Source organism: Salinivibrio sp. IB282, assembly GCF_001995685.1.
Lineage (GTDB): Bacteria > Pseudomonadota > Gammaproteobacteria > Enterobacterales > Vibrionaceae > Salinivibrio > Salinivibrio kushneri.
Window position 1 is genome coordinate 1 of sequence record NZ_MUET01000022.1, and the last position, 41,277, is coordinate 41,277.

The 41,277-nt window shown below is 50.6% G+C and carries 37 protein-coding genes and 2 pseudogenes; 22 read left to right on the plus strand and 17 right to left on the minus strand.

What is annotated here, in order from left to right; genetic code table 11:
* The first annotated feature begins 135 nt into the window (after positions 1–135).
* Together BZG14_RS06750 and BZG14_RS06755 are read left to right on the plus strand one after the other, a co-directional pair.
* Positions 136–561, plus strand: a complete 426-nt coding sequence (locus BZG14_RS06750; RefSeq protein ID WP_077608311.1) for a YeeE/YedE family protein — start codon at positions 136–138, stop codon at positions 559–561.
* A gap of 15 nt (positions 562–576) precedes the next feature.
* Positions 577–1,014 carry a YeeE/YedE family protein gene (locus BZG14_RS06755; protein ID WP_077608312.1) on the plus strand — a complete coding sequence of 146 codons (438 nt, stop codon included), beginning with the start codon at positions 577–579 and terminating at the stop codon, positions 1,012–1,014.
* Positions 1,015–1,076: 62 nt separating this feature from the next.
* Here BZG14_RS06755 and BZG14_RS16070 read toward each other — a convergent pair whose 3' ends face one another.
* The 3 genes and pseudogenes from BZG14_RS16070 to cysM all read right to left on the minus strand — a co-directional run bounded on the left by BZG14_RS16070 (position 1,077) and on the right by cysM (position 3,632).
* Positions 1,077–1,475 carry a methyl-accepting chemotaxis protein gene (locus tag BZG14_RS16070; protein ID WP_408642360.1) on the minus strand — a complete coding sequence of 133 codons (399 nt, stop codon included), beginning with the start codon at positions 1,473–1,475 and terminating at the stop codon, positions 1,077–1,079.
* 138 nt (positions 1,476–1,613) lie between these two features.
* Positions 1,614–2,375, minus strand: a pseudogene (locus BZG14_RS16075) (PAS domain-containing protein); the annotation flags it as partial.
* 366 nt (positions 2,376–2,741) lie between these two features.
* Positions 2,742–3,632: a cysteine synthase CysM gene (gene cysM / locus BZG14_RS06765; RefSeq protein WP_077608313.1), complete on the minus strand. Its 891-nt coding sequence runs from the start codon at positions 3,630–3,632 to the stop codon at positions 2,742–2,744.
* A gap of 226 nt (positions 3,633–3,858) precedes the next feature.
* Between cysM and cysP the strand changes: the two genes are divergently transcribed.
* Genes cysP through BZG14_RS06785 form a run of 4 tightly spaced genes read left to right on the plus strand, consistent with a single transcriptional unit; the run spans position 3,859 to position 7,809 of the window.
* Positions 3,859–4,863: a thiosulfate ABC transporter substrate-binding protein CysP gene (gene cysP / locus BZG14_RS06770; RefSeq protein ID WP_077608314.1), complete on the plus strand. Its 1,005-nt coding sequence runs from the start codon at positions 3,859–3,861 to the stop codon at positions 4,861–4,863.
* A gap of 58 nt (positions 4,864–4,921) precedes the next feature.
* Positions 4,922–5,758, plus strand: coding sequence for a sulfate ABC transporter permease subunit CysT (gene cysT, locus BZG14_RS06775; RefSeq protein ID WP_108743531.1), 837 nt, complete (start codon positions 4,922–4,924; stop codon positions 5,756–5,758).
* Between the two features lie 10 nt (positions 5,759–5,768).
* Positions 5,769–6,677 carry a sulfate ABC transporter permease subunit CysW gene (cysW, locus tag BZG14_RS06780; protein WP_021023591.1) on the plus strand — a complete coding sequence of 303 codons (909 nt, stop codon included), beginning with the start codon at positions 5,769–5,771 and terminating at the stop codon, positions 6,675–6,677.
* A 4-nt stretch (positions 6,678–6,681) separates the two neighbouring features.
* Positions 6,682–7,809 (plus strand): sulfate/molybdate ABC transporter ATP-binding protein, encoded by a 1,128-nt coding sequence (locus BZG14_RS06785; RefSeq protein ID WP_077608316.1) that lies wholly within the window; start codon positions 6,682–6,684, stop codon positions 7,807–7,809.
* A gap of 30 nt (positions 7,810–7,839) precedes the next feature.
* Here the strand turns inward: BZG14_RS06785 and BZG14_RS06790 are convergent, their stop codons facing one another.
* Positions 7,840–9,351 carry a putative bifunctional diguanylate cyclase/phosphodiesterase gene (locus tag BZG14_RS06790; RefSeq protein WP_077608317.1) on the minus strand — a complete coding sequence of 504 codons (1,512 nt, stop codon included), beginning with the start codon at positions 9,349–9,351 and terminating at the stop codon, positions 7,840–7,842.
* 304 nt (positions 9,352–9,655) lie between these two features.
* Positions 9,656–10,843 carry an NnrS family protein gene (locus BZG14_RS06795; protein WP_077608318.1) on the minus strand — a complete coding sequence of 396 codons (1,188 nt, stop codon included), beginning with the start codon at positions 10,841–10,843 and terminating at the stop codon, positions 9,656–9,658.
* A gap of 245 nt (positions 10,844–11,088) precedes the next feature.
* On the opposite strand from BZG14_RS06795, the gene BZG14_RS06800 reads away from it, so the two are divergent.
* Together BZG14_RS06800 and BZG14_RS06805 are read left to right on the plus strand one after the other, a co-directional pair.
* Positions 11,089–12,390 carry an MFS transporter gene (locus tag BZG14_RS06800; RefSeq protein ID WP_077608319.1) on the plus strand — a complete coding sequence of 434 codons (1,302 nt, stop codon included), beginning with the start codon at positions 11,089–11,091 and terminating at the stop codon, positions 12,388–12,390.
* Between the two features lie 113 nt (positions 12,391–12,503).
* Positions 12,504–12,704 carry a hypothetical protein gene (locus tag BZG14_RS06805; RefSeq protein WP_069363105.1) on the plus strand — a complete coding sequence of 67 codons (201 nt, stop codon included), beginning with the start codon at positions 12,504–12,506 and terminating at the stop codon, positions 12,702–12,704.
* A gap of 43 nt (positions 12,705–12,747) precedes the next feature.
* Here BZG14_RS06805 and BZG14_RS06810 read toward each other — a convergent pair whose 3' ends face one another.
* Complete coding sequence (locus BZG14_RS06810; RefSeq protein WP_077608320.1) at positions 12,748–13,416, minus strand: Qnr family pentapeptide repeat protein; 669 nt, start codon at positions 13,414–13,416, stop codon at positions 12,748–12,750.
* Between the two features lie 185 nt (positions 13,417–13,601).
* Positions 13,602–14,084 (minus strand): GrpB family protein, encoded by a 483-nt coding sequence (locus BZG14_RS06815; RefSeq protein ID WP_077522725.1) that lies wholly within the window; start codon positions 14,082–14,084, stop codon positions 13,602–13,604.
* A gap of 263 nt (positions 14,085–14,347) precedes the next feature.
* Between BZG14_RS06815 and BZG14_RS06820 the strand changes: the two genes are divergently transcribed.
* The gene (locus tag BZG14_RS06820) at positions 14,348–15,511 is read left to right on the plus strand and encodes a DEAD/DEAH box helicase (protein ID WP_077608339.1); all 1,164 of its coding nucleotides are present in this window, start codon (positions 14,348–14,350) and stop codon (positions 15,509–15,511) included.
* A 67-nt stretch (positions 15,512–15,578) separates the two neighbouring features.
* Here BZG14_RS06820 and BZG14_RS06825 read toward each other — a convergent pair whose 3' ends face one another.
* Both BZG14_RS06825 and BZG14_RS06830 read right to left on the minus strand, forming a co-directional pair.
* On the minus strand, positions 15,579–16,205 hold the full coding sequence (locus BZG14_RS06825; protein ID WP_077608321.1) for a DsbA family protein: 627 nt from the start codon (positions 16,203–16,205) through the stop codon (positions 15,579–15,581).
* Complete coding sequence (locus tag BZG14_RS06830; RefSeq protein WP_077608322.1) at positions 16,199–17,068, minus strand: MBL fold metallo-hydrolase; 870 nt, start codon at positions 17,066–17,068, stop codon at positions 16,199–16,201. Before BZG14_RS06830 ends, BZG14_RS06825 begins: the two co-directional genes overlap by 7 nt.
* A 167-nt stretch (positions 17,069–17,235) precedes the next feature.
* On the opposite strand from BZG14_RS06830, the gene BZG14_RS06835 reads away from it, so the two are divergent.
* Positions 17,236–18,138 (plus strand): LysR family transcriptional regulator, encoded by a 903-nt coding sequence (locus BZG14_RS06835; RefSeq protein ID WP_077608323.1) that lies wholly within the window; start codon positions 17,236–17,238, stop codon positions 18,136–18,138.
* A 55-nt stretch (positions 18,139–18,193) separates the two neighbouring features.
* Here the strand turns inward: BZG14_RS06835 and BZG14_RS06840 are convergent, their stop codons facing one another.
* The gene (locus BZG14_RS06840; RefSeq protein ID WP_077486732.1) at positions 18,194–18,673 is read right to left on the minus strand and encodes a YaiI/YqxD family protein; all 480 of its coding nucleotides are present in this window, start codon (positions 18,671–18,673) and stop codon (positions 18,194–18,196) included.
* Positions 18,674–18,785: 112 nt separating this feature from the next.
* Positions 18,786–19,472 (minus strand): type 1 glutamine amidotransferase domain-containing protein, encoded by a 687-nt coding sequence (locus BZG14_RS06845; RefSeq protein ID WP_077608324.1) that lies wholly within the window; start codon positions 19,470–19,472, stop codon positions 18,786–18,788.
* Between the two features lie 258 nt (positions 19,473–19,730).
* On the opposite strand from BZG14_RS06845, the gene BZG14_RS06850 reads away from it, so the two are divergent.
* From BZG14_RS06850 to BZG14_RS06875, 6 genes are all read left to right on the plus strand, one after another.
* Entirely contained in the window at positions 19,731–20,273 is a 543-nt protein-coding gene (locus BZG14_RS06850) for a copper resistance protein NlpE (RefSeq protein WP_077486734.1), read from the plus strand.
* Positions 20,274–20,720: 447 nt separating this feature from the next.
* Entirely contained in the window at positions 20,721–21,908 is a 1,188-nt protein-coding gene (locus BZG14_RS06855; protein WP_077608325.1) for a M24 family metallopeptidase, read from the plus strand.
* A 156-nt stretch (positions 21,909–22,064) separates the two neighbouring features.
* Positions 22,065–23,060: a N(2)-acetyl-L-2,4-diaminobutanoate deacetylase DoeB gene (doeB, locus tag BZG14_RS06860; protein WP_077608326.1), complete on the plus strand. Its 996-nt coding sequence runs from the start codon at positions 22,065–22,067 to the stop codon at positions 23,058–23,060.
* Between the two features lie 10 nt (positions 23,061–23,070).
* Complete coding sequence (locus BZG14_RS06865) at positions 23,071–23,559, plus strand: Lrp/AsnC family transcriptional regulator (RefSeq protein WP_069363120.1); 489 nt, start codon at positions 23,071–23,073, stop codon at positions 23,557–23,559.
* 257 nt (positions 23,560–23,816) lie between these two features.
* Complete coding sequence (locus BZG14_RS06870; protein ID WP_077608327.1) at positions 23,817–25,376, plus strand: NAD-dependent succinate-semialdehyde dehydrogenase; 1,560 nt, start codon at positions 23,817–23,819, stop codon at positions 25,374–25,376.
* 32 nt (positions 25,377–25,408) lie between these two features.
* Entirely contained in the window at positions 25,409–26,812 is a 1,404-nt protein-coding gene (locus BZG14_RS06875) for an aspartate aminotransferase family protein (RefSeq protein WP_077486738.1), read from the plus strand.
* 77 nt (positions 26,813–26,889) lie between these two features.
* Here the strand turns inward: BZG14_RS06875 and BZG14_RS06880 are convergent, their stop codons facing one another.
* The 3 genes from BZG14_RS06880 to BZG14_RS06890 all read right to left on the minus strand — a co-directional run bounded on the left by BZG14_RS06880 (position 26,890) and on the right by BZG14_RS06890 (position 29,510).
* On the minus strand, positions 26,890–28,434 hold the full coding sequence (locus BZG14_RS06880) for a BCCT family transporter (RefSeq protein ID WP_077486739.1): 1,545 nt from the start codon (positions 28,432–28,434) through the stop codon (positions 26,890–26,892).
* Positions 28,435–28,618: 184 nt separating this feature from the next.
* The gene (locus BZG14_RS06885; protein WP_077486740.1) at positions 28,619–29,050 is read right to left on the minus strand and encodes a hypothetical protein; all 432 of its coding nucleotides are present in this window, start codon (positions 29,048–29,050) and stop codon (positions 28,619–28,621) included.
* A 160-nt stretch (positions 29,051–29,210) separates the two neighbouring features.
* Entirely contained in the window at positions 29,211–29,510 is a 300-nt protein-coding gene (locus tag BZG14_RS06890; RefSeq protein WP_077608328.1) for a DUF6916 family protein, read from the minus strand.
* Between the two features lie 945 nt (positions 29,511–30,455).
* Here BZG14_RS06890 and BZG14_RS06900 point away from each other — a divergent pair.
* The 3 genes from BZG14_RS06900 to BZG14_RS06910 all read left to right on the plus strand — a co-directional run bounded on the left by BZG14_RS06900 (position 30,456) and on the right by BZG14_RS06910 (position 33,515).
* The gene (locus BZG14_RS06900; RefSeq protein WP_108743530.1) at positions 30,456–31,061 is read left to right on the plus strand and encodes a TetR/AcrR family transcriptional regulator; all 606 of its coding nucleotides are present in this window, start codon (positions 30,456–30,458) and stop codon (positions 31,059–31,061) included.
* A 203-nt stretch (positions 31,062–31,264) separates the two neighbouring features.
* Positions 31,265–32,422: an iron-containing alcohol dehydrogenase gene (locus BZG14_RS06905; protein ID WP_077608331.1), complete on the plus strand. Its 1,158-nt coding sequence runs from the start codon at positions 31,265–31,267 to the stop codon at positions 32,420–32,422.
* A 70-nt stretch (positions 32,423–32,492) separates the two neighbouring features.
* Complete coding sequence (locus tag BZG14_RS06910) at positions 32,493–33,515, plus strand: NADP-dependent oxidoreductase (RefSeq protein WP_077608332.1); 1,023 nt, start codon at positions 32,493–32,495, stop codon at positions 33,513–33,515.
* Between the two features lie 88 nt (positions 33,516–33,603).
* On the opposite strand, the gene BZG14_RS06915 is transcribed toward BZG14_RS06910, so the two are convergent.
* Positions 33,604–34,539: an aminoimidazole riboside kinase gene (locus tag BZG14_RS06915; RefSeq protein ID WP_077608333.1), complete on the minus strand. Its 936-nt coding sequence runs from the start codon at positions 34,537–34,539 to the stop codon at positions 33,604–33,606.
* Positions 34,540–34,566: 27 nt separating this feature from the next.
* A complete protein-coding gene (locus BZG14_RS06920) occupies positions 34,567–36,000 on the minus strand; it encodes a sucrose-specific PTS transporter subunit IIBC (protein ID WP_077608334.1) in 1,434 nt (477 codons plus the stop codon).
* Between the two features lie 282 nt (positions 36,001–36,282).
* Here BZG14_RS06920 and BZG14_RS06925 point away from each other — a divergent pair, with 282 nt between their 5' ends.
* The 3 genes from BZG14_RS06925 to BZG14_RS06935 all read left to right on the plus strand — a co-directional run bounded on the left by BZG14_RS06925 (position 36,283) and on the right by BZG14_RS06935 (position 39,993).
* On the plus strand, positions 36,283–37,275 hold the full coding sequence (locus BZG14_RS06925) for a LacI family DNA-binding transcriptional regulator (RefSeq protein WP_077608335.1): 993 nt from the start codon (positions 36,283–36,285) through the stop codon (positions 37,273–37,275).
* A gap of 101 nt (positions 37,276–37,376) precedes the next feature.
* Complete coding sequence (locus tag BZG14_RS06930; RefSeq protein WP_077608336.1) at positions 37,377–39,074, plus strand: glycoside hydrolase family 32 protein; 1,698 nt, start codon at positions 37,377–37,379, stop codon at positions 39,072–39,074.
* 223 nt (positions 39,075–39,297) lie between these two features.
* The gene (locus BZG14_RS06935) at positions 39,298–39,993 is read left to right on the plus strand and encodes a VC0807 family protein (RefSeq protein ID WP_077608337.1); all 696 of its coding nucleotides are present in this window, start codon (positions 39,298–39,300) and stop codon (positions 39,991–39,993) included.
* Positions 39,994–40,008: 15 nt separating this feature from the next.
* Here BZG14_RS06935 and BZG14_RS06940 read toward each other — a convergent pair.
* Positions 40,009–41,163, minus strand: a pseudogene (locus BZG14_RS06940) (DEAD/DEAH box helicase); the annotation flags it as partial.
* Between the last annotated feature and the right edge of the window lie 114 nt (positions 41,164–41,277).

A 41,277-nucleotide genomic window follows, 5' to 3' on the forward strand; every position in this document is an offset into this window, starting at 1 on the left:
CAGTATGCTACCTGTATTATTTAATTGTAACCTGTTTTGAGTCATTGAGAGGAAATCATGACGTTCCCTATCCCATGGCAGTATGCTACCTGTATTATTTAATTGTAACCTGTTTTGAGTCATTGAGAGGAAATCATGACGTTCCCTATCCCATGGGATGCCTTGTTTGGTGGCATGCTGGTTGGCACTGCCTGTCTCGCACTTTTAGCACTCAATGGCCGTATTGCCGGGATCAGCGGTATTGTGTCAGGCGCGTTATCATCACACGGCCGTGAAGCTCAATGGCGAGGTCTGTTTTTGCTGGGTATGGTCAGTGCGGGGGTCTTCATGCCATTTATCGGTTTTGAACTACCCAACTACACAAGCCTTGCGCCTGCACTCACACCTATGGTTGCCGTACTCGCGGGGTTGCTGGTCGGGATAGGCACTAAATTAGGTAACGGCTGTACCAGTGGTCATGGCATTTGTGGCATGGGTCGCTTATCGAAACGGTCAATCGTGGCAACGCTCACTTTTATGGGTGCTGCCTTTGTCACTGTTTTTGTTCGTTTACACTTTTAAGGACGTTTATCGCTTATGTTTCGCCTTGTTGCTCTACTCTCAGGCTTTATCTTCGGTGTGGGTATGATGGTGTCAGGCATGGTCAATCCCGCGAAGGTGATTGGCTTTCTGGATGTATTCGGCCAGTGGGATCCCAGCCTTGCATTTGTGATGGGCGGTGCGCTGTTGGTCTTTGTTCCCGGCTACTTTTTGGCCGTACGTCGGCAGAAAAACCCCGTACTGGCCGATCAATTTTGTCTACCCAAGACGCAAACGCTTGATAAAAAACTCATCGGCGGCGCATTACTCTTTGGCACCGGCTGGGGACTCGCCGGACTTTGCCCAGGACCGGCGATCACGGCTATTGGCTCCGGCGCACTACCGATCGGTCTATTTGTGATTAGCATGCTAGTCGGGATGCGCGTCATAACCTATCTTAAGCAAACACGAATACCGTCACCAGTAAAAACTTAAATAGACTCATACGAGATGATGCGCCCTGATATCCGCTTTAGACAGGGCGCAAGAGTTTAGCGCTAAGTAGCGAGACGTTGAACTGTATCAGAGACCTCTTCAGCTCCGGCATAAATATCACGCATGACAGTTTCCGCTGAGGCAATTTTTTCTCGGCTCTGCTCCGATTCTACTGCCACTTCTTCCATCGACTCACTCACACCATGGGTCAATTTTCTATTTTCATCGACAACATTGGCGATTTGTGTTGTCGATTCACTGGTGCGTTTGGCTAAACTTCTCACTTCATCAGCTACCACAGCAAATCCTCTGCCCATCTCGCCGGCACGAGCTGCTTCAATAGCAGCATTTAAAGCAAGTAAATTGGTTTGTTCAGCGATTTGATTAATCGTGGTCACAATCTCTTCAATGCTCTGTGCGTGCTCAGTCAGTTGGTGGAGTTGCTCAGCCGTTGATTGCATTTTCTCAGTGACATGGCTAGTGATATCGACCGCTTCTTTGAGCAAAGCACTACCATCCTCAACATGTTGAAGTGTCGCGGCTGACGAATGGTGGGCGAGTTCAGCGGCTTGAGAGACTGCATGGCTTTTCTGCACACGTGCAGTGATGTTGGAAGCAAATTTCACGATCTTTTCAACACGCCCACTATCACCGAATATGGGGTTATAAGTGGCTTCTAACCAGATTTCATTGCCCAATTTGTCTCGCCGTTGATATTGTCCACCCTTAAATTGTCCATCTTCCAGTTCTGCCCAAAAGTTCGGATTTTGCTCATAAAAGTCAGCGTCGCAGAATATACGATGATGCTGCCCTACAATGTCATCTAACTCATATCCCACTGTGGCTAAAAAATTGTCGTTAGCATGGATAATGTTGCCTTGGGGGGTAAAAATGATGGCCGCCATGGAACGGTCGAGCGCCATAAACAACGCCTCTTTTTTGGCTTTTTCTTGGTGGACTCGCGTCACATCGGACGCGATTTTGCGAACTTTAACCACTCGTCCGGTTTTATCTTTAACTGGAAAATAAGACGCATCCATCCAAATTTCGTTACCATTTTTGTGCCGGCGTCGAAAAACGCCCTTCTGTCTTTCGCCCTGACCGAGACGCATCCAAAAATCGCGGTATTCTTGGGACTCTGTCGTTTCAGGAAAACATACTGCCGAGTGGTGCTGTCCAACCACTTCATTACTCTCGTAACCAATAATATCAAGTAATAGTTGATTGCAACTGAGCACAATTCCATCAGGAGAGAAGGTGATGGTGGCAACACCTTCTATGATGGCATCAAGCTCGATTTCTAGTTGTTCTCTGTTTGTCTCGCTTTCGGTAAGTAGGCGTCTAGTTTTATTAAACATCATGGTGGCTCCCCCGTTAACTCTAGGACCATATCGTTACTTTTCATGCTTCTTTACTTCAGTGGCTAGCCAATCCACAAGAACATTTTAAAGTATGTGAACTACGTTATTAGTCGCGTAATATCAGTAAAGCGTAGAGCATCTTTATTTATCCGATAATTAGGCGTATTAACTAATAAGCATTAGAAGAATGAAAAATGTAACAAAAAACATATTACCATTGATAACAAAGAGTTAATTACCATCTAGCTTGTATTAAAAGATTCCATAATCGCCTAGAAAACCATCTACTTTTCCGTTTATTGCATTGTCCCTCATACTAAGTAATTTTTTCTCATCATTACGACCTAGATCTTTTAGCTAGAACGGTTAAGAAAACAACCCAGACGATAAATAGCGATCGCCGCGATCGCAAATAATGGCCACCACCACAGAGCCGGGTTCAGCTTTGGCAACTTGCAGTGCCGCATATACGGCCCCGCCAGAGCTCACACCCGCACATATACCCTCTTCTCTGGCGAGGGCGCGCGCAGTCTCTTTCGCATCTTGCTCAGAAATGTCCATCACCTCGTCGATATGCTCGTCGGTGTAAATACCCGGTAAATACTCAGCCGGCCAGCGCCGGATCCCAGGGATGGCACTGCCCTCTGTCGGCTGTAAGCCAATGGTTTTAATCGCGGGGTTTTGCGTTTTTAGGTACTTTGAGGTTCCCACAATGGTGCCTGTGGTGCCCATGCTGGCGATAAAGTGGGTGATTTTTTGTTGGCTTTGCTGCCAAATTTCAGGCCCTGTACCAGTCACATGAGCCTGAAAATTATCCGGATTATTGAACTGATCCAACACTTTGCCCTTGCCCTGTGATTGCATGGATAACGCCAAATCACGCGCACCTTCCATTCCCGACGCTTGAGAGACGAGAATCAACTCACTGCCATAGGCACGCATCGCATCTTTGCGCTCCTGGGTAGCATTTTCAGGCATGATTAAAATCAGACGATAGCCTTTAATCGCCGCCGCCATTGCTAGCGCTATCCCGGTGTTGCCACTGGTCGCCTCAATCAAGGTATCGCCCGGTTGGATATCTCCCCGCGCTTCGGCCTGCACAATCATGTTCAGCGCGGGCCTATCTTTGACTGAACCGGCCGGGTTATTGCCTTCAAGTTTAACCAAAACAGTACTCCCCGTATCAGCGCCTAGACGCTGCAAGCGTACCAAGGGTGTTTGTCCTACGTAGTCTTCAAGCGTTGGGAAATCAGTCACGTCTCTTACCTCTGCCTATTTTTTTCACTGGCGTCATGCCATGGGGCACTGTCTATAAACGCCATGTTACAAGGGTTTATCACTGGCACGCAGATAAATTGTCACTAACATATACAAAATGGTTATAGTAAAACTGTTTTTTATTCCTAATGATTGCTTTTATTCTGTGACTTATAGCTACTTCTTTTGTTGAACAAGCATCAACCGGTCATTAAGGAACATTACAATGAAGGTATTCAAAACGCTGGCTCTGTCGGCCCTACTTGCCACCAGCAGCGCACAGGTATTCGCCGCTGAACAAACACTGTTGAACTCTTCTTATGATATCGCAAGGGAGCTTTTTGCCGACTACAACCCACTATTCGCAGAGCACTGGCAAGAAAAAACCGGCGACTCCGTAACGATTAAGCAATCCCATGGCGGTTCATCGGCGCAAGCGCGCGCCATCATGCAAGGGCTGCAAGCGGATGTCGTCACCTTTAACCAAGTCACTGATGTGCAGGTACTGCACGATCGCGGCAAGTTGATCGACAAAAACTGGAAAGAGAATTTCCCCAACAGTAGCTCGCCGTACTACTCCACCACCGCGTTTTTGGTGCGCAAGGGCAACCCAAAGAATATTGAAAATTGGGATGATTTGGCCAAGGACGACGTCGCTTCTGTTTTCCCGAATCCAAAAACCTCCGGTAATGCACGTTATACCTATCTTGCCGCACTCGGTTATGCGCAAAAGGCGTTCGGAAAAGACAACACCGAGCAACAAGACCAATTTTTGAAACAGCTTCTCGCCAATGTGGCGGTGTTTGATACCGGTGGCCGCGGCGCAACCACCTCATTTGTTGAACGCGGTATTGGTGATGTCTTAGTCACCTTCGAATCAGAGGTGAATAACATCCGCCAACAATATGGCAGTGATGATTACGATATCGTGGTGCCTAAAACCTCGATCCTGGCTGAATTCCCCGTTGCCGTGGTAAAGCGAAATGCTAAACGCAATGGCACCACTGAACTGGCGACAGAGTATTTGTCTTATCTTTACAGTGAAAAAGCGCAGCGCTTACTGGCTAACTTTAATTACCGCGTTCATCACCAAGCCGTCGCAGACGAGTATGCCGATCGCTTCCCTCAGGTTGAATTGCTGACGGTAGAAGAGATCGCGGGTGGCTGGGACAAGGCGATGAAAACCCACTTTGCTAGTGGCGGAAAGCTAGACCAGCTCCAGCGCCGTTAATTGCTATTACGACTTAAATCGAGACGTTATGCCATCGTTATCGCATCAACGCCAATCTATGCCACGGGGAGTGCGTCATCAGCGCGTACTCCCAGGGTTTGGTATCAGTCTGGGCGTATCGCTATTGTTTATCAGCCTGATTTTACTACTGCCAGCCAGTGGTTTAATCATGCAAACCAGTCAAATGACTTGGCAAGAATATTGGTTTGCCATCTCAGACCCACGTATTGTCGCCAGTTATAAAGTCACGGCCGGCGCGGCGCTTATCGCTTCCTTATTTAATGGTGCGATTGGACTGCTCTTTGCGTGGGTGTTGGTGCGGTACGACTTCACGGGTAAACGCTTTATTGACGCGTTGGTGGATTTGCCTTTCGCACTGCCCACCGCGGTCGCCGGTGTCACCCTCGCTACCTTGTATGCCGATAATGGCTGGATAGGTAGCGTGCTCGCGAACTTCGGTATACAAGTGGCTTATACGCCGATAGGCATTATGATTGCGATGATGTTTACCAGCCTGCCGTTTGTCGTGCGCACCGTACAACCCGTACTGGAAGAAATTTCTCAAGAGGAAGAAGAAGCTGGCACCTTATTAGGCGCAAGCGATTTTGCCGTGTTTTGGCGCGTTATTCTGCCGACCATCAGACCCGCTTTATTAGTAGGTATCGCCTTATCTTTTACGCGCAGTCTTGGCGAATTTGGGGCCGTGATTTTTATTGCAGGCAATACGCCTTACGTCAGCGAGATCACCTCCTTGATGATTTTTGTCCGTTTGCAAGAGTTTAATTTCCCAGCGGCAAGTGCGATTGCCTCAGTGATTTTGATGGCATCATTGTCGTTACTGTTTGCGATCAACCTATGGCAAGGTCGCTACTTAAAACGCATTCACGGTCGCTAAGGATAGCTTTATGACTCCCCACACTGCCCGAATCGGTGATTCTGTTTGGATCAAACGTAGTTTGATTGGCTTAATGCTGATACTGGTTGCGCTCGTGTTGGTGCTTCCCTTATTGAGCATTTTTTCTATTGCATTTTCTGACGGTATTGGTACCTATTTTGAGCACCTTCTTGCCCCCGATACACGCCATGCGATTGGGTTAACGCTATTGGTTGCCGTTATCACGGTGCCGGTTAACTTAGTGTTTGGTGTCATGCTCGCATGGGCGGTAACTCGGTTTCAGTTCCCAGGCCGAAAACTGGTCACCACCTTGATTGATATTCCCTTCGCGGTATCACCTGTGGTCGCCGGTCTACTCTATTTGCTGCTGTACGGCAGTAACGGTTGGCTAGGCGCGTGGTTGTTTGAGCATGATTTACAAGTGATGTTTGCACTGCCTGGCATTGTATTAGTCACCATTTTTGTCACCTGCCCCTTTGTTGCTCGCGAGCTTATTCCGCTGATGCAACAGCAAGGGCACGCCGAAGAAGAAGCGGCGGTGATTTTAGGGGCGTCTTGGTGGCAACTGTTTCGACGCGTCACCTTACCGAACATCAAGTGGGCCCTGATATACGGGGTGATCTTGACCAATGCCCGGGCCATCGGTGAGTTTGGCGCGGTGGCAGTGGTGTCAGGTAGCATTCGTGGCCAAACCAATACTTTACCTTTGCAAGTGCAGCTTCTGTATGAAGACTATCAAACCCAAGCCGCGTTCGCTTGTGCCTCATTGCTTGCCTTTATGGCATTGGTAACGTTGGCGCTCAAAGCCTTAGTGGAGTGGCGTCAGCAACGCGCACAGACAAACGTAACGCCGCTTGATGAGCACAGCGCGTCAACGCCAGCCCAATTTATCCCACAAACGACCCAGAGTGAGCAGTAACATAATGCAAATTCAATTAGACAATATCACCAAACACTTTGGCCAGTTTCAGGCACTTTCGCCGCTATCTCTCACCATAGAAAAGGGTGAAATGATGGGGTTACTTGGACCATCAGGTTCGGGAAAAACCACGTTACTGCGGATTATTGCGGGGTTAGAAAACAGCAATAGTGGCCAAATCCATTTTGGCGAACGCGATGTCACCCAGGTGCATGTTCGCGATCGACGCGTTGGCTTTGTTTTTCAAAACTATGCCTTGTTCAAACATATGACGGTGGCAGAGAACGTCGCTTTTGGCTTGCAAGTGATGCCACGGCGCGAGCGCCCTTCACCGGCCACAATTACACAACGAGTAAATCAACTGCTCGAGGTCGTGCAGTTAGGTCATCTGGGCCAACGGTATCCCGAACAATTATCAGGCGGGCAAAAGCAACGTATCGCACTGGCGCGGGCGTTAGCGACACAGCCGGAAATCCTATTGCTTGATGAGCCATTTGGGGCATTAGATGCACAAGTGCGCAAAGAGTTACGCCAATGGTTACGCCGACTACACGATGAAATGGCTTTTACCAGTGTGTTTGTTACCCACGACCAAGACGAAGCACTGGAGCTATCGGATCGGGTGGTGGTGATGAGTAATGGGCAAATTGAGCAAGTCGATAGCCCAGTCGATCTGTATGCTGCGCCAAAAAGCCGCTTTGTGTTTGATTTTTTGGGGAACGTGAATGTCTTTTCCGGCCAATTTCAGCAAGGCACGTGGCAAAATGGCAATGCCTTTATTCAACCCACACTAAACACGCACACCCAACAGTCAGGCAGTTTGTATGTGCGCAGCCATGAGTTAACCCTGGCTGATAAACCCAATAGCCAACTCTCGCTGCCCATGCGTGTGGTCTCTATCAACCCGGTTGGTGCCGAGGTACGGGTATCACTCGCCCCACAAGGCTGGGAGAGTGAACAACTATGGGAGGCCACCCTGACCCATCATGCGTGGCAAGCCGCACCGTATCAAAAGGGCGATACCGTGTATGCAATGCCGCACCGTGGATACTTTTTCAACGGCACAGACACAGAGCCGCACCGCCTCAATTGGCCATTCTTAGCGGAAGATAGCTTGGTGTATGATATTTAGGTGATTTATCGAGTGGATGTTGGCGGTGCTTTATGAATTATCTATGTTAGCGTTTACCTTTCGGACAGGCATCGCCACTTTCAATTCGGATAGCGTAGAAGGATAACCCAAGTAATACCCTTGCACATATTCGCAACCAAAGCTTTTTAACAATGCTAGTTGCGTGGCCGTTTCCACACCTTCAGCGACCACGTTGATTTCTAGGCGTTTGGTAATATCGATAATGCCGGCCGTGATCGCTTTAGCACGGCTATCGGTTTCCATCGATTGGATGAAGCTGCGATCAATCTTGATTTCATCGACATTAATCCGATTAAACATTCCCAAAGAGGTATAACCCACACCAAAGTCATCAATGGAGAAGGCCACGCCATGGCGTTTGAGGATATCGACCACTCGCGCGCACTCGAGAATATCATCAAGTGCCGCGGTTTCGGTTATTTCTAGGCACAGGTAACGCGCGAATTCTGGGTTCAGTTTCAAGTAATCATCAATACGCCGGATCGCACTCTGGCTATTAAACTCAACCGCAGAAATATTGACCGACACACGCTGAATAACAGTTCCCAACAGGTCACTATCGCGTAGCTGATTGGCAGCTTTTTCGAGTACGAGCGCCGTTAGCTCCTCGCAAAAACCCTGTTCTTCGGCGAGCGTGATAAACGTACTCGGTGGCACCACACCATAGGTTTCATGGGTCCATCTCGCCAATACTTCCAAGCCGCTTAACTCGCCTGACGTCAGGCGATACTGCGGTTGAAAGACAACCTCAATCTCTTTGTTATTGATTGCAACTCTGAGTGCAGAAACGAGCTGCCTGCGCTTTTGGGCTTGCTCGGTTAAGTGAATATCATGATAGGTTACGGTGTTTTTGCGTTTTTTAGCCTCATTAAGCGCGCGCGTAGCTGCCGTCATCAAGGTGGCAGCATCGTCACCATCTGGTCCGAATAACGCCACCCCTATCGAACAGGTCGCCTGTTGCTCGTATCGTTGTAAATGTCGATGACATTCACGGTGTAGTCTATCAATATAGAGCGCCATATCGCTGGCACCGTCTAACGCAACAAGGCAGGCAAAGCGGTCTGCGTGGATGCGCGACGTAAGTTTATCGAATAGCGTTGATTCCTCAATGGCATGAGCCATGTCAGACAGCAGATGATTAGTACGTTCAAACCCAAGTTTATTGGTGAGTGATGTGAACCCATCAATGTCGATAATCACCAAAACATACGAGGTTTGTTGATCCCGTGGGGCAAGCAAAGTATCCACATGCCGCATAAAGACTGAAGGGCTGTGCAACCCTGTAACACTATCAATATCACTCGCTCGCTCTAACGCCAGGTTATTCTTTCTCGCCAGGCTCCAGAGCATCATCGACGTCACCACCACAAAGAAATGCCCTTTGAATGCTTGTCCTAATTCATGCATCTCTAGATTCGTTGCCAACGCAGTCACCACGCGATCGGAAAAAAGGATCCACAAAGTCGCAAAAAAGAAATAGGTAAACGCCAACTTCAATGCATAGTAGTTCGTTTTCTTCATTATGGTTCCCGTGCGATGACGTCCATTCGACCTGCTTGCGACACCCTATCTCACGCCCTCCGTGACGCAAAGTGAAGGAGGCGGCAATAAAACCGACCTCTTTCAATCCATTATTAAAAATGAGACAGCGCTTTTAAAGTGTGTAACTGCATATTAGGTCTAATGTTAGTTGTTCGCCAGAAAAAACGACAATAAACAACCTACTAATTGACAAACGCCTTCCATCTATATTAGCCATCTCATCAATGATTAGGCGTTAGACTACCTAGCATCAATCCAACACAGTCCGGTAAAGCGTCATACATTACCCCGCCGCGCCATCTGCGCGTGCTTGGCTCAGCATGGGGCCAAATCGCACCGCAAACCAGCCATAGCTAATCGTCCACAGCAGTGCTGATGCAGCAACCAGCTCTAGGGTATACACCGGCCAAAACCAGATGCCAAATACTCGGACGAGTGCAGAAATAAGTAAGGCATAGAACAGCCACGAAACAGCGGGGCCCTGATAAACATTGCGCCCAGTATGGCCAAGCGTGACTCGCGCAATCATGGCCAGGACAACGCCCCCGAGTGCACCTATCGCGAATAAGTGCCAGATAAGGTTTGATGCCCAGGGGTTAATCACCACCGCTTTTAATATCAGGCCAAATGGTAGGAAGAGATAGAATAGGTGCAGCGAGAACAGCATTGGTACCTGGTACGCTTTCCAACCTTTCCAGCGGTAGAGCCGAACACATTGCGCAATACCCGCTGTGAGCAGCAACCCACGCGCGACCATGTTATCAGTGCCGGACACCAAAGTGACGCCAATCAATAGCACAAACAGAGCGATAATCGCTCGCTCTAGCCACACAGGTGTGCTGGACACCTGTATACCCAACTTTTTCTCCGTGAAAAACGGGATCACACGGCCACCCATTACGCTAATAAGCAGCATGAACCAAAGCAAGGTACTGTGCCAAACTTGGTTTATAGGCAGGGCAACCTCTCCTAACAACGCACCATAAGACAAAGCGTTCAGTAAAGCCGCGATGGCCAAAACGGGGATAAAAATATAATTACGTTGACGCTTAGTCACTACCACGCGATAACCCAAGGACCATGCCACACAGGCCATAAATAGGGTATCAAGTACAAGGCTCGCCCAAATCGGGACATCCACCCAGAAGCTCAATCGCGCCAACAGCCATAATGAAAAAATGGCGAAAAGCTTCGATCCCCGGGTACCTGGCACACCCGTCCAGTTTTGCACCGCCGTCATTAAAAAACCACCGACAATGGCCATTGAAAAGCCAAACAGCATCTCGTGGGCATGCCACCAAAGCGAAGGCACCGTGAGTGACACCATCCCAGGATGGGTGTACAGCCCACTCCATATAACAATGACCAGACAGGAGTAAAGAGCACCAAAGAGGAAGAAGGGCCGAAATCCCAACCGGAATAATGGTGGGATCTTATCTTCTTTTTGTTTGTCGGTGACATTTAACAACATTCAAGCACTCCATCTGGAGAATTGGGTTATTCACCCTAGCACACACGGAAACACTACTTTTGATATTAAACAAACCCCAACCAACTTAATGTGCTACAAAAAGAAAGGTTATTGTGGTTATTGAGTAACCAAGATCCATGTTATCGAATCAAAAAGCTGGACGTAACCGATATGAACCACAACAATTTTCTCATCACCAACCGGTGCAATATTCAAGCTGGCAGAGCCAAAGAATGAGGAGGCCCATGACCTATCCATCTAGCAGCAAGTTTGCGGTACTCGGCGCGGCACTTATCGCCATAAGCTATGGATTAGCCCGCTTTGCATTCGGGCTGTTCGTCCCACCGATCCGCGATGACTTAGCACTGAGCCCCTCGCAGATAGGTATGATTAGTGCCCTGCCGTTGATTAGCTTTGTGATCGCAACTGGTTTTGCGCCGCTGATTGCCGATCGCATTGGCGCAAGAATCACTGCAATTGTTTCTGGTTTATTTGGCGCTCTGGGCCTCGCCGTCATCAGTCAATCGACTAACAGTGTCTCACTAGCTGTCGGTGTGTTTGCTTGCGGCATTTGCACCGGCTTGATGATGCCCGCCCTCACCGCTGCCATGCAGGCTATCGTTAATCGCGCTCTGCATGGTAGAGTCAGTTCAGTGATGAATGCGGGTACCAGCATTGGTGTCGTCGTTGCTGTGCCTGTAGTCTTGCTGCTCGAATCGGCTTGGCGCACGGCCTATTTGTTTTTTGCAGTACTTGCGACACTTGGCATTGTAGCCGCCTGGCGGATGTTGCCATCTGTCTCGCCTGTCACACCCACAGATGCCGCCCCTGCGCCACCGATCAGCCGATTACAATGGGCGCGGCTGTTCCGTTTATCGTTGTTTGCATTCGCGATGGGATTTGTATCTGCCGCGTACTGGATTTTCGCACCGGATTTGGTTATTACGCTTGGCGCGCTTCCTACTGATACAACCGCTTGGCTATGGGTTGCCGTTGGCATTGCAGGTTTAGGCGGAGCAATAGCCGCAGATCTTGCAGATCGTAACAATCCTCCAATTACCCATTCATTAATGTTAATGATGTTGGCGGCAAGTATGGCACTCATTGCCGCCAGTCCTGGCAACAGCGGAATCACGCTTTTTTCCGCTCTCGTGTTCGGGCTTGCCTACATGAGTTTAACTGGCTTGTACCTAATGACCGGGATCCGACTTCTCCCCGGGCGCTTATCCCTCGGACCTGTTTTACCTTTTATGGCCGTATCACTCGGCCAAGCGATCGGCTCTCCGGTGTTAGGCATATTGATTGAAAAAATGGGTTATGCAGGCGCTTTTTCGGTATTTGCCTCCGCCAGCATTGTGGTTGCCATTATCTCTCCACTTTACCCTCGTCAGCTCGAACAAGAGTGGGACGAAGACGTGATTGAGGACACTGGCCTACAAGCGGCCTATGATCATCAACTACATGATGAAGAAGGTGAGCCTTATCGCGGTGTGGAAATAGAAGAAGAGATCGAAGCCGTTGAAGAAGACCGCACCAATGAAAATTAATTACAAAAATATCATTTAATATCGACATATGGTTTAACATTGATCACGTTTAAAAGACGTACTATGATAAATTCATACTGAAATGTAATTTAGTTACACATAAGGAGCGTGCTATGTTATCCGCGATTAAGGAACTTTTTACCCCTCATAAAGACTATGCCGGCCGAAATATCGACGCTGTTATCGATCGATTAGCGGCGCAAACCGGGACAGAGGCCCATGCCTGGTCTTACCTCCGCGAGCAAGCCGTGTATGAAAACACGCTCAATGGTATGCGGGTATATCCTCATGAGCTCAGAAAGTACGCGGCTTGATATTAACTAAAGAGGTAGCCGCCAATGATGAAAGCCGAAATGGTCAGCGATAGCGCGCATCTGGAAAAACGATCAGGCCTAAGCTTTCAAGTAGCTGAGATTGTTGCCAATCGGCTATTTTCACGCCCGACAGATCCACTTTGCGTGGGTCGAGGCCATCAATCTCAGCGTGACATAAATTAGCGCCTTGTACACTAAACTGCCCCCATACATCGGACGAGAAAACACCACCACTCAGATCGGCTTCTTTCAATGATGCACCGAGAAAATGGGTTTCAATCCAACGGTTTTCAAACAGTTCGCACTTTTCTAAGCACGCTTGCGCAAGATTGGCATAAGACAAGTTACTACCGGTGATAAATGCTGAGCAAAAGAACATACGATGGCTGACTTGATTGGCAAAATTTGCGCGGGAAAAGTTCGCACCCTTCAAATCGCACTCTCTCATCTCAATACCGTAACAATTGGCAAAACTAAAATTAGCCATCGCTAATTGGCATTGCTGGAAACTGGCATCACGAAGGTCAGCAGCGATAAAGTGGCATCCTTCGATATCGCTCTGTTCGATAAATTTACAACGTTTGAAGGTCACATCGCGAAGGTTAGTGCGGGTAAAGTCACAGCGGATAAAGGTACAGTCTTTGAACTCAAGTTCACTGAGATCTTGGTGAGAAAAGTTCTCTTGATGAAATGTCTGGTTATGTGTCTTCATATCATTTCCTTAATTAATGCGCCGCTAGGCTAACAACATAACCTTTTGAAATCACGAAAATAAAAACCTTCATAATCAGGATCTTGCAACCCGCTTTTTTTGCCAATTTAAGGGGGCAAACGAGCGCAAGAGGATGCGCAAGAGGCACAGTTAGAACACGGCAACGATAAAAAAAGTTTTTCGCCTTACAGACCGGTTGACGAAGATAACACCTGCTCCACAAACCTCGCTTTTCTTTCCCGATAGTCGTCTTGCTCAAACCCTTCACAGGCGCGCTTAAGCGCATTGTAGGTGTGAACCAGTTGTGGGTTAGCGCGCAGCGTGTCTCGAAAGGTCAGAAAATCTTCGAACTCAGAGCCATTGGCCACCACTTGCAACGCAACATCGTCATCCTGTTTGGATTCCAGCATACATAGCTCGGGAGTCCGTAACGTATCTCGCTTTTCTTGAAAGCCCAACTCAACTAGCCGTGCCACAGCCTCCTCATGCTGTAAGGCAGGTACACCAACAAAAATATCGAGATCGCCTTTCGATATTGCTGAAGGGATCGACGACGCTCCAATGTGCTCGACTCGCGCTTCAGGAAGTTGGTGTTGGATAGCCAGTCGCCATTGATTGAATAATCGCTCGCAAGCAGGTTGGTATTGGTCGGCAGCGTAAAACTTCATCATGTCAGTGTTTGATATCCTTTTCGAAAACGCATCATACCGCGGAGGACTAGCGTACTCTTTGCCGTGAACATCTAGCCGTCTCGAGGTGCAAAAACTTTAATATATTGATAAAGCGAGCTTTTGTCACCGAAACAGCCAAGAAACTACCCGCCGTCAGATTTTGCGTCGTGCTACTGTAAGGTTCGTGCTAGACTCCACGCCATTCAGTGTCTCCACCCTTTTTATGGGTGGGCGCGCGTTCATTGTTTGTTGAGTTTGCCATGCCATTTAAAAAACTGGGGTTAAGCGCCCCGCTTTGCCAAGCCATTGCCCAACGCGGCTATACCATCCCCACGCCAATTCAAGCCAAAGCCATTCCGATCATCCAACAAGGCCATGATCTGATTGCCGCTGCGCAAACAGGTACCGGGAAAACCTCAAGTTTTATCTGGCCCATTATCGATAAGTTGTGTGCCGGTGAAGCGGGACGCAAAAAGCGCGCTCGCGCATTGGTGATTGCTCCAACAAGAGAGTTGGCCTTGCAAGTCGCCGAAAGCGCCCGCCAAGATACGCAGTTTACCGCGCTTAAAACCTTAGCGATGGTTGGCGGCATGGACGAGCAGGCACAAAAGCAAGCCTTGATCGAGGGCGTCGACATTTTGGTCGCCACGCCAGGGCGCCTACGCGATTTACTCAGCCAACGAGCCGTCTATCTAGATGAAGTAGAAGTGCTGGTGCTGGATGAAGCCGATCGTATGCTCGATATGGGCTTTATTGATGCAATTCAAAACATTCTCGACCGCTTACCGGCAAGCACGCAATGCCTGCTGTTTTCTGCCACCTTGTCTAATAAAGTGCGCGATCTAGCCAAAGCAACCATTGGTGATGAAGGCAAAGAAATCAGCATTGCCGCACGAGATGCCTCGAAAGACAACATTACTCAGTGGTGTATTCCAGTCGATAAAGATAAAAAATCCGCACTGCTTAGCCATTTGATTAAAGAAAATGGCTGGACGCAGGCATTAATTTTTATCGAAACCAAACATGGCGCCGCCAAACTCGCCACCCAGTTGGAAAAACGGGGCATTGCCGCTGAAGCGTTTCACAGTGGACGCAGCCAAGCCGTGCGGACCCAATTGCTGGAAGACTTTAAAAACGGTGACATCCAATTTTTAATTGCCACCGGTGTCGCCGCACGCGGCATTGATATTGAGTCGCTCGAGCGCGTGGTTAATTATGATCTGCCCTTCCCGGCCGACGAGTACGTCCACCGGATTGGTCGTACCGGCCGGGCCAGTGCTCAAGGCGAAGCGATTTCATTGGTATCAAAAGACAACACCAAAAACTTGCGCATGATTGAAGCACGTCTCGGGCACCCACTTGAACGTCGCATCATCGAAGGCTTTGAGCCCAAAAAGCCGGTGCCGCTGACTGCACCCGAATAAATGGCACGCATACAATGATTGCAATAAAAACGGCGAGCCTGGTGCTCGCCGTTTTCGTTTGTTTGCTTTATGTCTGAGTTAGCGTTTGCCAGAGTATCTGCCAAGCGTCTGGGCGCCGATAGTACTGGCTCACTGTGATGGCTTGCCATTGGCCGTTTTGCTCCACCAGCATGGATGGAAAACCGCGCAAGCCATGCGCTGCCATCAATTGACGGGTTTGATTCACCGCGGGCATCACGTCATTTTCGGCGCGATTCATCGCCTGTTGCCAAGCCTCTGCCTCTATCCTCATCTCACTGGCAAGCTCTGCGAGCGTGTCAGCATCATAGACGGAGCGACCTTGCTGATAATGGCCACGCTGGATGCGTTTCAGCATCTCTGCGCCCTGACTATCAAGTTGCTGAGCAGCGAGAATAGCTTGCGCGGTCATAAAGGAGTCCAAAATTACCGGCTGGTCGCTTGCTACGCGGTCAAGATAGGCTTGACCAAATGTCTGTCCGGTTTGATCGGCAATGGTTTGATCTGCCTTCAAAATGTGTTGACGAAAGCTGTCTTCAATCGGCGCACGCTCACGCATACCACCTGGATGAAGCTGCAAGTTAATCTCAGGGTTGTTACTCAGGCTTTCAATCAAGGTGGCGGCGCCGAAGCACCAGCCACACATTGGGTCAAAAACATAGTGGACGTTTACCATTCCATCTCTCCCATGTGCACTTTCGCACCAATTTCCAAAGCCATCGGCAAACCCGCTTTCGGATATTTCGCTTGCATGGTTTTAATCAGCTCAGCACTGTCTTTGCTGTTGGCTTTCGCCTCGGCAAAGTCTTGCAAATACTGCTGGGCAAAGGTAATAGTGTCAGCGTTTAGTGCCGTGCCTGCTTTCATATGGCCTGGGATCACCATTTCAGGTTTCAGTGCTGCCATTTCTTCTAGTTGTGCGGCCCAACCTTCACGTGCTTGGTCAGATTGTGCGTCTGCCATCCACAGGTGAACATTGCCATACACGGCGACGTTACCGAGGATCGCCTTGTTGGCTGGGATCCAAAGATACGGACGGTGAGCCAACTCGCCTTTCGCGCCGCGAATTTCAATCTTACGGCCGTCCAGTGTCAATGATGAACGGGTATAAGCTGCGGGCACCACAGGGTTTTGCGGGGCATTGTCACCCATTTTTGAGGCCCAAAATGCCATTTTTCCATCCAGTTTTTCTGCAATGGTGGTGCGCACTGCCGGTGTGGTAATCACTTTTGCGTCAGGAAACATGTCGTGCAGCACTTCCGCACCAAAGTAGTAATCTGGGTCAGCTTGGCTAATAAAGATAGTGGTCAGCTCTTTCCCAGAGTCCAACACTTTAGCGGCAATACGTAGTGCGTCTGCTTTAGTAAAGCCCGTATCAACCACCATGGCTTCGGTTTCGCCATACACCAAGGTTGAGTTTACGTGGAAGCTGTTTCCATCTGCGTTATACACGTCTAGGTTCAAGGGTTCAGCATTATTAGCTGCCATTGCGCTACCGGTCAGTAATAAAGAGGCAGCTAGGGTTTTTATCAATTTCATCGTCGTGCTCCATTGTTTGCATTCATTGTTGAGATGCTGCGCAGTTTACGGGCTCGACTTGTTCAGATATATAGCTAATAATTTACATCATTATTTCACAATTCGAGCATGTAAACGGGTCGTATCGTGTTATGAACGGCTAGCTCTTAAGCAAAGATGAGATTGACATGGACACACTGACTGCCGCCCGCGTATTGATTGATGTAGCCCTTACGCAAAGTTTCACCGCCACTGCCGATCGGCTCGAGATGTCGCGCCCGATGGTGACTCGCCATGTCGAAGCGCTGGAAGACTGGTTAGGCGTGCGTTTATTGCAGCGCACCACGCGCAAAGTATCGTTAACCTCCGCTGGCGAGCAAAGCCTGCCACAACTGGAACAATGGGTTGAGCAAGCCAATGCTTTGACACAGCAATGGCAGCAAGAGGCGGGCTTAACTGGCAAAGTGCGGGTGGCGACCAGTATGTCGTTTGGTTTTGCGCAATTAATCCCCGCGGTAAAGCCCTTTATGGCCGCTCATCCCGGCGTCGATGTGGATATTGAGGTGCAGGATAAAGCGGTCGATTTAATTGCGGAACGGATTGATATTGCCATCCGTATTGCGTCCAACCCGGATCCCTCCCTAATTGGTCGCCCGATCGCCGCGTGTGATTCCATCTTGGTGGCGGCACCGGATTATTTAGCCGCCCATACACCAATCCGCTCACCAGACGATCTCACCGCGCATAGCTGTCTCAGTTACAAACAATTTGATCGGCCAATTTGGCATTTAGACAAAGGTGAGGAACACGCCGCAGTTGAGGTGCAAGGTAAGCTGTCTGCCAACGAGGCGACAACCTTACTCAGTGCCGCCATTCAGGGAATGGGCGTGAGCATGCAGCCGGTATATCTGGCTCATAGTGCCATTGCGCGAGGTCAGCTGGAAGTCGTGCTCCCCGATTGGCAACCCAAGGCAATGGATATCTACGCCTTGTATCCGTCACGTCGCAACCAGCCACCGGCGGTGCGTGCGCTGCTGGATGCGCTGATTGCCCACTTCGCCAATAGCGAGTGGGCACCGGTTGCTATTTAGCCAGCAGAAAAGTTAAGTGAGAAAAGCTATTTAGTAAGAGAAAAAGCGCGCCGGCTTAATCAGACGATTTTGCTCGCGCAGCATGATAACGCTGGGCTTTAACCAGCCATTTATCAAGCTGATTGGCAAAGGCTTGTTTTTGCTGCGGACCAAGCGGAGCAGGCCCACCTGTGTGCACACCGCTACTGCGCATGGTTTCCATAAAATCACGGATATTAAGCCGGGCGCGGATGTTTTCTTTGGTCAGCAATTCGCCGCGGGTGTTAATCACTGTCACGCCCTTTTCAATCACTTCATCCGCCAACGGAATGTCTTGGGTGATCACCAAATCGCCCGCCTCTGCCTCGGCAACAATTTGGTTGTCCGCCACATCAAAGCCCTTTTCTACCTGACGTGCGCTAGCATAAGGCGACGGCGGTAAACGAATAAACTGGTTGGCAATAAAGGTGGCTTGAATCTGTGTTCGGTGCGCCGCGCGCACAATCATCTCGCGCATCGCGACCGGACAAGCGTCCGCATCTACCCATATTTGCATGCTGGCTCTCTTAGCTTTTGCGTCAATGCCTGCATTAAACCGCATCATCTTTATAAAAGCCAAAAATAAGCGCCGACAATTCGGCGCTTTCATCAGGAAAGTATGAGATGACTTACTTTAACAACGCCAATACCGCATTGACGCACGCTTCAGACGATACTGGGTTTTGCCCAGTGACTAGGTTGCCATCGGTGACCACAAATGAGGTAAAATCATCCGCTTTTTCGTACATACCACCGTTTTCTTTGAGCATATCCTCAACCAAGAACGGCACTACCTCAGTCAAACCAACGGCGGCTTCTTCACCATTGGTAAAGCCAGTGACACGTTTACCTTGCACCAGTGGCTCGTCGCGATCTGAACGCGTATGGCGGAACACGGCAGGGCCGTGGCATACCGCACCAACGGGTTTCCCCTGATAGTAGAAGGTCTCAATCAACTGACGTGACGTCGGGTCTTCCGCTAGGTCCCACAATGGACCGTGCCCACCAGGATAGARAATCGCGTCGTACTCATACGCATTTACATCGCTTAGTTTGACGGTGTTATTAATCATATCTTGCAGCTCAGCGTCGCCATCAAAGCGGCGAGTCGATTCGGATTGCGCATCCTCCGCCTCGCTGTTTGGGTCAATCGGCGCCGCACCGCCGTTCGGGCTGGCAACAACGACTGTTGCTCCAGCATCTTTAAACGCGTAATAAGGGGTGGTGAACTCTTCAAGCCAAAAGCCTGTCTTGTGTCCCGTATCGCCCATGGCATCGTGAGATGTCAGCACCATCAAAATTTTGTGTTGTTGCATCATCGCTCCTTCTTGTCACGCGTTTGGGTAGTATTTGCTTGGTTTTCATTGAGTAGACTAACAAGACATGAGTGTTAACGTAAAAGGTGGTCGCTTAGATCACTCTCATCAGTTGACGGTTTTTTTACGTTTATTGTCTAACGCTGACCTAATGTTAGCGCAATAATGACACCCAAGCGCAGCAAACGCCTATCATGAAGCCATTCATCGCTGGCAATCCAGCAACGTTTTAGCTTGAACACATTAAATGAGGTCCACATGAAAAAAACCTATTTACTTGCACCACTGGCACTGGTTTTCGCACTTGTCGGCTGTGAACAGCAAACCAACGAACCAAAAGAGGCGCAGTCGCAAATCGAATCTAGCCTGGACGACGCCCAAAATGCAGTGAAAGAAGGCACAGAGCAAGCGATGGATAGTGCAGAAAACGCCATCGATAGTGCAGAAGATACCGTTTCTGAAATGGTTGATCACCACAACGCTAAAACCTCACTAGACTGGAACGGTACTTACCAAGGTGTAGTGCCCTGCGCCGACTGTGAAGGTATTGATACCACACTCACACTGAACCCAGACAACACGTATTCACTCACCAAAACTTACCTGGGCAAAGAGGGAGAAGCCCTTAAAGAATCAGGCACCTTCAAGTGGGATGAAACAGGCAGTGTCGTGATCCTTGAAGGCCTGACTGACAGCCCTAACCACTTCTTTGTGGCGGAAAACCAGGTGATCATGCAAGACATGAATGGCGAAACCATCGAAGGCGACCTTGCTGAGATGTATCACCTGAAAAAGCAGTAATCTACCACCGCCATATTACGTGATAAGGGCCTAGCGCTGGCACAATCAACCAGCACTAGGCTCTTTTCTTATATTTTCTATCCCCTTCCCACGCTTTCGCGCTTCACGCCAACACTTGCCTGTCTGCACAAATTGGCAGTTTAGTGACAAATTTGTTGCTAATAAAACTTGACGGGTTTTCACTCTATGGTTTAACTCTTAAATAGAGGCGAAACAAAATCTTATCCAGTGAGCAGGCCGAACGGGCTCACTGAGCAACAGTCGCACCAGACAGTAGAGTCGCCTGGATAAGACCGCGCACCACTCGCGCTTCCTCCGTTTGTTCGATAAGAAGACCGAAAAACGGCACCTTTCTGTACCGGTAATCATACTTGATCCAAGTTTGATTACCGGTCAGTAGTACGTTTATCAGCGCCACAGTCGTGGTATTGAACAGGAGTCACGCGTATGAGCGACGTTGTATTGAAGTTCTCTCACGAAGAATACAGCGCCCGTTTAGCCAAGGTTCACTATGCCATGGAAGAACAAGAAATCGACACCTTGTTGGTGCACGACCCCTCCAACATGGCGTGGCTTACCGGTTACGATGGCTGGTCTTTCTATGTGCCTCAGTGCGTAGTGATTGGCGCAACGGGTGACCCTTTGTGGTTCGGTCGTATCCAAGACGCCAACGGTGCGCTGCGTACTGTCTACATGAGCGCTGAGTGCATCACCTACTATCCTGACCATTATGTGATGAATCCACCGCTCCACCCCATGGAGTACCTTTGCAATTACGTCCTGGCAGAACGTTATTGGGATCGTGGCCGCATCGGCGTTGAGAAAGACAACTACTATTTCAGTGCCACCGCCTTTGAGTCGCTCAAAGAAAATCTACCGATGGCAACGCTGGTCGATACGACTGGGCTGGTTAACTGGTGTCGCGCGGTCAAATCCGATCAAGAGCTCACGTACATGCATACGGCCGCCCGCATCGTGGAGAACATGCACCGCGTCGCCTTTGAGATGATCGAGCCCGGCTTGCCCAAGCACCTACTGGTGGCCGAAATCAATAAACACGCGGTGGTCGGCCACGATGGTCACTTTGGGGATTATGCCGCGATCGTGCCGATGTTACCCTCGGGCGGTGATGCGGCAGCGCCTCACTTAACGTGGGATGATCGTCCGTTTAAACGGGGAGAAGGGACCTTTTTCGAAATCGCCGGGGTGCATCGCCGCTATCACTGCCCACTCTCTCGCACTATCTTCTTAGGAGAGCCGGGCTATGAATTCTTGCGTGCTGATGAGGCTTTACAGGCCGGTCTCGAAGCAGGTCTCGCGGTCGCCAAGCCTGGCAACACATGCGGAGACATTGCCAACGCACTCAACGATGCCTTGTTACGCTATGGGTTTGATCGAGAAGGCGCGCGCTGTGGCTATCCGATAGGATTAAGCTATCCACCCGATTGGGGCGAGCGCACCATGAGCTTGCGCCCAAGCGATCAGACGATGCTGCGTGAGGGAATGACCTTTCACTTTATGCCAGGGTTGTGGATGAAAGACTGGGGCATCGAAACCACAGAAAGCATTGTGATCACCCGCGATGGTGCGCAAACTTTGTGCGATCTACCGCGCCAATTGTTTGTCAAACATTAGCTTGGTACAACAAGTCAGAAACGGGGTACCCTACTTGTGCCCTTTTCTGTTCAGCCTCGTTACTTTTTTAGCTACACTCATAAGGTGATGATTTAAAGATTAAACTTTACCCGTTTCCGCCGGATTGAGCGTCACAACAGATCACAAGGAGAGGTTATGGAACCCACCGCAATTGAAACCACCGTCGATTTTCATGCCGATGGTGTACAGCATGGCTTTCTTAAACTGCCTCATTCACACGACCAATCCGCTTGGGGCTGTGTCACCATTCCGATCACTGTGATTAAAAACGGCGAGGGAAAAACGGCTCTACTCACAGGCGGCAACCATGGGGATGAATACGAGGGCATTACTGCATTACTCAATACCTGCCACCAACTGATGCCCAGTGATATCAAAGGCCGAGTGATTATATTGCCGATGATGAACGCGCCCGCAGTAACCGCAGGCACGCGTACCTCGCCTTGGGATCAAGGTAACATGAACCGCGCGTTTCCCGGCTCGCCCACTGGCAGTGTCACCGAGCAAATTGCCGATTACTTCACTCGGTATTTGATCCCGCAGTGCGATACGGCTTTAGACATTCACTCAGGCGGTAAAACCTTAGATCTGATTCCCTATGCGGCGTCCCACCGCTTAGAGAACCTTCAGCAAGCCGACGCCTGTGCCGAAGGGGCTCGCCTGTTTGGTGCCCCCTATCAAGTACAAACCACTGAAATGGATGCCACCAGCATGTACGACACGGCGGTAGAGCAACAAGGTAAGATTTTTGTCACCACAGAGCTTGGCGGCGGCGGCACCAGCACCCCTGAATCGATCGCGATTACCCAACGTGGTATTCACAACTTTTTAGTGTTTTCGGGCATTCTACAAGACGATTATCGCCACCCCTCGGTCGCACCCGTCAAACTCGAGTTACCCGATAAACACTGCTATGTACAAAGTGAACACGCGGGTATTATTGAGTTCTGTGTGCACTTGGGCGAGACCATCAAAAAAGGCGATTTGATTGGTAAAGTGCATAACATCGAGCGTACTGGCACCGAGCCCGTTCCCTACTATGCCGAACGCGCCGGTATTTTACTGGCCAAACGTCACTTGGGACGGATTTACATCGGCGATACCTTTGCGGTGATTGCYGAGCCTGTTTAACGGAGGGGCCATGAAGCTGGATAAATTCGATATCAAAATCTTGCAGATCCTGCAGCAAGATGGCCGCATCACCAAATCTAACCTCGCACAGGCGATCAACCTGTCTGTGAGCCCTTGTTGGGAGCGGGTAAAACGGCTCGAGCAAGCGGGGATCATCGAGGGCTATGGCGCCCGTATCAACCCGGATGCGGTGGTGAAGTTAAATACCGTGTTAGTCGAAATCACTCTCGGCCAGCACGATGTCGACAGCTTTCAACGCTTTGAGCGCGCCATGCAAGCCTGCGACGATGTCAAAGAATGTTGGGCGACAGGCGGTGGGATAGACTATATCGTTCGCCTTGGTGTCACTGATATCGACTATTATCAGCGTCTTATCGACAGCTGGCTAACTGATGACCTTGGCATCAAACAGTACTACACCTACATCGTCACCAAGCAAGTGAAGCGCCCCTCTCTCACCTTACCGCTTGAAACGCCAGACATTGCTGCTAATGGTTAAACCAGACTTATCCTTGCTTGCGCATGCTCAATGACGCTCGCGCATGCGTTGTCAACCTCTGAGCAATACCTGTCACGTTATCACGGCAAATGCCCGTTTCTCTTGTGACCAGAAAATTTTCTCCTGCTATTGCGCGGTTTCAGAAAAAATTTCGTTAATCCCGCACCTGAACAAAAAACCTCTTTTTCGTGCATTGCRTACAGTAACAGTAGGCAAACGCTGATAGGCAGCGTGGCGATTTTCAATCAGGAGGGAGTATGACCATATTCCAATCACGCGATCTTCACTACTCGGGAAGCGCAGCCAATGCATTGCGTCATGATATCGCCGGCAAAGCCAGTTCCGACGTGCTTGCCTACCTCGACGATCAGCGTCTTTTTCGTCAGCTCGCCTATTGCAATGGCAAATGGGTGAATGGTGACTCTGATACGCCGGTGCTCAACCCCGCGACGGGCGAAGTACTTGGTTACACCGCATCACTCAACGCCACGCAAATCAATCAAACCATTGATGACGCCGAAACCGCTTTCCATTTGTGGCGCGCTGAGTCGGCCGAAACGCGCGCCAAGCTGTTGATGAAATGGCACGACCTCATAATGGAAAACCAACACGATCTCGCGCATCTGATGGTGCTCGAGCAAGGCAAAACACTGCGCGACGCCGAGGGTGAAGTCGAGTACGGCGCGTCGTTTATTCACTGGTTTGCCGAAGAAGCCAAACGCGTGTATGGCGACACCATGCCTAGCCACATTCCCAATGCGCACCTAGCGACATTACGTGAACCTATTGGCGTGGCCGCCTTGATCACCCCATGGAATTTTCCTAATGCGATGATCACCCGTAAAGCGGCAGCGGCTCTCGCGATTGGCTGTAGTGTGATCGTCAAACCCGCAGAAGAGACGCCTTTCTCAGCCCTCGCGCTGGCAGAACTCGCCGAACGTGCTGGGATCCCTGCCGGTGTATTTAACGTGGTGATGGGCGACGCCCCCATGGTCTCCACCCAGCTTTGTCAAAGTGACAACGTTAAAGCGCTAAGCTTTACCGGCTCAACGCGTGTTGGCCGCTTATTGCTCGAGCAAAGTGCGCAAACCGTGAAACAGTGTGCCATGGAGCTTGGTGGTAACGCCCCCTTTATTGTGCTGCCTGATATGGATATTCAACAAGCGGCGCGCGCGGCCATCGATGCCAAGTTCCAAACATCGGGGCAAGATTGCTTGGCGGCGAATAAAATTTTGGTGCCACGCGACAAACATCAAGCCTTTGTCGATGCCTTCGCCGCGTTGATGGATGAACTTGAAGTGGGCAATGGTTTGCTGCCCAGTACCGATATTGGCCCTCTCATTTCCGCACGGGCAGTGGACAAAGCGCAAGCAATCGTCGATGACGCCATTGCCAAAGGGGCGACCGTGATGGGCGGAAAGCTCAACCCCAACCTCGGTGAAAACTTCTTTGCGCCTACGCTTATCACCAAAGTGACGCCGGATATGTTGGTGTACCAAGAAGAAAACTTTTGCCCGGTAGCGGGCGTGATTGCCTACGACAATCTGGATGAGGCCATTGCGATGGGCAACGATACCGAGTATGGGCTCTCAGCCTATGTCTACGGCAATGATATTCGTGATATTTGGCGCTGTCTGCGCGGCCTTGAAGTCGGCATGGTCAGTGTCAACTCAGTGAAAATGACCGGCCACCCGATTCCCTTTGGTGGCGTCAAACAGTCGGGCTTAGGCCGTGAAGGAAGCCGCTATGGCATCGACGAATTTAGTGAAATCAAATACTACTGTTTAGGTGGCTTGCCCACGGTGAGCGGCAGCTAATTCAGGTTTGCTGACGGATAAGGAGACTGATCATGCGTCCAGAAACAAAAGCCTTGTTGGAAAAAGACAGAAACACCGTATTCCACGCCTCAACGCACTTAAAGCAGTATGCGCATGGCGAGATGCCAGGGCGAGTGATTGAGACCGGGAAAGGCATTCGCATTACCGATTCAGAGGGCATTGAGCTGATTGACGGCTTCGCCGGGCTCTACTGCGTCAATATCGGCTATGGCCGCGAAGAAATGGCCGATGCCATCTACGATCAAGCGAAAAAGCTCGCGTATTACCACACCTATGTGGGCCACACCAACGAAGCGCTGGTGACGCTGTCGGAGCGCCTGATCAACATGGCTCCCGGCATGAGCAAAGTCTATTACGGCATGTCAGGCAGTGATGCCAATGAGTCACAGCTCAAGATTGTTTGGTACTACAACAATGCGCGTGGCAAACCTGAGAAGAAGAAAATCATCTCACGAGATCGGGGTTATCACGGCTCCAGCGTGGCATCAGGATCACTCACGGGGTTACCACTGTTCCATGCGCATTTTGACCTGCCCATTGAGCGCATCAAACACACCATGGCCCCCTACTATTATCGTCGTGAAGACACCGGCATGACCGAGCCTGAATTCGCGCAGCATTGTGCCGATGAACTGGAGAAAATGATCCTTGCTGAGGGCCCGGATACGGTCGCCGCGATGATTGCCGAACCGGTACTCGGCACGGGTGGCATCGTACCGCCCCCCGAGGGCTACTGGGCGGCGATTCGCAAAGTGCTGGATAAATACGATGTGCTGCTGATCGCCGATGAAGTGGTGTGTGGCTTTGGTCGTATCGGGAGTGACTTTGGCTCGATTTACTACGATATGAAGCCTGATCTGATTACCGTTGCCAAAGGGTTAACCTCTGCCTATCAACCGCTCTCCGGGGTGATGATCGGTCACCGAGTGTGGGATGTTTTGGAAGATGGTACCGATGCGTGGGGGGCGATTGGTCATGGTTACACCTACTCTGGCCACCCACTGGGCGCGGCAGCCGCTCTGTGTAACCTTGATATCATCGAGCGCGAGAATCTGACTCAGAATGCCGCGACCACGGGTGAATATCTGCAAATGAAAATGAAAGCCGCTTTTGCGGATCACCCATTGATTGGTGATAGCCGTGGTGTCGGTTTGCTCCATGCGCTTGAGTTTTCACCCGATCGTGCCAACCGCAGCCATTTTGACCCCAGCCTGAAAGTTGGGCCACAGGTCGCCGCCGCGTGTGTGGAGCAAGGTCTGATCGCGCGTGCCATGCCACATGGCGATATTCTTGGTTTCGCCCCACCCTTGGTAGTCACCCCTAATGAGGTGGATGAGATTGTCGCCAAAGCGCAAGTCGCTGTCGATAAGGTGATGGATAAGCTGGTCACCAGCGGACAATGGCAACCCAAATAGCGTGATGACTCCTATCCAATAAGCAAAAAAAAGCGCCGACAACGCGGCGCTTTTCTCATTAACAGGCTCAGGTCTGACTAGCTGGCAGTCGCCGGCTGTACTGCCAAGTTAGCTTCTTTTTCTTGTTGCATCCGCATCACCGCGATCGGGCCGGTAATGAAGGTAAAGGCAATCAAGAAAGACACAGGCACGGCGGTGATCACGATAAACGACTGAAGCGCATTCAAGCCACCATCGCCGGCAAGCAGAAGTACACCGGCAACCACACCCATCACAATCGCCCAGAATAGACGATGACGGCGAGTTGGCTGGTTGTCACCTGATACGGCCATCGCAATCGAGTAAGCCATCGAATCACCCGTGGTCGCCACGAAGGTGGTGGTCAGCAGCATAAAGGCTGGGATCAGAACCACGCTGTAAGGTAGCTGTGACAAGGACGCAATCAAGATCGCTGGCAAGCCCGCATCCGCCATTGGACCAGAGATGCTGCCAGGCGATTGCAACTCATAAAAGATACCCGTACCACCCAGTACTGAGAACCAGAAGTTAGTCGCAATCGGTGCACAAATAGCCACGGCGAAGATCAGCTCACGAATCGAGCGACCTTTCGAGATACGAGCAATAAAGATCGCCATCATGGGTGCAAAACCAATAAACCAACCCCAGAAGAACCAGGTCCACCATGCATTCCAGCTACCGTTATCGGTATTCAGCGCGAGGGTGTGCATGTTGTTCAGGTAGTAGCTAAAGCCTGAGCCAAACTGCTCAAAGATAAAGCCAGTTGGCCCCAGCACAATCACCACACCCAGCAATACGGCAGCGCCAATCACATTCATGCGGCTCAGCCATTGTAGGCCCTTATCCATCCCGGTAAATGCAGAGATAGAGTAAATCGCCACGACGGCAGCCAGAATCAGCATCTGCATTGGCATGGTGTTTTCGATACCGGCAAAGCTTTCTAGGCTGTAGCCAAGCTGGGTCGCCAGAAAGCCGATTGGGCCAATGGTACCGGCAGCGACCGCAATGATAGAGCAAGCATCAATCACAGAGCCTAACCAGTGATTTTCCAGCTTGTCCCCAAGTAGCGGATACAACAACGCACGAGGGCGCATGCGCACACCCGCTTGGTGGTGGGCATACATCAGCACGATGGTTGCCAAGGTGCCTAACACGGCCCAGGCTAAAAAGCCCCAGTGGAAAAAGCTTTGGCTCAGTGCGGGGGCGACGGTATCCATTACACCCGCTTCCATGTCACCTAACGCCGGCGGCGGGGTCATGAAGTGATAGATAGGTTCCGCGGCTGACCAGAATACACCACCACCCGCAAGTAGGGTGCACATGATCATCGCCACCCAGCGGAAACGACTCATCGAGACAGTATCCGTGGCGCCAAGTTTTAATTTACCAAATTTACTGCCGCCAATAGCGAGCGCCAGTACAAAATTGATCACCATTAACCACTGCCACCAGTAACCAAAAAGGTTGGCAGACTCAGAAAATAGAGACTGGATAACAGAAGAGAAGTGTTTCAGGTCAAACAAGGCAAAGGCAAGGAAGACAGCAACAAAGCCGATGGTAAATACGGCAACGAGACGGTCATTATTTTGTGTAGATTTAAGCATTAGTTCGCTCACAAGGTGTGTGAGGGAGGAGACTCTATCAGTGTGGCGAATGAATGACCAGAACAAATTGTTACAGTCAAAGAAGGAAAAAACGTGACAAGTATCACCTATTCAGTCATGGCGGGGGCTGAATAGGAATATGACATTTTTGTTAAGTGGACAAAACTTACCCAACACTGTTTTGTCACGCTGGCGCTTTCGATTTCTCTGTCTTACTCGTCTTACCCGTTTCGAGCACTTTTTTATGCAACACCACGGTGGCGCGATACAATTTAGGATGAACCTGTGACTCGCCTTTTTTTGCGCGATTACACGCCGAAATCACTGCCGCGGTGATGCAAGCGGCCACTTTCATCTGACCAAGTTGATAGGCATAGTTGGCAACTTTAATCGCCATAAAAATCGATTGGTCGCTGTATTTGTAATTACGGGCGGCGAATTTCTCAAAGCGGAGAAAGTCTTTGTGATAACCCTTAAGAATGCGATTCACGTGGCGATCGTAATAATTTTTATACTTGGCGTAGCTCCCTTTAGGGTTGCTCGCCATAATGTCTCTTACCCAAACAAACGATTGCAGCTGTTCTTTTTCAAATAAGCCACTCAGCCAGGCAAACATATGACCTCCCTACTGCTAGCTTAGCGGCCTTATTCTACTCAATTTCCATGACTAATCTACGAAAAGGGAAAAGTAACTTATTGACTGGCGGTTATTTAATCAGTGTTGGTCGCTAACTACCACGAGGCCCAATGGGCAACCGCGAGCGACCACAGAACGATTAGGCTTGCGTGTTGATGTTGATGGTATAGGTGGCATCGCCCGCGGGAAGCATATGTAGGATTTGCTCGCCAAGCGCTGGATGGGTAAGCAGGTAATTGCCTTGCGGAAAGCGGATGTCTTCCGGCCCTTTCAATACCAGGCTGAAGTTTTCTACCGCCTGCCCGCCCACCTCATCACCGTGGCCAGGATGAGTGTCGACACGCGCCAGCGTCATTGCATATTCCGTATCCGTTCCATCAATGAGCGTGATCGTTTCATTAATCAATTCATTGACATGCTGGAAAGATAGTACATTCATCGTCCCTCCCGCGCCCCTGTTTGGGTCAATGCGCTTGTGAAAGCTTTACTGAAAAGATTAGATGAAAAATTCGACAATGCACAATAGCTTAGTGATTTTTTCAATCGCTTAGAACGACAAAAGGCAACCCGATGGTTGCCTGACTCACGCTTGATTATGCTGACCCAGCCGTTTTAACTTGGCGGGTCTTATTGGACTTCGTTTTGTAGTAATACCACAAACGTCTGCTTTTATTGTTCATCGAACACCTCTCTATCAGATTAATGAACGATATTAATGCCAATCGCCGAATGCGGCGCTACGCCACAGTCTTATATTATTTCGAATCGGAAAGCAAATTCGATCACCGTCAGGCAGCGAATTGGCAAGTTCGTGATTCAAAAAGACAATGCACGAGCCGTTAAGCACATAACAGAGAGCGTGGATACACACTCAGCCACAGGACGAGAAAACACTCGGCTTAGGGTATTACGTGCATATGCAATGCGTCAGGCGCTAGGCCCAAAAAAGAGAAAGCCGCTCTGCTGAGCGGCTTCGAGATGCATTCCTTGTTGGTTGTTGGTCAATGAAACGCTTTTTACGTTGCCCCGTGTGCTCACTACGTTGAGCGTCCTTACCGCATGGTCTTGTGTTAATGGCCTGGCTGGCGGCTAACAAGGTGTCGTCATGGGCGCCTGACATTAACGGGGGCTTAACTCATTAAGGCGCGTCACTGCGCGCTAATCATCTACCAAATTGTGTGTCAGCTCGGCTGACTCTGTCAGTAAAGCACACGGTTGCCACTGTGCCACTGCGTGCCGTTCAAATTGTGAACAACGTAATAAATCTGACATCAACTGGGATTGCGCACAGCATACCGGCCCAGTTTATGCCAGCGAACCGCGCCAAAATAAAAATTTCCCGCACCACTAGACGACCGGTCTAATTTTAATTATGCTGCCCCACATGAAATCGAGCAGCACCCGAGAAAACAGCAGCCACAATGCGACCCACCAACATTTGTTGGAAACGGGCGTGAGCGTGATGGCGCAATTTGGCTTTAGTGGCGTCGGCCTTAGTGCAATACTAAAACAAGCTGGCGTGCCCAAGGGTTCCTTCTACCATTATTTCGCGTCGAAAGAGCAATTCGGCCAAGCAGTGTTGGATCACTATTTTGCTTGCTACATTGCCGATGTGAATCGCCTGCTGACCGATAAGGCAGTCTCTCCCATTGTGCGGGTCCACAACTACTTTAGCCGTTGGCAAGCGCAATACTGTAGCTTAGATCCGGTGCAAACTTGCTTAGTAGTAAAGCTGAGTGCAGAAGTGGCTGATTTATCCGAGCCAATGCGGCTGGCACTGCGCGATGGCACCGACCAATTAATTGGCCGTTTGGCTGATACCCTGGCACAAGCGCGTGATGTCTTTGACGATAAAACCGCACTGACCACCGCTACGACCTTGTATCAGTTGTGGCTGGGTGCCAGCTTACTAACCAAGCTGCATCGTAACGACAGTCATCTCGCGCAAGCGATGACCATCACCGAAGAAAAGCTCGGGCTGATCGATTAACGGCGCTTTGCTGTATCAAGCATCGCTTCAACAACAAGTTAATACCCGATGCGTGGCACTCGCGACGGCACTCGTTGTTAGCGTACAGCCACCATCTACTCAAAACCCGCTTTGGCGGGTTTTTAACCGGCACTCACTAGACGACCGGTCTAATTTAAATAAACGCTTGATACCATCAAGCACAATAAAAGGAAGGATGAGCAATGAACAACTTTGAGTTCTACAATCCCACACGTATCGTTTTTGGCGAAGGTAAGATTGCCGAGCTGGATCGGCTCATCCCGGCCGATGCAAAAGTGTTGATTCTTTTCGGCGGCCAAAGTGCACGTAAAACCGGCACCTTGGATGAAGTCGAACAAGCGCTAGGGCAACGTCAATTTGGCCTATTTGGTGGCATTGAACCCAACCCGCGCTATGAGACCTTGATGAAGGCGGTCGAGAAAGTCGGCGCTGAAGATTATGACTACCTCCTCGCCGTGGGCGGTGGCTCAGTGATTGATGGCACCAAATTCGTGGCCGCGGCGGCGAAATATGACGGCGACGCATGGGACATTCTCACCAGCATGGGTGGCAAAGTAGAAGCAGCGCTGCCATTTGGCGCCGTGCTCACCTTGCCTGCTACCGGCTCTGAGATGAACAAAGGCTCGGTGGTGACCCGTGAATCGATGCAAGCGAAACTGCCGTTTATGAGCGAGTTGGTCTTCCCGCAGTTCTCAGTGTTGGATCCGGTGAAAACCTACACCCTACCGATTCGCCAAGTGGGTAACGGTGCGGTGGATGCGTTTGTTCACGTGGTTGAGCAATACCTCACCTATCCAGCCCATGCTCCGGTACAAGACCGCTTTGCTGAAGGCCTGCTACAAACCTTGGTTGAGTTGGGCCCACAAGCGCTGGAAACACCAGAAGACTACAACGTGCGTGCTAGCCTGATGTGGACAGCCACCTTAGCGCTTAACGGCTTGATTGGCGTGGGTGTGCCGCAAGATTGGTCAACCCATATGCTGGGTCACGAGCTTACAGCTCAACATGGCTTAGACCACGCACAAACCCTTGCCGTGGTACTGCCTGCAATGCTTAATGAGAAGTTTGAGCAAAAACAGGCCAAGCTCGCACAATTTGCTGAGCGTGTTTGGCATATTGACCAAGGCAGCGAAGCCGAAAAAGCACAGCAAGCGATTGAGAAAACACGCGACTTTTTCGAGCGCATGAACGTAAAAACGCGCATGAGCGATTACGATCTGGATGAAACCGCGATTGAGCCCTTGATTGAAAGCCTGACTCAACACGGTATGACCCAACTCGGTGAACATGGCGATGTGACGCCGGACGTTTGCCGCCGCGTGCTTCGAGCCGCGCTGTAATCGCCGTTTTATTTCATGATGAGGCGCGCTGATCCAGCCGCCTCTTTTCCCATCATCAAGGGAGGAATCAATGTCAGCATTAACAAATCAACGTTTTGTTCTCGCATCGCGTCCGGTTGGCGCGCCCACCGCTGAGAACTTTCGCTTAGAAGAAGTCGCCATTCCCGCACTCGGTGACAATGACGTCCTAATTGAAAACCATCACCTATCGATTGACCCTTACATGCGCGGTCGAATGAGTGATGCCAAATCGTACGCAGAACCCGTAGCGATTGATGGCCTGATGGTCGGTGCCACCGTGGGTAAAGTACTGGAATCCAACCACGCCGATTACCAGGCGGGTGATTGGGTACTCGCTTACAAAGGTTGGGAAACCCATTCTGTCGTCGATGGCGATACCCTGCTGAAACTCAACCCAGATTTAGCCCCAGTCTCATACGCGCTTGGGATCTTGGGGATGCCCGGCTTCACCGCCTACATGGGCTTATTAGATATTGGCCAACCCAAAGAAGGCGATACCCTTGTCGTCGCAGCAGCCACTGGCCCCGTCGGTGCGACTGTGGCACAAATTGGTAAGCTGAAAGGTTGCCGCGTAGTAGCGATTGCCGGGGGCGAGGATAAATGCCAGTACGCCCGTGAACACCTCAATGTTGACGCCTGTATCGACCACAAAGCCGACAACTTTGCCGAGCAGCTTGCCGAAGCCTGCCCGCAAGGCATTGATGTGTACTTTGAAAACGTCGGCGGCAAGGTATTTGATGCGGTGATGCCACTGCTTAACACAGGAGCACGTGTTCCGGTGTGTGGCTTGGTGTCACAGTACAACAACACCGCCCTGCCAGAAGGTCCAGACCGCCTTTCGCAGTTGATGGGCACCATCTTGGTTAAGCGACTCACAGTGAAAGGTTTCATCATTTTTGATGACTACGCGCACCGTTACCCTGAGTTCGCTCACGACATGGCCAAATGGGTCGGCGAAGGCCAAATCCATTACCGTGAACACGCGGTGGATGGCTTTGAGCAAGCGCCGCAAGCACTGATTGATGTACTCGAAGGCCGCAACTTCGGCAAGATGGTGGTCAATATTAAATAACGACCACACGCTTTATTTCGCAATACCGAAAACCCTGCCTCCCCCTTAGCGATGGATAGCTAAGGGGGTTTTTCTTCTTCGCGTTCGTCTATTCTGCTTGCAACTGCAACGCCGTGGGCAATGCGGTCATAGCCCCTTTAGCGGTGGTGGCTAGCGCGCCACAGCAGTTGCCTTGACGCACGGCTTCCGTCACCGCCTCGGGCGTTTGCCAGTCGGGCAACTTGGCAAGGGCAGCCAACAATCCGCCCATAAACGCATCTCCTGCCCCCGTGGTGTCCACCACGTTTGCTGGTGTTGTCGCCACCTGCCAAACCGTCTGATGGAACGCGACTCGCGCGCCTTCACTGCCTTGTGTCACCACCCATAACGACACATTGGGTGCGTGCTCCACTAACGCTGCTAACCTTGCTTTCACTGAATGCGCCTCGGTAATGAAGGGCTTAGTCACTAGGGCAAGCTCATCATCAGACACTTTAACCACATCCGCCAGCGGCAAAGCTTGCCAGACGGTTTCTAGCATTTGCGCCTCGCTTTGCCACAGATCCTCACGCAAGTTAGGGTCAAAGCTGACAAACCCGCCCTTGTCACGACACGCTTGCATGGCACCAAGCGTGGCAGAGCGCGATGGCTCGTTTGCCAGAGCGATGGAGCAAGCATGCAACCACTGCCCTTTTTCGAACAGTGGAAAATCGTAAGGCTGCACGAACTGATCGGCGCTGGGTTTGACCATAAAGGTGAAGCTGCGCTCGCCATGCTCATCCAGATCGACCAATACCGTTGAGGTGCGCTGCGTTTCATCGCGATGCATAAATCGCGTATCCACGTTTTCACTCGCCAAGGTATTTTGCATAAAGCCCCCCAGCGGATCGCTGCCCACTCGGCCAATAAAGCCGGTTGCGCCACCCAGTCGAGCAATCGCCACCGCCACATTGGCGGGTGCACCACCCGGACATTTTAGGTAGTGGTGTTCACCCTCTGGGATCAAATCCACCACCGCATCACCGGTGACCCATACCTTGTTCATCACACTTGCTCCTCGTTTCACGCTCGATTAGGCCGCTGCAGCTTGTGCGTATTTTTTACGCGCACCCAGTACATAGGTCACCGCAAACGCCACAACAAAGGCAATCGCCATACCAATGATATAAGGCACCACGCCGTCAGGACGGATAGAAATGATCCCTGGCAGCCCCGCGGCACCCAACGCTTGCGCTTTCACTTTAAAGAAGGTGACAAACGCGCCCGCGCAGGTTGCCCCTACCAGCGCCCCGATAAACGGATAACGATATTTTAGGTTAATACCAAACATCGCCGGTTCAGTGATGCCAAGCAGAGCCGTGACACCCGCCGGCATCGCAATCCCTTTCGCTTTCACATCCGCGGTTTTCAGCCCAAACGCCAAACAAGCAGCGCCTTGTGCCACATTCGACATCGCGGCAATTGGGAAGATAAAGGTACCGCCGGTGACCGCAATGTCTGCCAACAGTTGGGTTTCAATCGCGATAAAGCTGTGGTGCATCCCGGTGATCACAAACGGCGCATACACAAACCCGAACAACGCACCGCCAAGCATCCCAGCCGATTCATACACCCAGTTAAGACCATCGCCGAGCAAAAAGCCGAGATCACGGGTAAATGGACCCACCAGGGTAAAGGTGATCAGGCCGGTGATAAAAATGGCCAGCAACGGGGTCAGCAAGTTATCCAGCACCGAGGGAATAATACGACGTAAGCCTTGCTCGACTTGCGCCAAAATATAGGTAGCAACCAGCACAGGCAGTACTGAGCCTTGATAACCGACTTTTTCGATCTCAAAACCAAAGATTTCCCACACCGGAATATCACCAGACACCGCGGCACCGCCAAAGCCCCAGCCGTTAAGCAGATCAGGGTGCACCATTAACATCCCCAGTGCCGCGCCCAAAAAGGGGTTAGCGCCAAATTTTTTACTGGCTGAAAACGCCAGCAGTACCGGCAAGAACACAAATGGCGCATTGGCGAAGGTATTGATCATATTGGCCAAGTCGCCCATTTGTGGGTAGGCCTCAATCAAAGATTTGCCATCAATAATCAAGCCCGGCGCAGTCAGGATATTGAAAATCCCCATCAGCAAACCACCGGCGACGATGGCTGGAATAATGGGAACAAAAATATCTGACAGCCCTTTCACCGCGCGTTGTAGCCAATTTTGCTTTTCAGCGCCAGCCGCCGCCACGTCTTTCGACGACATGTCTGACTGGCCCGTTAACTTGCTGAATTCGGCATAAACATTATTGACAATGCCCGAGCCAAAAATGATCTGTAACTGACCGCTGACTTGGAATTGGCCTTTCACACCTTCAATCGATTCAATCGCGCTTAAATCCGCCAAGTTATCATCATGGAGTGCGAGTCTTAGCCGCGTGGCACAGTGTGCCGCCGCTGCGATGTTTTCTTTTCCACCCAGTTTATCGAGTAGTTGTTGTGCTATTGCTTGGTAGTTCATGGCTACTTCCCCTGCACGCTCTCACCGTCTTTGCCACCGTCACTTTTATTTTCGTGTGGCGTCACACGCTCCACATTTTCGGGAACGATCCCGAAAATGATGTGCTGAATCCTGTAAAGCATCAAGTATGAGGGCTAATCGCTGTGAGATCGATCAGTAAACCACCGCGCGACTCTCACCTTAAACGTGACTTAAATCACTAAATAAGGGGTATTTACGGTGCTATGTTTGCAAAGGATCCGTAAATGGAACGATCATGGCACTCTCAGTAAAGGAGAACCCATGGCTAGCTTGAATGATGTCGCCCGTTTAGCGGGTGTTTCCAAATCCACTGTGTCGCGTGTAATTAACCAAGAGTATGGCGTAAAACCCGCGACGATTGAGAAGGTGAATCGCGCCATTGAGCAATGCGGCTATGTGGTCAACCAAATCGCTAAGGATTTAAAATCCAGTAAAACCAATCTCATTGGCGTGATTGTGCCGCGTGTTTCCTCACATGCGATGTCAGCCAGTGTCGATGGTCTTAGCCATGTGTTTGATCAAAAAGGGAAACAAGTGCTTCTGGCCAATACTCGGCAAGATGACGCCCGTATTTGTCATTACCTTGATTTGTTCAATCAAAAACGGGTCGAGGGGATTTTGCTGTTTGCTTCTACGCTCAACCCTACCGTCGTACAAGCAATCAAACGCTCGAGTGCGCCGGTGGTGGTGATTGGTCAAGACGGCTCACCCTATAACATCCCCAGCGTGATCCATGATGATTACCGAGTCGGTTTTTGTGCCGGCGAGCAGCTTATTAAAGCCGGGTGCCAACAGGTGGGCTTTCTGGGGGTACAAGCGGAAGATATTGCGGTTGATCAGCAGCGTTATCAAGGCCTTGAGAGCGCATTGACCACATTGACCCAAACGGCCCCCTTGTTCCATTACCAAGGCCAGTTCTCGATTCAATCAGGCTATGTCGCCATGACCGCTATGCTAGCGCAATATCCTGATCTTGACGGTGTATTCTGTGCCACCGATCGTATCGCGATTGGCGCTATTCAAGCCTTACAAGCACAGGGGATTACGCCAGGGCAAGGCGTGAAATTGATTGGCGTGGGCGATGATGAGCTTGCCCAAGTGGTATCGCCAAGCTTATCTACGTTTAACTATGCCTTTGATGCGGCGGGAGAAAGTGGTGCCAAAATGCTGCTCGAATTACTGGAGACTGGGCAAAGCCATGTGTCCAAATTGGTGATGGGCTTTAACTATATCAGCCGCGCCACCTGCCCTTGACACAGCGATCGTTAACCCAATACAGAGAAATTTTACTTGCGCCACCACCGTCTTATTCGCTATTTTTGGAACGTTCCCGAAAATAAAACTGGTACGGATAGATGGAAATAACCCCAACAGGCTTGGTAGACGCATGTGGTGGCACCGACAATGTACGCCGCGTATTGCGTCATCAAGAGAAGGTGATTATTGAGCTAAGCACGCTTGAGCGTGTCAATCAAGACGCCTTACCCATCCATGCGGTTGACGTGTCGCTGCGCCAAATCACGCTTGAGCAACCAATCGATGAAAGAGTGCTCGCTGCACTGGGACGCCTTATCGACCAAAACCTGCGTGAACAAGCCGCGCCCTTCTATTCACCCAGCCAGAAGACAGATTTCCATCGCCCCGGATGGCATATCAACCCTCCCCAAGGGCTGCTGAATGACCCCAATGGTTTTATTTACTTTCAAGGTCACTATCACCTTTTTTATCAGTGGTATCCCTTTGCCTGTGAGCACAAAGATAAATTCTGGGTGCATTTAATCAGCCCTGATGGGGTGCAATGGCATACTGCGCCGCTCGGTCTCACCCCCAGTGATTGGTATGACAGCCATGGGGTATTTTCAGGCCACGCCATGGTGATGAACGACGCCCTCTGGCTTTATTACACTGGCAACACCCGTATTGGCCCCGAGCGTTTGCGCCAAACTACCCAATGTGTGGCACGCTCAACCGATGGTATTCACTTTGAGAAGCTCGGCCCAGTGATTGATGCCCCACCAGCAGGCGTGACCGAGCATATTCGCGATCCCAAAGTCATCCATGACGGCCAACACTATCGGATGCTGTTGGGCGCGCAACGTGAAGATAAAATAGGCCGCCTGGCGCAATACTCCTCCACCGATGGCCTTACGTGGCACTATGACGGACTAAGCGGTGATAGCTTAGGCGAGCATGGTTATATGTGGGAGTGCCCTGATCTTTTCCAGCTCAACGAGCAATGGGTTTGTATTCTCTGCCCACAAGGCAGTCCATCACCTACGCCCGATTATCACGTGCCACACCACAACGGTTACGCCAAAGCCACGCTAGAATCAGACGGCATCACGCTTAATGACTGGCAGGTGCTAGATCATGGTTTTGATTTTTACGCGCCACAGACGGCGCAGACCCCTGACAATATGCGAATACTCATTGCTTGGATGGGCCTGCCAGACGAAGTCGAACAACCCAGTCAAAGCGCGGGCTGGTTGCATCAGTTGACATGTCCTCGCGAGTTATATTGGGAAAATGGGCAACTTTATCAGCGCCCGGCTACCGCGCTACAAAGCTTAAGAGGCCCTCAGCAACTTTTGCTGATTAACCCCGAGTGCTGCTCAACCACGGTGGATTTAGGCACCAAGCAGTTTGAGCTCAACACCACGCTGCCCATTCCGACCAGCGGCCACTACACGCTATACTTTCACAGCCGCAGCGGCATGATGACCCCAGCCTCCTCCGGCAAACCATCCGGTTGTGCACTCACCATTGACGGTGACAGCCGCACCCTAACACTGGATAGAAGCGCAAGCCTCGCCAAAGAAGGCGATACCCGTCGCTGCATTCACTTGCCCGARCAGTTGGAGGAGTTACCGCTACAAGTTCTCGCCGATACCAGCTCATTGGAGTTCTTTATCGCCGGCGGCCAGTGGACGATGACCAGCCGTTACTTTAGCGCCGTGGATGCGACTTTTTTAGCGCTGACACGCGATCACAACGACACGCCTTTGCCAAAAGAGATGGATTGGTATGCGTTGAAAAACGCCAGTGTTAGGTGAGTAGGTGGAGATGCGAGAATAAAGGCAGGGCTCCCGCAAAGAAGCATTGCCCAGTGGCCCTGAAGAGGGGGTTACCTTTAACCGCTCACTGGCATTGCTTCCTTGGGTTTCACACATAGTTACACAACGGTGCGCTTTTGCGCTTTACATCGATCGCGGGTCGATGAACACTGCTTGGCAGAGTATAATGGCAACCGATATCACCTAGAGTTAGTCACACATTATGAGCAATACCACCGCGAAAAAGCCGAGTCCCCTGTTTGAAATCCTGTTCAACGTTTTCATCCCCTCGATCATCTTGATGAAGTTGAGCGGCGATGAATACCTAGGTACAGCCACGGCACTGGTCGTCGCTTTGGCTTTTCCTCTCGCTTACGGCGGGATGGATCTAGTCCGTAACCAGAAATTCAATTTTATTGCAGCACTGGGTTTTATCAGCGTGTTACTGACCGGTGGGATTGGCCTACTCGAGCTCGATACCCGTTGGTTAGCCTTAAAAGAGGCGCTGATCCCCGGCATTATTGGCTTGGCGGTGTTAGGGTCAACCTTTACCCGCTACCCACTGATGCAGAAGTTAATACTGAATGACACCGTGCTCAACCTCTCGTTGATCAATCAGCGGTTAAAAGAGAGCGGGCAATCCGACGCCTTTGAGCGTTGTTTGATGTGGTCTAACTATCTATTCGCCAGCACCTTTGCGTTTTCATCAGCGATGAATTACTTCCTGGCGACTTGGATTGTGACCAGCCCTGCGGGCACGCCCGCCTTTAATGAAGAGCTGGGTAAGATGACGCTATACAGTTATCCGATGATTGCTATCCCTAGCATGTTGATGATGTTCGGTATTTTCTATTACATTTGGCGTCAGGTACGCGCGATGACATCGCTAGAAACAGAGCAAATCTTCCACCTCAAATAACACCCCTGACACGCCTTACTTTGCCCCCGGCGCTGGGCGTTTCGGCTTCGCCTGGAACTGCTTAATGCTCTTTTTCGCATTCGTGCGTCGGTTGACTTTCTTGTCGCGAGGAGCGCGTTTACTTTCCCCTATCGATGGTTTGTCTGTCACCGGGAAACCGTCCAGCGCTTGCACGGGCAATGCTCTTTGCGTGAGATGACGAATGGCGTTCAGTGCGTCCATTTCGCCATGACACACCAAAGACATGGCCACACCTTGTTCACCAGCACGAGCAGTGCGCCCCACACGGTGAATATAGGTCTCGGCGTGCATGGGCAATTCAACATTAATCACCACCGGTAAGTGTTCAATGTGAATGCCACGCGCTAATAGATCGGTGGCGATCAACACGTTGATTTGGCCAGATTTGAATTGCGCCAGGGCTTGCTCTCGCTCGGTTTGAACTTTATTGCCATGCAGTGCACGGGCCGAGATGCCCGCTTTGTTGAGCTTTTTCGCCAAGCCATCGGCGTTTTCTTTCGCTCCCACAAACACCAACACTTGTGACCACGCGTTTTGCTTGATGCATTCAATCAAGGCTTTCGCTTTGCTGCCTTTGTTGACCAAGTAAAGTGTTTCTGTGACCTCTTGATGGGTGCTGTTTTCTTGATGCGCGGCGAGCTGTTTTGGCGCAACCATTAGCTGGTTGGCTTTTTGCTTGAGCGCATCGGAAAACGTCGCTGAAAACATCGCGGTTTGGCGTTTACGTGCAGTTTGCATCGCAATATTTTGCACATCCGGCCAAAAACCCATATCGAGCAAACGATCCGCTTCATCCAAAATAAGATAATGTACCGTGCTCAAATCCAAACCATTATTGGCTAAATCTACCAAGCGCCCTGTCGTCGCCACAAGAATGTTGGGATTGTCCGCCAGTGCTTGTTGTTGCGCCGCTTTATCAACACCGCCACACAAGCAAATGGCACTGAGATCTAAGGCGCTACCCACTTGGTTGATCGCGTCACTGACCTGCATCGCCAGCTCACGCGTCGGCACTAAAATCAGCGCTTGATGCTGAGGGTTTGCGTTTAACGCTTCCAGCAAAGGCAAACCGTACGCAAGCGTTTTTCCGCTGCCGGTATTTGCCAATGCCAAGACATCGTTACCCGCTAACAGCTCTGGGATCGTAAGCGGTTAATAAACCCCACATACCCATAAGACACGGACTTTGTCATAGTACCTTTTTAAGCGGAGGTACCATGAAACAAGCACAAAAACGCGCGCACTGGGCGGCGATTATTGAAC

Coding starts and splice junctions, on each gene's coding strand:
- BZG14_RS06890 (WP_077608328.1), bottom strand. CDS start 29,510: ATGAATGTACTATCTTTCCAGCATGTCAATGAATTGATTAATGAAACG.
- cysW (WP_021023591.1), top strand. CDS start 5,769: ATGACTCCCCACACTGCCCGAATCGGTGATTCTGTTTGGATCAAACGT.
- BZG14_RS06875 (WP_077486738.1), top strand. CDS start 25,409: ATGCGTCCAGAAACAAAAGCCTTGTTGGAAAAAGACAGAAACACCGTA.
- BZG14_RS06820 (WP_077608339.1), top strand. CDS start 14,348: ATGCCATTTAAAAAACTGGGGTTAAGCGCCCCGCTTTGCCAAGCCATT.
- BZG14_RS06785 (WP_077608316.1), top strand. CDS start 6,682: ATGCAAATTCAATTAGACAATATCACCAAACACTTTGGCCAGTTTCAG.
- BZG14_RS06805 (WP_069363105.1), top strand. CDS start 12,504: ATGTTATCCGCGATTAAGGAACTTTTTACCCCTCATAAAGACTATGCC.
- BZG14_RS06880 (WP_077486739.1), bottom strand. CDS start 28,434: ATGCTTAAATCTACACAAAATAATGACCGTCTCGTTGCCGTATTTACC.
- BZG14_RS06885 (WP_077486740.1), bottom strand. CDS start 29,050: ATGTTTGCCTGGCTGAGTGGCTTATTTGAAAAAGAACAGCTGCAATCG.
- BZG14_RS06870 (WP_077608327.1), top strand. CDS start 23,817: ATGACCATATTCCAATCACGCGATCTTCACTACTCGGGAAGCGCAGCC.
- BZG14_RS16070 (WP_408642360.1), bottom strand. CDS start 1,475: ATGCAATCAACGGCTGAGCAACTCCACCAACTGACTGAGCACGCACAG.
- BZG14_RS06900 (WP_108743530.1), top strand. CDS start 30,456: ATGAAATCGAGCAGCACCCGAGAAAACAGCAGCCACAATGCGACCCAC.
- BZG14_RS06790 (WP_077608317.1), bottom strand. CDS start 9,351: ATGAAGAAAACGAACTACTATGCATTGAAGTTGGCGTTTACCTATTTC.
- BZG14_RS06905 (WP_077608331.1), top strand. CDS start 31,265: ATGAACAACTTTGAGTTCTACAATCCCACACGTATCGTTTTTGGCGAA.
- BZG14_RS06750 (WP_077608311.1), top strand. CDS start 136: ATGACGTTCCCTATCCCATGGGATGCCTTGTTTGGTGGCATGCTGGTT.
- BZG14_RS06925 (WP_077608335.1), top strand. CDS start 36,283: ATGGCTAGCTTGAATGATGTCGCCCGTTTAGCGGGTGTTTCCAAATCC.
- BZG14_RS06800 (WP_077608319.1), top strand. CDS start 11,089: ATGACCTATCCATCTAGCAGCAAGTTTGCGGTACTCGGCGCGGCACTT.
- BZG14_RS06920 (WP_077608334.1), bottom strand. CDS start 36,000: ATGAACTACCAAGCAATAGCACAACAACTACTCGATAAACTGGGTGGA.
- BZG14_RS06915 (WP_077608333.1), bottom strand. CDS start 34,539: ATGAACAAGGTATGGGTCACCGGTGATGCGGTGGTGGATTTGATCCCA.
- cysT (WP_108743531.1), top strand. CDS start 4,922: ATGCCACGGGGAGTGCGTCATCAGCGCGTACTCCCAGGGTTTGGTATC.
- BZG14_RS06865 (WP_069363120.1), top strand. CDS start 23,071: ATGAAGCTGGATAAATTCGATATCAAAATCTTGCAGATCCTGCAGCAA.
- BZG14_RS06855 (WP_077608325.1), top strand. CDS start 20,721: ATGAGCGACGTTGTATTGAAGTTCTCTCACGAAGAATACAGCGCCCGT.
- cysP (WP_077608314.1), top strand. CDS start 3,859: ATGAAGGTATTCAAAACGCTGGCTCTGTCGGCCCTACTTGCCACCAGC.
- BZG14_RS06755 (WP_077608312.1), top strand. CDS start 577: ATGTTTCGCCTTGTTGCTCTACTCTCAGGCTTTATCTTCGGTGTGGGT.
- BZG14_RS06810 (WP_077608320.1), bottom strand. CDS start 13,416: ATGAAGACACATAACCAGACATTTCATCAAGAGAACTTTTCTCACCAA.
- BZG14_RS06850 (WP_077486734.1), top strand. CDS start 19,731: ATGAAAAAAACCTATTTACTTGCACCACTGGCACTGGTTTTCGCACTT.
- BZG14_RS06910 (WP_077608332.1), top strand. CDS start 32,493: ATGTCAGCATTAACAAATCAACGTTTTGTTCTCGCATCGCGTCCGGTT.
- BZG14_RS06825 (WP_077608321.1), bottom strand. CDS start 16,205: ATGGTAAACGTCCACTATGTTTTTGACCCAATGTGTGGCTGGTGCTTC.
- BZG14_RS06795 (WP_077608318.1), bottom strand. CDS start 10,843: ATGTTGTTAAATGTCACCGACAAACAAAAAGAAGATAAGATCCCACCA.
- BZG14_RS06835 (WP_077608323.1), top strand. CDS start 17,236: ATGGACACACTGACTGCCGCCCGCGTATTGATTGATGTAGCCCTTACG.
- BZG14_RS06815 (WP_077522725.1), bottom strand. CDS start 14,084: ATGAAGTTTTACGCTGCCGACCAATACCAACCTGCTTGCGAGCGATTA.
- BZG14_RS06830 (WP_077608322.1), bottom strand. CDS start 17,068: ATGAAATTGATAAAAACCCTAGCTGCCTCTTTATTACTGACCGGTAGC.
- BZG14_RS06840 (WP_077486732.1), bottom strand. CDS start 18,673: ATGCAAATATGGGTAGATGCGGACGCTTGTCCGGTCGCGATGCGCGAG.
- BZG14_RS06935 (WP_077608337.1), top strand. CDS start 39,298: ATGAGCAATACCACCGCGAAAAAGCCGAGTCCCCTGTTTGAAATCCTG.